Origin of the sequence: Streptomyces sp. NPDC020362 (assembly GCF_040642095.1) — a bacterium.
Taxonomy (GTDB): domain Bacteria; phylum Actinomycetota; class Actinomycetes; order Streptomycetales; family Streptomycetaceae; genus Streptomyces.
Window position 1 is genome coordinate 1 of the sequence record NZ_JBFAET010000014.1, and the last position, 57671, is coordinate 57671.

A 57671-nucleotide genomic window follows, 5' to 3' on the forward strand; every position below is an offset into this window, starting at 1 on the left:
GGCCGCCGCCGTACACCGCGGGGCGCGGCCCGCTCGGGGGCCCCGGCGGGGTACGCCACCCGGCGGCCCCCCGGCCGTCGCATTTCCGGGTCGCGGCGTGCGCCCGGCGTACGCCATAGTTGAACAGTTGAGCTGTGGAGCCCTCTGAGGGATGGAAACCCCACGAAGTTGGGTAAAAACGCTGTGGCGGCGCCACTGTCCATGATTCCCTCTTAACCACCTACGCAGCCCCTCGGACGTCCCGCAGACTCCCCTCCCCAGCCGGGCAGGCTGGGCTGATCGGGCTGACATGGCCGAACTCCCCCCATCTGTGCGTGCTAGCGGAGCCGATCCATGCTCACGACCCTGAACACCTCCTACACCGATACCCGTGCCGCCGATCTCGCCTGGGCGCTCGGGCGCGAGCCGCTGCCCGCCCTGGCCACCCTCGATCTGGAACTGACGGGGGCGAAGCTGCAGTTGAGACTGCTCGGCGCGTCCCACCAGGTACTGCTGGAGGAGGAGCGGGGCGGCTGTTCGGAGACGGTCGCGTGCATCCCCGGATCCAGCACCCCTCTTCCGCTGGGCGTGGCCAAGCGGGTCGGCGACTGGGAGTACGAGTTCGCGGCGCGCGTCGAGGTGCTGACGCCCGGCTCGTTCGCGGGCCGCGCCCAGGAGTTGCTGGCCCTCGTCTCCGACCACCCGCACGGCCTCGCCGGTGTCTTCCCCGGCAGCCCGCACGCGTTCACCGCGATGCTGGCCCAGCGGCACGTGGGCCAGGTGTACTGGCGCACCTGGCACGCCTACCCGCAGGACGGGCAGTTGGTGGCGACGCGCACGCGCGTGGGGCAGCGGATGCCCGCGCCCCAGACCGGCTGACGCGCGCCTCCTGCCTCCCGGTTGCGATAAACCGCGATGCGTCAACTGGCCCCAGTTCCACACGTGTGGGTGACGAAGCGTACCGAGCGTGTGACGTAACGTCGCAACGTGATCGAACCGCACGCCCCCGCGCGCCCCGGTGCCTCGCCCTGGACCGGCCCCGCACGGCTGCCCGTCCGGCCCGGCACCGGGCGGTTCCTGGTCCTCGTGTGCGTCTTCGTCTGCGCGGCCTGCGGACTCGTGTACGAACTCGAACTCGTCGCGTTCGCCTCGTACTTGATCGGTGACTCGGTCACCCAGGCCTCCGTCGTGCTGTCCGTGATGGTCTTCGCGATGGGCATCGGCTCCCTCGCCGCCAAGCGGCTGCGCTGGCACGCGGCCGCCGGCTTCGGCGCGATCGAGACCGTCCTCGCGCTGGTCGGCGGGTGCAGCGCGATGGCGCTGTACGCCGTCTTCGCCTGGACCGGCGGGTGGGGCGGGGTGTGGGCCGCCGGACCGCGCTGCCTGCTGGTCGCCTTCTCCCTCGCCATCGGACTGCTCATCGGCGCCGAAGTCCCCCTGCTGATGGAGCTGATCCAGCGCATCCGACGCCAGGACGCGGGCGGTGCGGTCGCCGATCTCTTCGCGGCGGACTACGTGGGCGCGCTGGTCGGCGGCCTGGCCTTTCCCTTCCTCCTGCTGCCCTTTCTGGGCCAGTTGACCGGCGCGCTGCTCACCGGCACGGTCAACGTCGTCGCCGGGGGCGCCCTGGTCCTCGGTCTGTTCCGCCGCGACCTGACCCGTCGCGCCCGCTGGACGCTGCTCGTCGCCGGCCTCGTCGTCCTCGGCGTCCTCGCCTCCGCGGTCGCCCTCGCCGGCGACTTCGAACGGGCGGCCCGGCGCGCGGTGTACGGCAGGGACGTCCGGGTCGCGCTGCAGACCGACGTGCAGGAGGTGGTCCTCGCGGGCGGCACCCACGGGCGTCCTCTCGACCTCTTCCTGGACGGCCGGCTGCGGGTCGGCGGCCGTGACGAGCGCGCCTATCACGAGGCCCTGGTCCACCCCGCGATGGCCGGCCCGCACGCGCGCGTGCTCGTCCTCGGCGGCGGCGACGGCCTGGCCGCCCGCGAAGTCCTGCGCTACAGGGACGTGCGCGGCGTCGACGTCGTAGAACTCGATCCCGCCCTCATCGGCCTGGCCCGCCACGACCCCGGCCTGTCCGCCCTCAACGGTCACGCGTACGACGACCCGCGCATCCGCGTCACGACCGCCGACGCGCTCACCTGGCTGCGCGGGGCGCCCGAGTCTGCGTACGACGTCGTGATCGCCGACCTGCCCGACCCCGGCATCACGGCCAGCACCAAGCTGTACTCGCAGGAGTTCTACGGCCTGGCCCGCCGCGTCCTCGCCCCCGGCGGCCGCCTCGTGGTCCACGCGGGCCCCGTCGCCGCCCGGCCCCGCGTCTTCTGGACGGTGGCAGCGACCCTGCGGGCAGCGGGCTTCACCGCGTCCCCCTACCGGGTCCTCGGCCACGACTCCGGCTTCCCGGCCGGCCCCGACCGCTCGGCGGGCGCATCCCGGGCCCCTCACGACTGGGGCTTCCTCCTGGCGACCCCGGGACCTGCGGCTCCCCGCCTGACCCTGGACCCGAGGGGCCCGCACCCCCGCACCCTGACCCGCCGGGCCCTGACCGCCGACGCCCGCGCAGCATCCCGTACCCGAGTCGGCGGCCTGCCGGCATCGACACTGGTGCACCCGCGGTACTGAGGCGGCGGGCGGGCCGAGGGGGACACGGGTGTCGGGCGGCGCGAGGGGGAGGGGCTGTCGAGCGGGGGCGACGGGGAGGGGCGCCGCGTGGAGAGGGAGGGGTTTTGGGCGGGGCGAGAGAGTGAGGTTGTGGGGCGTGGCTGCGGGGGAGGGCGGACATGGCTGCGGGGGAGAGGGTGTCGGGCGGGACCGAGCGGTATCAGCAGATGCCGGTGCACTTCGTGCCCGACGGAGCCGGCTCGCTCCTCGACCGGTCGAGTCGGCGGCCTTCCACCCGGTCGAGTCGGCGGCCTTCCACCGGTCGAGTCTGCGACCTACTACCCGGTCGAGTCGGTGGCCTGCTACCCGGTCGGGTCTGCAACGTTCTACCCGGTCGAGTTGGTGTCCCCGGTCAATTCGGTGCCCCCGTCCGTCCAAGTCGGCCGTTTCCCGTCCGCGCGGGTGGTCCTTGTTCCTGTGCCGCTCGGCCCACCGGGACAGGTGGGTGGGCGAGTGGGATGCGGGGCGCAGCTCCCGGCGGGGAGGGTACGTTCCGGCTACGACTGGGTAGGCTCAGCCGACATGGAGTACCAGGTCTTCGTCCCGGTTCCGCCGGACCGGCTGAGGGCAGCCCTCGCCGATCCCTCCCGCGTGGCCGGCGCGGTTCCCGGCCTCCAGCAGGACGCCGGTGCCGAACCCGTCACCGGACGCCTGAAGCTGAGGGTCGGCAGCCACTCCGTCACCTACCGCGGCACCCTCCGCAGCACGCCCCGCGAGGACGGCACGTACACCGTCGAGGGCGATGCCACCGAGGCTCGCGGCAGCGGCACCATCACCTTCACGCTCACCCTCCGCCTCGCGGGCACCGACGACGGCACCACCGTCGTCATCGACGCAGCGGCGGACGCCGGCGGCCGCATCGCGGAACTCCCGAAGGACGCGGTGAACTCGGCGTTGACCCGCCTGCTGCACCGTTTCGTGGAGGCTCTGTCGGAGAGCCCGGAGAGCCCGGAGGCCGCGGAGAAGTCGGCCGTCGGGCCCGAGCGGGAGTCCGGACCCGGGCGTGAGCCCGAAGCCGAGCCGGAGCCCGGACACACCTCCGTCTTCGACACCGAGGTCCCCCCACCGTCCCTGGACCCCACCACGGACGACACCGCAGCCGAGTACGCGGCGAACGAGAACTCGTCGAGCGAGAAGCCGTCGAGCGAGAAGCCGTCGGGCGAGAACTCTTCGGACGAGTACACCGCGGCCGAGTACACCGCCGCAGCCGATGACGACCGTCTCACCGGCGGCTTCGCCGACACGGGCGAGCCGCCCGCCGAGGCCGCGCACGCCCGCAGGACGATGATCGGCCGCAGCGCGGAGGAGGTCGACCACGCCCCACCGCGCGGCCGCTACGCCCCCGTCCCGGCCCCCCAGACCGTCGCCGGCAACCCGGTCCTGCGCTGGGCGGCCCCCGCGGCGGCCCTCGCCCTGGCCTCGGCGATCGTGGTCGGCCGCGCCCTGCGTAGACGCCGTTACTGACCGACCACTGACCGACCACCGACCGGGCACTGACCGAGTGCCGACCGGGCACTGATCGAGTGCCGATCGAGCGCGTCGTGCGGTGCACGCCCTCTTGATCGCCCCAGTAGGGTCGTGCCGTGAGTAACGAAGACATCACGCTGACCGCGGGCGACGCGGAAGTGAGCGTGCTGCCCGGCAACGGCGGCCGCATCGGTGGGCTCCGGATCGGCGGCGTGGAGCTGCTGCGGCAGGGCGAGCGCTACGGCTGCTTCCCGATGGTGCCCTGGTGCGGCCGGGTCCGGGAGGGCCGCTTCCTGGACGGGGCCACCGTTCGCCAGATGCCCCTCAACTCCCCGCCGCACGCCATCCACGGCACCGCACGCGACGGCGCCTGGCGCACCGCCCGCACCTCGGCGAACGAGGCGGTCATCACCTACGACCTGGTCGACCCCTGGCCGCACCGCGGCCGCATCACGCACGTCGTGGCACTGGCCGAGGACAGCCTGACGCTGACGATGAGCGTGGAGACGTACGACGACTCCTTCCCGGCGCAGATCGGCTGGCACCCCTGGTTCAACCGCAGCCTCGGCGGCGCGGACGCACAGCTGGACTTCACGCCGGCCTGGCAGGAGGAGCGCGGCGCCGACCACCTGCCCACCGGCAACCGCATCGACCCGAAGGCCGGACCCTGGGACGACTGCTTCGGCATGCCCGGCGGCGTCGACGTCACCCTCACCTGGCCCGGACAGCTGGAGCTCAAGGTGACCAGCCGCGAGGAGTGGGTGGTCGTCTACGACGAGCAGGCCGAGGCCGTCTGCGTGGAGCCGCAGACCGGTCCGCCCAACGGCCTGAACACCCTCCCGCGCCTGGTCACGCCGGTGGAGCCGCTGGAGGCCTCGACCACCTGGAGCTGGCGCCGCATCTAAGCTGGTCGGCATGACGGACGTACGTGGCGAGCTGCTGCAGCAGATCAAGGACAAGGCCGTGGTGCACGGCAAGGTGACCCTCTCCTCGGGTCTGGAGGCCGACTACTACGTCGACCTGCGCCGCATCACCCTCGACGGCGAGGCCGCCCCGCTGGTCGGCCAGGTGCTCCTGGACCTGACCGCCGACCTCGACTTCGACGCGGTGGGCGGTCTGACCATGGGCGCCGACCCGGTCGCCGCCGCCATGCTGCACGCGGCCGCCGCGCGCGGCAGGAAGCTCGACGCCTTCGTCGTACGCAAGGCGGCGAAGGCGCACGGGCTGCAGCGGCGGGTGGAGGGACCGGACATCACGGGCAGGCGTGTGCTCGTGGTCGAGGACACCTCCACCACCGGCGGCTCCCCGCTCACCGCGGTGGAGGCCGTGCGCGAGGCCGGTGCCGAGGTCGTCGCCGTCGCGACCATCGTGGACCGGGCCACCGGCGCCGCCGAGAAGATCGAGGCCGGCGCGGGCGTTCCCTACCGGTTCGCCTTCTCGAAGGATGAACTGGGTCTGGACTGACGCGCGCCTTTGACCTGGACTTGACCGGGACGCCGAGCATGGCGTCAGGTCTGGAAAGATGGGGCCGACGACGACGTCACTCCCCAGGTCTAGGTCAGGGCCGCAGTACGCAGAACGCCAACCCGCACACTCAAGGAGCGGACACATGCCCATCGCAACCCCCGAGGTCTACAACGAGATGCTCGACCGGGCGAAGGCAGGCAAGTTCGCCTACCCGGCCATCAACGTCACCTCGTCCCAGACCCTGCACGCCGCCCTGCGCGGTTTCGCGGAGGCCGAGAGCGACGGCATCGTCCAGATCTCCACGGGTGGCGCCGAGTTCCTGGGCGGCCAGTACAGCAAGGACATGGTGACCGGTGCGGTCGCCCTCGCCGAGTTCGCGCACATCGTCGCCGAGAAGTACCCGGTCAACATCGCGCTGCACACGGACCACTGCCCGAAGGACAAGCTCGACGGGTACGTACGTCCGCTGCTCGCGGTCTCCGAGGAGCGCGTCAAGGCAGGCCGCAACCCGCTGTTCCAGTCCCACATGTGGGACGGCTCCGCCGAGACCCTTGCCGACAACCTGGCGATCGCCCAGGAGCTGCTGCCCCGCGCCGCCGCCGCCAAGATCATCCTCGAGGTCGAGATCACCCCGACCGGCGGCGAGGAGGACGGCGTCTCCCACGAGATCAACGACTCCCTGTACACCACGGTCGAGGACGCGATCCGTACCGTCGAGGCCCTCGGCCTGGGCGAGAAGGGCCGCTACCTGCTGGCCGCCTCCTTCGGCAACGTGCACGGCGTGTACAAGCCGGGCAACGTCGTGCTCCGCCCCGACCTGCTGAAGGAGCTGAACGACGGCGTGGCCGCCAAGTTCGGCAAGCAGTCCCCGTTCGACTTCGTCTTCCACGGCGGCTCCGGCTCCACCGAGCAGGAGATCCTCACCGCGCTGGAGAACGGCGTCGTGAAGATGAACCTCGACACGGACACCCAGTACGCCTTCACCCGTCCGGTCGCCGACCACATGCTCAGGAACTACGACGGCGTCCTGAAGGTCGACGGCGAGGTCGGCGACAAGAAGACCTACGACCCGCGCACCTGGGGCAAGCTGGCCGAGGCGTCCATGGCCGCGCGTGTCGTCGAGGCCACGAAGAACCTGCGCTCGGCGGGCAACAGGATCAAGTAACCCGTCGCGGAATCTCCGCCGCGGTACTGCGGTGAGCCCGGCGCCTGCGCAAGGCGTCGGGCTCGCTGTATACCTGGGAGCATGCCCGACGTCAGGCTGGCCTCGTCCCAGGGCAGGTGGATCCTGTCCACCACGGTCCTCGGCTCCAGCATGGCCATGCTGGACTCGACCGTCGTCAACGTGGCCCTGCCGACCATCGGCCGCGACCTCGACGCGAGCCTCGCCGCCCTCCAGTGGACGGTCAACGCGTACATGGTCACGCTGGCCGGCCTGATCCTGCTGGGCGGCTCGCTGGGCGACCGCTACGGCCGCCGCAGGATCTTCGTTCTCGGGGTCGTCTGGTTCGCGGCCGCGTCCCTGCTGTGCGGACTCGCCCCCACCTCCGGCGTCCTCATCGGCGCCCGGGCCCTCCAGGGCATCGGCGGCGCGCTCCTCACCCCCGGATCCCTCGCCCTCATCCAGGCATCCTTCCACCCGGACGACCGCAGCCCGGCGGTCGGACTGTGGTCCGGCTTCGGCGGGATCGGCGCGGCCGTGGGCCCCTTCCTGGGCGGCTGGCTGGTGGACGGCCCCGGCTGGCGCTGGGTGTTCCTGCTCAACGTGCCGCTGGCCCTGCTGTGCGTGCCCGTCGCCCTGCGCCACGTTCCCGAGTCGACCGACAAGCGCGCCCACGGCCGCTTCGACGTCCTCGGCGCGGCCCTGGGCGCCCTGGCGCTGGCCCTGCTGACGTACGCGCTGATCGAGGCCCCCGGCGGTTCCCCGGCGGTGGCGGCGAGCGCGGTGGCCGGCGTGGCCGCGGCCGTCGCCTTCGTGTACGTCGAGAAGCACCGCCCCGACCCCATGCTCCCGCCCGGCATCTTCGCCTCGCGCCAGTTCACGGCGGTCAACCTGGTCACGCTGTGCGTGTACGCGGCCTTCGGAGGCTTCTTCTTCCTCACCGCTCTCCAGCTCCAGGTGGTGGCGGGCTACTCCGCCCTGCAGGCCGGTACGGCACTGCTGCCCACGACGGCCCTGATGCTGCTGTTCTCCGCCCGCTCCGGTGCGCTGGCCGACCGTACGGGGCCGCGGCTGCCGCTGACCGTCGGCCCGCTGCTGTGCGCCGCGGCGATGCTGCTGATGCTCCGCGTGGGTGTCGGCGCGGACTACCTCACCGACGTCCTGCCGGCCGTCCTCGTGATGGGCGTCGGCATGGTCACCCTGGTCGCCCCGCTCACCGCCACGGTCCTCGCCTCCGTCGACACCGCTCGGGCGGGTCTGGCCAGCGGCATCAACAACGCGGCGGCGCGGGCGGCGGGGCTGGTGGCGGTGGCCGGGCTCCCTCTGGTGGCGGGGATGGGTCCGGAGGCGTACCGGTCCGCTTCCGCTTTCGACGCGGCGTTCGACCGGGCGATGCCGATCTGTGCGGGGGTGCTCGTGGTGGGGGCCGCGCTGGCCTTCGCGCTGGTGCGCCGGCCGGCGCCGGACTGCCGGCACCCGGAGTGCAGGACCCATGGCTGCATCACGTCCCCGCCGCTGGAGTCGGGCCGCCGCCCGTGACTCCGGCCCGCCGTTCCCGGCCGCGGGCCCGCGGCCGGGCGCCGGCCGCAGCCGTACCCGCCGTCCCTCGTCCGCTGGTCCGTCGTGGCTGGTCGCGCAGTTCCCCGCGCCCCTTGGGGGTTGCGGCTCCGTCGGTTGCGAGGGTGCCGTATGCAGCCGTGCCCGCCGTCCCTCGTCCGCTGGTCCGTCGTGGCTGGTCGCGCAGTTCCCCGCGCTCCTTCAGGGCGCTCCCAGTGACCCAGCTGCGGGCAGTCGTGCCGCTGGGGGCGATGGGGGTCCCCCGCTCGAGCGAAGCCGAGAGTGGGGGAGGGTGGGCGCGGCGGCACCCTGCGAGCACGGGCAAGCGAAAACGCCCCCGCCCAGCCGCAGCGCCGGGCAACTGGAAACCGGCCGCCCAGCCGCAGCGCCGGGCAACTGGAAACCGGCCGCCCAGCCGCAGCGCCGGGCAACTGGAAACCGGCCGCCCAGCCGCAGCGCCGGGCAAGTGAAACCTTCGGTCCTCGCCGAACGCACCGGGCGAGCCCCCCGTCCCCGGGTGCGGGAAAATGAACGCATGACGATTCACGAGAACCTCCTAGGCGGCCCGCCCCCGACCCACCTCCCCGACGACCCGGAGCCCCGCGAGCTGCTCGCGCAGGGCACCGCCCCCGCGGACGTCGCCGCCAAGTACCCCACCTCCTCCCTCGCCTGGGCCCAGCTGGCCGACGAGGCGTTCGAGCGGGGCGCGGTCGTGGAGTCGTACGCCTATGCCCGTACGGGCTACCACCGCGGCCTGGACGCCCTGCGCCGGGGCGGCTGGAAGGGCCACGGCCCGGTCCCCTGGGAGCACGAGCCCAACCGTGGTTTCCTGCGCGCCCTGCACGGCCTGGCCCGCGCCGCCCAGTCGATCGGCGAGCAGGAGGAGTACGAGCGCTGCTCGCAGTTCCTGAAGGACTCCTCCCCGACGGCGGCCCAGACCCTGGGCTGACCCTGACGGGAGTTCCTGGTGTGGCCCGTCTGGCAGCAGACGGGCCTTGCCGTATCCGATGGGATTGCGGAGGATTCCGGTTGGGGACCGGGGCCCCCGTGCCGGCATCGGCAGGGGCGGACCGCTACCCTTAGTAACAACAGGAGACAGCGATGTCCCCAAAGGGTCACCCCCTTTCCGAGGCCGCTGAGCCCGAGACCCCGCATCTCGACTTCGCGGGCACGACGCCGTACGAGGACTACGTCAAGGCGGACGTGCTCACCCACCTCCAGCAGACCCTCTCCGACGACCCCGGAGAGATGGTCTTCCTGGTGACGACCCAGGTCATGGAGCTGTGGTTCACGGTGATCGTGCACGAGTGGGAGACCGCCGCGAAGGCGCTCCGCTCGGACGACGTCCCGACTGCCGTCGCCGCGCTGAAGCGCTCCGTACGGGAGCTCGAGGCCCTGAACGCCTCCTGGACGCCGCTCGGCCAGCTCACCCCGGTGCAGTTCAACTCGTACCGCTCGGCCCTCGGCGAGGGTTCCGGTTTCCAGTCGGCGATGTACCGCCGCATGGAGTTCCTGCTCGGCGAGAAGTCCGCGTCCATGCTCGTCCCGCACCGCGGCGCCCCGCGCGTCCACGCGGAGCTGGAGAAGGCCCTGCACGAGCCGAGCCTGTACGACGAGGTCCTGCGGTTCCTCGCGCGCCGCGGCCACCCGGTCCCCGCCTCCGTGCTGCACCGGGACGTCGCCCAGCGTTACGAGCCCTGCGACGCCGTGGAGTCGGTCTGGTCGGCCATCTACGCCGGTGACCAGGACGCCGAACCCGCCCGCCTCGGGGAGGCGCTGACCGACGTCGCCGAGCTGGTGTGGCGATGGCGCAACGACCACCTGGTCGCCACCCGCCGCGCGATGGGCGCCAAGCCCGGCACGGGCGGCTCGGCCGGTGTGGCCTGGCTGGAGAAGCGTGCCCGCAAGAACGTGTTCCCCGAGCTGTGGACGGCGAGGTCCCATGTCTGAGCTGGTGCTGCGCGCGCAGAAGCTGGACGCGGCGGACGAGCTGGCCCCGCTGCGCTCCCGCTTCGTCCTCGACACGGCGTCCGCTCATGAGGCCGGTCGTGAGGCCGGCGCCGCGGTGGTCTACCTCGACGGAAACTCGCTCGGCGCGCTGCCGGCGAACGTGCCGGGCCGCGTCGAGGACGTCGTCCGCAGGCAGTGGGGCGAGCTGCGCATCCGCTCCTGGGACGAGAGCGGCTGGTGGACGGCCCCCGAGCGGATCGGCGACCGGATCGCCCCGCTGGTGGGCGCGGCGGCGGGCCAGATCGTCGTGGGCGACTCGACAAGTGTCAATGTTTTCAAGGCACTTGTGGCGGCGGTCCGCATGGCGGGCGACGGCCGTGACGAGATCCTGGTCGACGCGACGACGTTCCCCACGGACGGCTACATCGCCGAGTCCGCGGCCCGCATGACCGGCTGCAGGCTGCGGGCGCTCACCCCGCCGGAGGTGCCTTCGGCGCTGAGCGACCGTACGGCGGCGGTCCTGCTGAACCACGTCGACTACCGCAGCGGCCGCCTGCACGACCTGCCCGCCCTCACCGCCGCGATCCACGCCTCGGGCGCGCTCGCCGTCTGGGACCTGTGCCACAGCGCGGGTGCACTGCCGGTCGGGCTGGACGAGCACGGGGTCGACCTGGCGGTCGGCTGCACCTACAAGTACCTGAACGGCGGCCCCGGTTCGCCCGCGTACCTGTACGTCCGCCGCGATCTGCAGGACCGCTTCGACTCCCCCCTGCCCGGCTGGAACTCCCACGCCGAGCCCTTCGGGATGAGCCCGTCGTACGCCCCGGCGCCGGGTGCCCTGCGCGGTCGCGTCGGCACGCCCGACATCCTCTCCATGCTGGCCCTGGAGGCGGCCCTGGACGTCTGGGACGACGTCTCGATCTCCTCGGTCAGGGCCAAGTCCCTGGCCCTGACGGACTTCTTCCTGGAGTGCGTCGCGGCCTACACCGAGCCCGGCCGCGTGGTCTCGGTGACGCCGGAGCCGCACGGCGAGCGCGGCAGCCAGATCGCCCTGCGCTGCCCCGACGCGGGCGAGGTCATGAAGCGCCTGATCGCCCGGGGCGTCGTGGGCGACTTCCGCCACCCCGACATCCTCCGCTTCGGCTTCACCCCGCTGTACGTCGGTTTCGGCGACGCGGAACGAGCGGCCCGGGTGCTCGGGGAGGTACTCGGGTAACGGAAACGGAAGGCAGCGGGGCGGGGCGCGACCGGGCCCCGCCCCCGTGCTGCAGAACCGTTTACCTTCACCCTCCGTGACATCCCCATGTCCCCGCACGTCACCGGCCTGATACCGTCCCCGCCAACGGCCGACGAAAGAATTCCGCCTGGTCCGCCAAAACCGTTCTGTCGCTGAGAGGTTGGAGCATGCCGGACGACGCCGCCGCAGCCCGCGCCGCCGCCGAGGAGGAGTCGGCCTTCTCGCACCCTCCGGTCGCCCCCGACGTCACCGTGGCCTACGGTGACCATCCCGACCAGGTGATCGACTTCTACGCTCCCCGTACCGACGCCACCCTCGCCCCCCTGGTCGTCGTCCTGCACGGCGGAGCCTGGCGCGCCCGCTACGACCGCCGTCACATCACCCCCTTCGCCGACTACCTGGCCCGCAGAGGCTTCGCCGTGGCCAACGTCGAGTACCGCAGGGGCGGCATCCCCCAGATCCCCGCACAGCCGACGGAACCCGTAACGGCTGCCGGCCCGGGGACGGGCACCGGCGGCGCAGCCGCTGCCGGCAAGGAAACCGGCGGCGAGACCCCGACCCCCCCGGCCGGCCGCTGGCCGGAGACCTTCGACGACGTGGCCGCCGCCCTCGACGCCCTCCCTGCCCTCCTCCCCGAGGCGCTCCCGCAGGCCGACCCCCGCCGCACGGTGCTCACCGGCCACTCGGCGGGCGGCCACCTGGCCCTGTGGGCCGCGGCCCGCCACGTCCTGCCCGTCGACGCCGCCTGGCGCACCGACGGCCCGGCCCTCCTGCGCGGCGTCGTCGCCCTCGCCCCGATCGCGGACTTCGCCGTCGCGGAGAAACTGGACGTCTGCGGCAACGCGGCGCTGCAACTCCTCGGCGGCCACGACCGGTTCGCCGAGCGCCGGCCGTACGCCGATCCCGCGCTGCTCCTCCCGACGGGCATCGCGACCACTCTGGTCCAGGGGCGTACGGACCTGGTGGTGCCGCACCTGGTGGCCGAGTCGTACGCGGACGCGGCGGCGAAGGCGGGCGAGGTGGTGGGCCTGACGCTGCTGGAGGACGTGGGCCACTTCCCGCTGATCGACCCGGCGGCGGACGCGTGCGCGGTGGTGGCGGAGGAGATCGCCCAGCTCGCCTGGTGAAGCGCCCGGTGCACACCTAGGGGCCGCCCCCGGTCATACCCGTAGTACCTGAGAGCTACGGCTCGGAACAGCTCCCTGGCGGGACGCCGACGACACCCCCCGATTTCTAACTTCCTTGTCAGACAAGCCCGATGGCCGGGCGATCTGAAAGGAAGCCGACCATGGGGCGACCCCGTCCGAACACCACGGACCAGCACCCGCCGACGGCGCTTTCGGCCCACGAGGGGCACCCCCGTCCGGCGGCGGAAGCTGCACAGGCGGTGCGGGTGGGAGAACGGACCCGGCCGAAGGCCGGGCGGCGGCCCACCCCCACCTGGCTCCGCGCCTCCCTCTGCGCCCTCCTCACCGCCGCCATAGTCGTCCCCCTCTCCGGCGCTGCCCGCCCCGCCATCCCCGCCCCGTCCCCCGCCCGCCTCGCCCCCCTCACACCGTCCACCCTGCACACCGCGTACGAGGCGAACCGGGCCAACGCCACCGAGGCGGCCCGCATGGCCGCCGCCGACGGCGACGGACACCGCGCCGCCGCGGACCGTGCCCTGGCCGCACCCTCCCGCCACCTCCTCTCCTTCGACGGCCGAGGCACCGGGCTGGCCACGGAGGTCCTCGGTGACCTGACCCGTGCCGACCGCATAGCGGTGCTGGTCCCCGGGTCCGACACCTCCGTGGACACCTACGGCCGCTTCCACAGGGCCGCGGCGGCCCTGTACGAGGACCTCACGCACCGCGCCCCCGCCGGCATCCGCGTCGCCGTGGTCGCCTGGCTCGGCTACCGGACCCCGGGCACGGTCAGCACCACGGTGACCACCACGACCCGGGCCGACCGGGCGGCCCCCCACCTGCGCGCCTTCGTACGGCAGTTGCACACCCTCGCCCCCGCCCGGGCCCGTATCTCCCTGCTCTGTCACTCCTACGGCTCGGTCGTGTGCGGCCGGACCGCCCCCGGTCTGCCCGTCGACGACATCGCCCTGGTCGGCAGCCCCGGCACGGGCGCGGACTCCGTCGCCGGCCTGCACGCACACGCCCGCATCTGGGCGGCCCGCGGCAGCAAGGACTGGGTGGCCCACGTACCGCACGTCCGCGCCGGCCTGCTCGGCATCACCGTCGGCTTCGGCACCGACCCGGTCTCCCGCGGCTTCGGGGCCCGGGTCTTCGACGCCGCCGACGCCGACCACAGCGGCTACTTCACTCCGGGCTCGGCCTCCCTCGCCAACCTGGCCCGGATCACCCTCGGCGAGACCTCGGAGGTGACCCGTGCCTGAGCCGGCCCTGAGCGCCCCGCGCCGCGCGCTGCACGCGATACGTCAGGGTGCCCACCGCGTGGACACCGCCACACCCGCGTCCCGGGACCGCGCGGTCGACGCCCTGCGCGCCTTCGCGATCCTCGGTGTCGTCCTCGGCCACTGGCTGGTGACGGCCCTGGTCGCGCACGACGGCGGGCTGCACACGGCGAGCCCGCTGCAGCACATGCCCTGGCTGGCCCCGGTCTCCTGGGTCTTCCAGACCCTGGCCGTCTTCTTCCTGGTGGGCGGCCATGTGGCGACCCGCAGCCATGCCTCGGCCCGGGCCCGCGGCGCGTCGTACGGCGCCTGGCTGCGCGCCCGGCTGGCTCGCCTCCTCAGGCCGGTCGTCGCCCTCCTCGCCCTGTGGACGGTGGCGGCGACGGCCCTGCTGCTGAGCGGAACCTCCTTCGAGACGCTCCACACGCTGGTCAAACTGGCCCTGTCCCCTCTGTGGTTCCTGCTGGTCTTCGCCGCCCTGACGGCGGCGACCCCGCTGGTCGCCCGCCTCAATCCGCTGTGGCCCCTGGCCGTCGTCCTGCACGTGGACGTTCTCCGTTTCGGTCTGCACGTGGGCCCCTCCTGGCTGGGCTGGGTGAACCTGGCGGCGGGCTGGCTGGTCCCGTACACCCTGGGCGCCGCCTGGACCCGCGGCGAGCTGGAGACCCGCCGCGCGGCCTGGGTGCTGCTCGCAGGCGGTACGACGGCCACGACCGTCCTCGTGCTGTGGGCGGGCTACCCCGCGTCGATGGTCGGCGTCCCGGGCGCCGCGGTCTCCAACCTCAACCCGCCCACCCTGGCGGCCGTGACCTTCGGGCTGGCCCAGTGCGGTCTGGCCCTGCTGCTGCGCGGCCGGCTGCGCCGGGCGATGCGCCGCCCGCTCGCCTGGGCGGGCGTGGCCCTGGCCAACCTCTCCGCGATGACGATCTATCTGTGGCACCTGACCGCCCTGATGGCCACGACGGCCACGGCCCTCACGGCAGGCCGCCTCCCCGGCCTGCACACGCTCCCCGACGGCCTGGGCTGGGTGGCGGCCCGGCTCCTCTGGCTCCCGGTGTTCACCCTGGTCCTGGCCCTGTGCTGGACCGCGTTCCGGTCCTGTGAGCAGGGGACCCGCCGCCGTCCGGCGGGCCCCGGCGTGCCCGCCGCGCGGGAGCGCTCGCGGGTGGTCCGGGTGCACCGGGCCGCGGAGGGCGAGAGCGCACGGGCGGTCCGCCGTGTCTAAGGTGTGGCGCGTGACGGAAACGGGGGGCCGCCGGGTTCTTGCTGCGCCGGCGGGCAGGCTCAGGCGCTGGCTGCGGGTGCTGCACGACGACCTGTGGACCGTCCGGCCGGATCCGCTGCCCCCCTCCGTCTGGCTGCGCTGGCTGCCGCACGGCGTGGTGTGCCTGGCCGCGTTCGGGGTCACGCTCGGCGCGGTGGCACAGCTCAACGACGGTGGGCATCTGAGCGGCGGATCGGCGTTCCTGATCGGTCTTTCGCAGGGCGGCGCGATCCTCCTCGCGGTGTGGCGGCCCGTCCCGGCCTGGTGGCTGTCCATGGCGGCGACCGTGGTGGGAGCCGTCGCAGTCCACGGAGCCCAGGGCATGGTGGCCGGGGAGGAGTTCACCTGGCCCTGGACCGCGGCCGGCATCATCGCGCACCTGCTCGTCCTGCTGCTGCTCACGCTGCGCGTGCGCACCCGGGCGTCGGTCGAGGCGCTGGTCCTGACCGCGCTGGCCACCTACGTCCTGGAGGGTGTGTGGGGCGGGGCGCACTACCAGCCCACCGGGGTCGTCGCGGTGGTGCTGTCCGCGGTCGTCGTGGTGCTCGGCATCGCCCTGCGCGGCCGCCGCGAGGCGCGCGCCGAACTCGTCGAGCAGACCACGCTCACCGCCGAGGAGCGGTCCCGCCGCACCCTGCTGGAGGAGCGCAGCCGTATCGCGCGGGAGCTGCACGACGTGGTCGCGCACCACATGTCGGTCATCTCCATCCAGGCGCAGGTGGCCCCCCACCTGGTCGAGCGCCCGTCGGACGAGCTGATCGAGAACCTCGAGGGCATCCGGCACAACGCGCTGGAGGCGCTCACCGAGCTGCGCCGGGTGCTCGGCGTGCTGCGTTCGGAGAATCCCGAGGATCCCTACGGCCTGGGGGCTCCCGGCACCGGAGCGGCCCCGGACGCTCCCCAGCCCACGCTCGACCGGCTGGGCACGCTGATCGAGAACACCCGCGCGGCCGGGCTGGACGTGGCCAGCGAGATCGTGGGCGAGGCGCGGCCCTACGCTCCGGGTGTGGAGCTGTCGGCGTACCGGATCGTGCAGGAGGCGCTGAGCAACGCCCTGCGGCACGCGCCGGGTTCCCGGGTGCGCGTCGAGGTCGGGCACTTCCCGAACGGCCTGCACCTGGAGGTGATCAACTCCCGCCCGCAGCAGCCGGTCCCGCCCTCCCCGGGTGCCGGACACGGGCTGCTCGGCATGCGGGAGCGCGCGACGATGCTCGGCGGCCATGTCGACGCGAACCCGACCCGGCACGGCGGTTTCAGGGTCACGGCCTTCCTGCCCCGGGACGCCGCCCCGGCCGCAACCCCGTCCGATCCGTCCCGACAGGAGAAGTGACCCCATGACGAGCGGCACCATCCGCGTACTCATCGCCGACGACCAGCAGATGGTCCGGCAGGGCTTCACCGTGCTGCTCAACACCCAGCCCGACATCGAGGTCGTCGGACAGGCGGTGGACGGCCGGGACGCGATCGCCAAGACCGCCGAACTGACCCCGGACGTGGTCCTGATGGACATCCGGATGCCCGATGTCGGCGGCATCGAGGCGACCGGCCGCATCACCACCGACCACCCGGGCATCAGGGTTCTCGTCCTGACCACCTTCGACCTGGACGAGTACGTGTACGAGGCGCTGCGCGCCGGTGCCTCCGGGTTCCTGCTCAAGGACGCCTCCGCGGCCCAGCTCGCCGAGGCGGTCCGGGTCGTGGCGGCCGGTGACGCGCTGCTCGCCCCGGGCATCACCCGCCGGCTCATCGCCGAGTTCTCCCGTCTGGACGGCACGCCCAGGGCCCCGCTCAAGCAGCGGGTGGGCGATCTGACGGAGCGGGAGACGGAGGTGCTGGCGCTGATCGCGCAGGGTCTGTCGAACGCGGAGATCGCGGAGCGGCTGGTGGTGGCCGAGCAGACGGTGAAGACGCACGTGAGCCGGATCCTGGTGAAGCTGGGCCTCAGGGACCGCACCCAGGCGGCGGTCTTCGCCTACGAGTCCGGCCTGGTCCGCCCCGGCGGCCGCTGACCCGCCCCCGCCCCCGCTGACCCGCCCCCGCCCCCCGACTCGTAGTACCTGAGAGGGATCCCCGAGGACCCTTCTGCGAGGGGACGACCGGGCCCCCGCGACCACCTACCGTTTTGCACGTGACCGACACGACGCACACGCAGACACCACCGCCGGAGGCGGCCGGCAGGCCGCGCAGCCCGGAGTTCCGGCTGGTCGTCGACGCCCTGCGCGGGCTGCGGCAGGACCTGTTCCAGGGGGCCTTCGCCTACCGCCCGCTGCCCCGCATGGGTGTCGACGGCCCGATCACCCGCCGCCTGCCCGGCCGCCTGCGGGAGTACGCGTCCTGGACCCCGCACCTGGCGGTGGTCGCCGCCGGCATGGTGGCGCTGCTCGCCAACGCGGCGACTTTCGCCGAGAACGGTGCGGCGCAGCTGGTGTGCGGGCTGCTCGTGCTGGTCCCGGTGCTGCTGACCCTCGCGCGTCCGGTCGCCGCGTTCTGGCTGTCGCTCTGGGCGACCGCGGTCACCTCGACGGTCGGCGACAGCTGGTCCATGTGGCCGTGGGTGCCGGGCAGTTTCATCTCCCACCTGGTGGTGCTCACGGTCGTGGCGATACGCACCCGCCCGCGCACCGCTGCCTGGATGTGGTTGCTGACCGCGCTGTTCGGCTTCTGGAGCGTGACCCTCCTCGGCGGGAGCCACTACGACAGCAACGCCGCCCCGATGCTGGTCGTGTCCGCGCTGATCCTGCTGGTCGTCACCGTTCGGCACACCCGCCGCGAGGCCCGGCAGGAGGTGAGCGCCCAGCAGACGGTGACCGCGGTGGAGCGTTCGCGGCGCACGCTGCTGGAGGAGCGCACGAACATCGCCCGCGAACTGCACGACGTGGTCGCCCACCACATGTCGGTGGTCGCCATCCAGGCGGAGGCCGCGCCCTACCGGGTGGAGAACCCGCCGCCGGAGCTGGAGAAGGCGTTCGCCACCATCCGGGAGAACGCGGTGGCGGCCCTGACCGAGCTGCGCCGGGTCCTCGGGGTCGTCCGCGCGGAGGACTACGAGGCGCCGGACGCCCCGCAGCCCACTCTCGCCGATCTGGAGGGGCTGCTCGCCAATGTGCGGGAGGCCGGACTGGAGGTGGAGAAGGTGGTGACCGGAGCGGTGCGCGAACTGCCGCAGGGCGTCGAGCTGTCGGCGTACCGGATCGTGCAGGAGGCGCTGAGCAACTCGCTGCGGCACGCTCCCGGCGCGAGCGCGCGGGTCGAGATCGGGTACGTCCTCGGCGGCCTGGGCCTGCGCATAGTCAACGCCCCGCCGCCCGCACCGGCCCTGATCAAGCCCTCTCCCGGTGCCGGGCACGGCATCACCGGCATGCGCGAGCGCGTCTCGATGCTGAACGGGGAGATGACGGCGGCCCCGGCGGCCGACGGCGGGTACGAGGTGGCCGTGTTCCTGCCGGTACCGGCGGCCGACACCGGGATCGAGGGTGGGGCATGACGATCCGCGTACTGATCGCGGACGACCAGATGATGGTCCGCGAGGGCTTCTCCGTCCTGCTGAACGCGATGCCGGACATCGAGGTCGTCGGCGAGGCCGTCAACGGCCGTGAGGCGGTCGAGCGGGTGCGGGAACTGGCACCGGACGTGGTGCTGATGGACATCCGCATGCCGGAGCTGAACGGCATCGAGGCGACCCGGGAGATCGTCGCGGCGGACGGGACGGCGAAGGTGCTCGTGCTGACCACGTTCGACCTGGACGAGTACGTGTACCAGGCGCTGCGCGCGGGAGCCTCCGGCTTCCTCCTGAAGGACGCCTCGGCGCGGCAGCTGGCGGAGGGGGTGCGGGTGGTGGCGTCGGGGGAGGCGCTGCTGGCGCCCTCGGTGACCAGGCGGCTGATCACGGAGTTCTCGCGGCTGGCGGAGACACCGCGCCTGATGCCCTCGGCCCAGGCGGCCTACGGGGAGCTGACGGAACGCGAGACGGAGGTGCTGGTCCTGATCGCACAGGGCCTGTCGAACGCGGAGATCGCCGGGCGGCTGGTGGTGGCCGAGTCGACGATCAAGACCCATGTGAGCCGCATCCTGGTGAAGCTGGGCCTCAGGGACCGCACCCAGGCGGCGGTCTTCGCGTACGAGGCACGGCTGGTGACACCGGGGTGACGCGCGTGATGTCTTGCACGGGCGTCCAGTCGCCACCAAGTGAAGGAGTGCGCATGGAGGTCGAGATTCGCCCGCACGTCGGCGTGGGGCCTTTCCGGCTCGGCATGTCGGTCGAGGAAGCGCGCGGCACGTTCCATGGGGCCGGGCCCTTCCGGACCGTCGCGGGCGATGCGCACCCGGGGCAGATCGTCCTCACGCACGACGAGTCCCGGCTGAACATCGTGCTCGGGTTCACCTGCGGCTCACTGAGCGGTGTGGAGCTGTTCCGGTTCCGGGACGAGGACGCCGACGTGCGGGTCCTGTTCGACGGGCTGGACGTCTTCCGCACCCCGAGCGAGGACCTCGTCGGGCAGCTCACGGAGCGGGGCCACGTCATCGAGGAGAACGACCTCGGTTTCGACGCCCTGCCGGAGTCGAACGTGATCCTCGCGAACCAGGGCGGGTACGAGCACCCGGTGGACGAGGAGGGCGATCCCCTCCACTACGACTACGTTCTGGTCGCGGACTGGATCTGAGCGACGAAGGGACAGCAGGGGGAACCGGTGCACATCAGGGGCGGACACCCCTGGTCAGACGTTGGGCAGGCGCGCTAGCGTCCCCGCATGGCAGGCCAGACCGACCTCGCGTTCGACCCCTGGGACCCCGCGTTCCTCGCCGACCCCTACCCGGCCTACGCCGAGCTGCGCGCCCGCGGCCGGGTGATCCGGTACGAGCCGACCGACCAGTGGCTGGTCCCGCACCACGCGGACGTCTCGGCGCTGCTGCGCGACCGCCGTCTGGGCCGCACCTACCAGCACCGGTTCACGCACGAGGACTTCGGCCGGAGCGCGCCCCCGCCGGAGCACGAGCCGTTCCACACCCTCAACGACCACGGCATGCTCGACCTGGAGCCGCCGGACCACACACGGATCCGGCGTCTGGTGTCGAAGGCGTTCACCCCGCGCACGGTGGAGCGGCTGAAGCCGTATGTGCAGGGCCTGGCGGGCGAGCTGGTGGAAAGGCTCGTCGAGGCGGGCGGCGGCGACCTGCTCGCGGACGTGGCGGAACCGCTGCCGGTGGCGGTGATCGCCGAGATGCTCGGCATCCCCGAGGCGGACCGCGCCCAGCTCCGCCCCTGGTCGGCGGACATCTGCGGGATGTACGAGCTGAATCCGTCGCAGGAGACGGCGGCGAGGGCGGTGCGGGCCTCGGCCGAGTTCTCGGAGTATCTGCGGGACCTGATCGCGGCCCGCCGCAAGGAGGCCGGGGACGATCTGATCTCCGGCCTGATCGCGGCCCACGACGAGGGCGACCGGCTGACGGAGCAGGAGATGATCTCCACGGCCGTCCTGCTGCTGAACGCCGGGCACGAGGCGACCGTCAACGCCACCGTCAACGGCTGGTACGCCTTGTTCCGCAACCCCGACCAGCTGGCCGCCCTCCGCGCGGACCGCTCCCTGATCCCCTCGGCGATCGAGGAGCTGATGCGCTACGACACCCCGCTCCAGCTCTTCGAACGCTGGGTGCTGGAAGACATCGAGATCGACGGCACGGTGATCCCGAGGGGCGCGGAGATCGCCATGCTCTTCGGCTCCGCCAACCACGACCCTGAGGTCTTCCAGGCCCCTGACAAGCTCGACCTCACCCGCGCGGACAACCCGCACATCTCCTTCAGCGCCGGCATCCACTACTGCATCGGCGCCCCGCTGGCCCGCATCGAACTGGCGGCCTCGATGACGGCCCTGCTGGAGAAGGCCCCGGCGCTGACGCCGGCGCAGGAGCCGGAGCGAAAGCCGAACTTCGTGATCCGGGGGCTGGAGGGACTCCGGGTGGCGGTGCGCTGAGGTGCGGTGCTCGCCCTGGGGGCGTGTCAACCGGCCAGTCGCAGGACCCAGCGCCGCGACGGGTCGGAGTCGCAGGTGAACTGGACCATCTCGAGGTTGTTGTCGGGCAGGGTGCCGCCCGCGATCGTCGCGCACTTGCCGGTCTTCACATTGACGAGCTGGTAGGAGACGCCGTTCCAGTTGGCCACCCGATAGCGCCGCGACGGGTCTGTGTCGCAGGTGAACTGGACCATCTCGAGGTTGTTGTCGGGCAGGGTGCCGCCCGCGATCGTCATGCACTTGCCGGTCTTCGCGTTGCTGATCTGGTACGAGTCCCCGTCGAAGTTGATCAGATTCCAGCGGCGTGAGGCGTCTGTGTCGCAGGTGAACTGGACCATCTTGAGGTTGTTGTCGGGCAGGGTTCCTCCGGCGATCGTGGCGCACTTGCCGGTCTGCACGTTACGGATCTGGAAGGAGGCTCCGGAGATGCGCGGCGCGTCGGCGGCGGAGGTGGCGAGTTCCGCACGTGCGGGAGCCGGCAGCAGCAGGATGCCCCCGGCCACGAAGACCGTCGGCACCGTCAGGAGACGGCGTGCGCGGGCGTTTTTGCCCATGGGGTGCTCCTCTCCGAGGAAGAGGGGTGACAGCCTCGCCGACTGGTCGTCAGGCCCGCTGTCCGGCGCCGTACGAACGACGGTGCGCCGGGGGATCACTGATCGGAACGCGGCTGTTCTCCCACTATCGGCGCCCGTGATCCCACTCGCAACCTCAGCCTCACGACCCCATGTCCCGTCTCCCCAGCCCCGCCAGCCCCGCAGCCACCAACGCCACCGCCAGCCCGGCAAGGGCCGACACCGGCCCCCACTCCATCCCCCCGCCCGGCAGCTTCGGCAGATGGCCGAACGGGGAGAGGGCCAGGACGAATCGGGGTGCGTCCAGGGCCGGACCGACCCAGCCGATCAGCAGGACCGCCCCGGCGATGCCCCAGGCGGCCGGTGCCAGTCGGGGCGCCGCCCCGTACAGCAGCACCGCCGCCCCGCCGATCACCCACACCGCCGGGAGCTGCACCAGGCAGGCGCCCAGGACCGGGCCGATCTCCTTGCCGTAGCCCACCGCGAAGCCCAGGCCCGCCAGGAGCATGATCAGGGCCGAGCCGCCGAAGGCGATCGTCAGATGGCTTGCGGCCCAGCGCAGGCGCCCCACCGCACACGCCAGCACCGGTTCGGCGCGGCCCGACGTCTCCTCGCCGTGCAGGCGCAGCACCGAGGCCACGATGTACAGGGCCGCGACCAGGCCGAGCATGCCGGTCATGGAGGCGAGGAACGCGTCCGTGAGGCCGCTGTGCCCGCCCATCCGCTCGAAGATCTGCCGCGCGTCGGCGTTGTCGCGGACCAGATCGGCCGCGCCGTCCGTGAGCCCGCCGTAGACGACCCCGGCGAGGAAGAAGCCGATCGACCAGCCGAGGACGCTGCCGCGCTGCAGGCGCCAGGCCAGCCCGGCCGCCGTGCCGAGGCGGCCGGTGGCCGGTCCGGGCCGGGTGGGAAAAAGGCTCATGCCGATGTCCCGGCGGCCGGCGAGTGCGTAGGCCAGCGCGCCCTGCGCGGCCACTGCCGCCGCGAAGAGCAGCAGCACCCACCACCGCTCGTCGGCGAAGGAGCGCAGGTTCTCCAGCCAGCCCAGCGGTGACAGCCACGTCAGGACCGAGGAGCCGGAGTCCGTCGCCGCGTCGCCCGCCGCGCGCAGCACGAAGGCCGTGCCGAGCACCGCCGCCGTCAGGCCCCGGGCCAGGCGCGCGCTCTCCGTCAGCTGGGCGACGATCGCCGCCGTCGTGGCGAAGACCATGCCGACCGCCGCGAGCCCGAGCCCGAAGGCCAGCGCGCCCGCGGCCCCCTGTGCGGACAGGCCGGCCGTGACCAGCAGGGCGAGTACGGCGTTGGCGACGGCCGCCGCCAGCAGGGCCGCGGTGAGGGAGGCCCGGCGGCCCACCATCCCGGACGCCACCAGCTCCTGGCGCCCGCTCTCCTCCTCGTCCCGGGTGTGCCGTACGACGACGAGCAGGCTCATGACGGCGGCCAGCGCGCCCGCGTACAGGCCGACGCGCCAGGCGGTCAGCGCGCCGATCGAGGTGTCGAAGACCGGTCCGATCAGGGCCCGGAACGAGGCGTTGGTCTCCAGCTGGTGGGTCAGGCCGGCGCGTTCGGCCGCGGTGCCGTAGAGGTTCTTCAGCGTGTTCGGCATGGAGAGGACCATCAGCGCGTTCACCGCGAGCCACACCGGGATCAGCGTCCGGTCGCGGCGCAGGGCGAAGCGCAACAGGGTCCGGGTACCGGCCAGTTGGCGGGAGTGGCCGGACGGCCGCGCCGGTGCCGCGAGAGTCGTCATCGTGACACCTCGTCCTGGTAGTGGCGCAGGAACAGCTCCTCCAGCGTCGGCGGGGTCGACGTCAGCGAGCGTACGCCGGACGCGCTCAACTGCCTTAGAACACCGTCCAGTTGGTCGGTGTCCACCTGGAGGCGGACCCTGCGGCCCTGTACGTCGAGGTCGTGGACGCCGGGCAGGTGGGCGAGCCCGTTGGGCGGGCCCGCGAGTTCGGCGCTCACGCTGGTGCGGGTCAGGTGGCGCAGCTCGGCGAGCGAGCCGGTCTCCACGGTGCGGCCCTTGCGGATGATGCTGACCCGGTCGCACAGCTCCTCGACCTCGCTCAGGATGTGGGAGGACAGGAGTACCGTCCGGCCCCGGTCGCGCTCCTCCTCGACACAGTGCTGGAAGACCTCTTCCATCAGCGGGTCCAGGCCCGAGGTCGGCTCGTCCAGGATCAGCAGGTCCACGTCCGACGCGAAGGCGGCGACCAGGGCGACCTTCTGCCGGTTGCCCTTCGAGTACGTGCGGCCCTTTTTGGTGGGGTCCAGCTCGAAGCGCTCGACCAGTTCCGCCCGGCGCTTCTTGTCGAGCCCCCCGCGCAGCCGGCCGTAGAGGTCGATGACCTCGCCGCCGGAGAGGTTGCGCCACAGGGTCACGTCGCCGGGGACGTAGGCGATCCGGCGGTGCACCTCGACGGCGTCCGTCCACGGGTCGCGGCCCAGCACCTGCGCGGCGCCCGCGTCCGCGCGCAGCAGGCCGAGCAGGACGCGGATGGTGGTCGACTTGCCGGCGCCGTTGGGCCCGAGGAAGCCGTGCACTTCGCCGGTCTCGACGTCCAGGTCGAGGCCGTCCAGCGCATGGGTACGGCCGAAGGACTTGTGCAGTCCGGAGACCGTGATTGCCTTGGTCATGGTTTCGAACGTACGCTTCTTTCAGAAATTTGTGAAGTTAAGGAAGGGCATGAACACCGGATAGGGTGAGGGACATGACGGAGTCGAGTTCGCAGCGGGACCCCGAGGCGGTCTCGCGGTTCGTGGAGCACTTCGCGGCACAGCTCGTCGAGGCGGGGATGCCGCGCATGCCCTCCCGGGTCTTCGCGGCGCTGCTCGCCTCCGACGCCGGCACCCTGACCTCTGCCGAGCTGGGCGAGCAGCTGCAGATCAGCCCCGCGGCCGTCTCCGGGGCCGTGCGCTACCTCGCCCAGGTCCACATGGTGTCCCGCGAACGCGAGCCCGGCTCACGCCGGGAGCGCTACCGGGTGCACAGCGACCAGTGGTACGAGGCGCTCACCAGCCGCGAGGCGATCATCAAGCGCTGGGAGGACGCCCTGCGCGACGGCGTGACCGGCCTGGGTCCCGACACCCCGGCCGGCCGCAGACTGTCCGAGACCCTCGCCTTCTTCGAGTTCATCGAGAAGGACGTGGCCGAGATGATGGAACGCTGGAAGACCCACCGAGAACAGCGATTCGGCCACTGAGCCCAGCGCCCCGACAGGGGCGCGGGGAACTGCGCGACCGGCCACGACGGCGCCGCGGCCGACCGACGGCCCCGGGCGGCAACGGCGCTACCGCTCTTTGGTCTCCTCCAGCACCGTCCGCCCGATCAGCGCATACCTCTCGGGCGAGCGCCGCTTGAGGTACTGCGCGTACCCGATCCCGGTGCCCGCCACCAGCGCCACCAGCCACGGCGTCGCCTTCAGCACCAGCGAGCCGGACTCGGGCCCGGCCGCCGCGCCCATGTTGGACACCAGCAGCACGACGACGCCGAGCATCGCGACGCCCCCGACGAGCGGCGCGACGAGGGTGCGGAACCAGTGGCGGCTCTCGGGGTGGTGCGAGCGGAAGTACACCAGCACCGCGAACGAGCACACGGCCTGGACGACGAGGATCGCCATGGTGCCGAGGATGGCGAGCAGGACGTACGTCCCGGTGTACGGGTCCTTCCCGGCCGCCCAGAAGGCGCCGATCAGCACCCCGCTGACGACCGTCTGCACCAGGCCCGCGATGTGCGGGGAGCCGTGCCGGGCGTGGGTGCGGCCGACGGTGTTCTTCAGCGACGGCAGGACGCCTTCCCGGCCGAGGGCGTACAGATAGCGGGCGGCGCAGTTGTGGAAGGCCATGCCGCAGGCCAGCGAGCCGGTGATCATCAGCCACTGCATGACGTCCACCGCCCAGTGGCCGACGTAGCGCTCGGTCGGGTCGAAGAACAGGGCCAGGGGGTTCGGGGAGGAGGCCGCCTTCACGGCCGCGGCCTCGCCGTTGCCGGTGATGGCCATCCAGGAGACGAAGACGTAGAAGACACCGACGCCCAGGACGCTGATCATCGTCGCCTTGGGGATGATCTTCTTCGGGTCGCGCGACTCCTCGCCGTACATGGCCGTCGACTCGAAGCCGACCCACGACCAGAAGGCGAAGAAGAGCCCGAGCCCGGCGGAGGTCCCCTTGAAGGCATTGACGGGGTCGACGGGCGCGAAGGTGAAGCCGTGCGGCCCGCCGCCGTGGAAGGCGACCGACACGGCCATCGCGGCCAGCACCGTCACCTCCGTCGCCAGCAGCGCCACCAGCAGCTTCTCGGCGACGCTCACCCCGAACCAGGTGCCGGTCGCATTGATCGCCAGCATCAGGACCGCGAACGCCCACCAGGGGACGTGGACCCCCGTCTGGTCCTTGAGGGTGTTGGTGGCGAAGGTGGAGAAGATCCCGATCAGCGCCGGTTCGAAGACGACGTACGCGAAGGTCGCCAGCAGCCCCGAGGCGAGGCCCGCGGTGCGGCCGAGGCCGTAGGAGATGAAGCCGTAGAAGGCGCCCGTGGACGTGATGTGCTTCGCCATCGACGTGAAACCCACGGAAAAGATTGCCAGGACGACCATTGCCACGAGATAGCTCGCGGGTGCCCCGATGCCGTTGCCGGAGGACACCATGAAGGGCACGTTGCCGGTCATCGCGGTGATCGGCGCGGCCGTGGCGACGGCCATGAACACCACGCCCAGCAGCCCCACGGCGTTGGGTTTCAGCCGATGAACCGGTCCGTCGTCGTCCGTCTGCGCCGCTGGGACAACGCCCTCGTCCACTGCCACCGGGTGGCCCCTCTCCTGACTGCCGCGCGCGGAGGCACCGCGCCCTGATGGAGCAGGATGGTGGAGGAAGAACCGGTCCCTCAAGGGGTCGGCGCGGTTAAATATTTGTCACCAGACCTTTAGGGGGTCGGTGCGGTCACACATGGACGGGCAGGGTCAGGGCCCAGGCGGCCTCGCGCACGGTCCAGGTCCGGCGCCGTACGGGCCCCGTAACCAGGGCGTCCGCCCGGTACCGGAAGTCCGTCCCGGCCACCGTCACACTGCGGCCCGAGGCCTGCAGCGGCGTCGCCTCCGCGCCCAGCGCCAGCGGCCGCACCTCGATCTCCGCCACGCCCGCCGCGCCCGGTGTCACCGATACCGACTCCACCGGCTGGTCCAGGTCGACCACCGTCGTCCCGTCGACCTCCACCCTCAGCCGGGAGGGCCCCGGGGCCGGTACGGACGCGAGACGGGTCGGACGGGGGGCCAGGGTGCGGACCAGGGAGCGGTACGTCGTGCGCAGCCACGGCCGCCCCGGGGCGACGCTCACCGGTTCGGCGGCGGCAGCCGCCCGCACCGGCGCCGGCGGAATGCCCAGCCCGCTCAGCACCACCCCGTCGCTGTCGTCGACCAGCAGGTCCAGGCGCCGCTCGGCCCCCTCCAGCACGGCCCGCGCCGCCGCCACCGCACCCGCAGGCACGCCGAGGGACTCCGCCAGGGCCGTGGTGCCGACCGGCACCACCGACAGGGCACATCCGGCCAGCTCCCGGTGCCGGTGCAGCAGGGTCACCGTGCGGACCAGCGCCCGGTCGTCGCCGACCACGACCGGGCGCCGGGACCCTCGCCGGCCGAGCGCCCGGGCAAATTCCTCGGGCCCCTCCGGCAGACAGACCTTGGTGGTCGCACCCGCGCTGAGCACGTCTTTCGCGATCCGTACGGACTCGCCGTCCGTCTGTCGTGCCGCCGGATCGATGATCACCAGCAGCTGATCGGACGTCGCGAAGGTCGCCACCTCGGTCCTGCCTCGCTTCCTCGGGTAGCATCTTTGTGCAAGAGCCCCTTGCGCTATTGCGCCAGGGGCTTCGTCTATTCCGGGGCATCCGGTCCGACGGTTGTGCGGCCAACGACGGTCGCAGTGGTGTGCGGCGGTGACCTTACGCCCACGCCCCTGACCTTGGACATGCCCCGCCCGGAAGGGGTGTACGCGCGTGCCCGCACTTGTGCTGCTCGGTGCTCAGTGGGGTGACGAAGGCAAGGGGAAGGCCACCGACCTGCTCGGTGGCTCGGTGGACTATGTAGTGCGATACCAAGGTGGCAACAATGCCGGCCACACGGTGGTCGTCGGCGACCAGAAGTATGCACTCCACCTCCTCCCTTCCGGAATCCTCTCGCCCGGTTGTACGCCGGTCATCGGTAACGGTGTCGTCGTCGACCCCTCGGTCCTGCTCTCCGAGCTGAGCGGTCTGAACGCGCGTGGCGTCGACACGTCCAAGCTCCTGATCAGCGGTAACGCGCACATCATCACGCCGTACAACGTGACCGTCGACAAGGTGACGGAACGCTTCCTCGGCAAGCGCAAGATCGGTACGACCGGCCGCGGCATCGGCCCGACCTACGCGGACAAGATCAACCGCGTCGGCATCCGGGTCCAGGACCTCTACGACGAGTCGATCCTGCTGCAGAAGGTCGAGGCGGCCCTCGACGTCAAGAACCAGCTCCTCACCAAGCTCTACAACCGGCGCGCGATCGCCGCCGACCAGGTGGTCGAGGAGCTGCTGGGCTACGCCGAGCAGATCAAGCCGTACGTCACCGACACCGTGCTGGTCCTGAACCAGGCACTGGAGGACGACAAGGTCGTCCTGTTCGAGGGCGGCCAGGGCACCCTCCTGGACATCGACCACGGCACGTACCCCTTCGTCACCTCCTCGAACCCGACCGCGGGCGGTGCCTGCACGGGCGCCGGTGTGGGCCCGACGAAGATCGGCCGGGTCATCGGCATCCTCAAGGCGTACACGACCCGCGTCGGCGCCGGCCCCTTCCCGACCGAGCTGTTCGACGAGGACGGCGAGGCGCTGCGCCGCATCGGCGGCGAGCGGGGCGTGACGACCGGCCGTGACCGCCGCTGCGGCTGGTTCGACGCGGTCATCGCCCGCTACGCGACCCGCGTGAACGGCCTGACCGACTTCTTCCTCACCAAGCTGGACGTCCTCACCGGCTGGGAGCAGATCCCGGTGTGCGTGGCGTACGAGATCGACGGCAAGCGCGTCGAGGAGCTGCCCTACTCGCAGACCGACTTCCACCACGCGAAGCCGGTCTACGAGACCCTCCCGGGCTGGTCCGAGGACATCACCAAGGCGAAGTCCTTCTCCGACCTGCCGAAGAACGCCCAGAACTACGTCAAGGCGCTGGAGGAGATGTCCGGCGCCCCGATCTCCGCGATCGGCGTGGGCCCGGGCCGGGACGAGACGATCGAGATCAACTCGTTCCTGTAGACCGCTGGACCGCGGGCGCAGCTCGCGCCGCCCGCTTCGGCCGCCCGCCGCTGCGCCCTGAGGGGCGTGATCGGCGGGCGGTCCTGTGTGGCGCGCGGTGCAATCGAGGTATGAGCATCCACCGCGAGGCACAGTGCCGGGGGCCGTACGGCGGTGACGGCGGCCGGCCCGCCGGTACGGACTGCTCCGACCCCGCCGTCTTCGAGGTCGCCCGGTACGACCGGCCGCCGCTGCATGTGTGCCCGATCCATCTCGGGCCGTCGCTGCTGGTGGCGAGCAGCGTGCTGTGGCCGCCGCAGATCAGGATCATCGGACGTCCCTGACACGCCCGGTTAACCCTGGCGTCTCATGAGCTTCTTCCTGACCCATCCTTGACCTGGACATGGTCTGTTCCTGGTTTCCGCCGCTGGCGGGCGCGAGCACGATCTACGCGGGTAGCCGCCGCATCTACGCCCATTTGCCCGCGCCAACTCCAGCCTCCGGGAGCCTTTTATGCCCGTCCATCCCCTCAACCGCCGCGCCTTCCTGCAGAAGTCGGCCGTCACCGGCGCCGCCGTGGCCGCCGCCGGAACCGTCGGCAGCGGCACGGCCGAGGCCGCGGACGCCGGTCACCGGCCCGAAAAGGCGCCGCGCACCTGGTCGTTCTCCATCCTGGGCACCACCGACCTGCACAGCCACGTCTTCGACTGGGACTACTACAAGGACGCCGCCTACTCCGACAAGGCGGGCAACTCCGTCGGTGTCGCCCGGGTGGCCACCCTCATCAAGCAGCAGCGCGAGGCGAAGGGCGAGCACCGCGTCCTGCTGGTCGACGCCGGCGACATCATCCAGGGCACCTCCCTGGCCTACTACTTCGCCCGCGTCGACCCGATCACCGGCACCGACGGCAAGCGCGGCCCCAAGCACCCGATGGCCGTCGCCATGAACCACATGCGCTACGACGCCGCGGCCCTCGGCAACCACGAGTTCAACTACGGCATCGACACGCTGCGCAAGTTCGAGAGCCAGTGTCACTTCCCGCTGCTCGGCGCGAACGCCCTCGACGCGAAGACCCTGCGCCCCGCCTTCCAGCCGTACACCGTGAAGCGGATCTGCGTGCCGGGCGCGCCCGACATCAAGGTCGGCATCCTCGGCCTCACCAACCCCGGTATCGCCCTGTGGGACAAGGACAACGTCAGCGGGAAGATGGTCTTCCCCGGGCTGGTCGAGCAGGCCAAGAAGTACGTGCCCCGGCTGCGCGCCCTCGGCTGCGACGTCGTCTTCCTCACCGACCACTCCGGCCTGGACGGCTCCTCCTCCTACGGCGACGAACTGCCGTACGTCGAGAACGCCTCGAACCTCGTCGCCGAGCAGGTGCCCGGCATCGACGCGATCCTCGTCGGCCACACCCACGTCGAGGTCCCCTCGTACACGGTGAAGAACGAGGAGACCGGCGAGGAGGTCCTCCTCTCCGAGCCGTACTGCTGGGGCTACCGCCTGAGCGTCTTCGACTTCGAGCTCGAACTGCACCACGGCCAGTGGAAGGTCACAAGCAAGACGGCCCAGACCCTCAACCCCAACACGGTGGACGAGGACCCGGAGATCAAGAAGCTCCTGGAGGCCGACCACCAGCTGGTCGTGAAGTACGTCAACACGGCGGTCGGCACCTGCACCGAGGACCTCTCGGCGGCCGACTCCTGCTGGAAGGACGTGCCGATCATGGACTTCATCCACAAGGTCCAGATGGACACGGTGAAGACCGGCCTGTCCGCGGTGGACGCCGCGCTCCCGCTGATCTCCGTCGCCGCGCCCTTCAGCCGCACCGCGGACATCCCCAAGGGCAACGTCACCATCAAGGACATCGCCGGGCTCTACATCTACGACAACACCCTGTACGGCAAGAAGCTGACGGGCGCCCAGCTCAAGGACTACCTGGAGTACGGGGCGAAGTACTACCACCAGGTCCCGGCCGGCACGAAGGTCGACACCGCGACCCTCACCAACGCCAACAACTTCTGGGACTACATGTACGACACGGCGGCGGGTGTCTCCTACGACATCGACATCGCGCAGGCCGAGGGCTCCCGGATCAAGAACCTCACCTACAACGGCGCCCCGGTCGCCGACGACCAGGTCTTCGTCGTGGCCGTCAACAACTACCGGGCCAACGGCGGCTCGGGCTACCCGCACATCGCCGCGGCGCCGATCGCCTACAGCTCGACCAACGAGATCCGCCAGCTGATGATCGACTACGTGACGGCGAAGAAGAGCCTCGACCCGGCCGACTTCGCGGTCACCAACTGGAAGCTGACCCAGGCCGGAACGCCGGTGTTCTAAGACGCTCCTTCCGCAGCAGGGGCATCCTCCGCCGTCCGGCGGAGGATGCCCGGCCGCGGGGACGACGCGCGGCCACCGGGCCCCGGGCCAGGCTGTACGGCATGACCACAGTGACTGCCGCCCCGCCTCCCGCCCCCGCCTGGGCCCGCCGCGCCGCCCACGCCATCGCCTGGTGCGCGGCGCCCTCCGGCCTGTGGCGCCTGGCCATGGCGTCCGGCCTCTACGTGGGCTACAGCGACAGGGTCCTGCGCGACGTCTACGACATACCGGGCTGGGGCATCGCCTACGTCGTCGGCCTGTCCGTCGTCGCCGAGCTGGCCGCGTTGCTCCCGCTGCTGCTGATCGCTGAGCGGTGGCGGCCGCTGAGGCCCCGTGTGCTGGCCGGGCTCGCCTGGACGGCCTCGGGCGTGCTGATCCTGGTCGCGGTGTGGCAGGTGGTGGTCGCCCTCACTGTGGACAGCGACACCTACTTGGCGAGCGGTACGCCCCGCGTGGTCTGGGCCTTCGCGTACGCACCTCTCCTCGCAGTCCCGCCCCTGCTGACGGCGGTCACCTGGTCGTACGCGAAGCGGAACGGGGTTACTTCGCGGCGTGGGTGAGGAAGCCGGCCCAGGCCGCGGGGGAGACGGCGAGAAGGGGACCGTCGGGGGTCTTGGAGTCCCGGACGTGGATGGTTTGGGGGCAGGGGGCTATTTCGACGCAGTTGCCGCCGCTGGCATCGCTGTAGGAGGACTTGCGCCAGGTGTAGGCGGTTTCGAGGCACTCGCCGCCACTGTCATTGCTGTAGCTCGACTTGAACCACTGCAGGGTGCTGGTCATGTCCGCTCGTCTCCTGCCAACTTCCGGATGAGGCTCAGCGAGTCTTCCGGGCTCAAAGCCTGTGATCGGATCTTTGCATACCGGTGCGTGAGGTTAGCTACCTTTACGGGATCGCTGACCAGTGCGCTCTCGTCCTCGGTCTCCAGGTAGACCACGTGGTGGTGTTCCTTCGTCACCACGAGGACCATGTCGCCTCGGGTACCTGCGTGGTTTCCCTTCAACCCGCGCTCCATCGACATCACTTGGACGCTGACGTTGTCGCGTTCGGCGTCCTCTGCGAGCGAGCGCAGTTGTCCCCGCAGCACCTCCCAGCTTCCGATCGGCCGTCGTAGCGCCGATTCGTCCAGGATCAGTTCAAGCATGGGCGTTGGGTTCGTGCGGTCGAAGAGTGCTCTCCGAGCGATACGAGCCTCGACCAGTTCTTCCACTTTCTCCTCGGGCAGCTTGGGGAATCCGCCGCCGATCAGTGCTCGCGCGTACTCCGGAGTCTGGTACAGACCGTTGACCACGAATGTCTGATACGACGCCAACGAGACCGCCTCCGCCTCCATCAACGCGAAGTTCTTGAACTGCGGTGGGTACTTGTCGAGCAGGATGAACTTGCGGGCTTTGTCGAAGACCCCCAGCCCGCCCCCGATCTGCTCCTCCAACCCCACCAGCATCTTGTCGCTGGCGGGCTGCGCACAAGTCTCCATCGCGCTGATTGCGGAGGCGGTGTAGCCGATCCGCTTGCCCAACTCCTCCTGTGTCAGCTTCTGTTGCTCACGCAGTGCCTTCGCCAGGGCAGCGACGAGATGTGCCGTGCCGCCCGCCTCCACCTTGTTCTCCGCCCGCGCCATTGCGGTCACCCCCGGACTCAACCGAACTCAACCGTTCATCGACACTCCCCATCGACTCCCGACCGTCTCGAAGGGTCGACGGAGAGTTATGGAAGAAGGTAGCGGCCGCCACTGACACTGGTCGCATGAATACGGAAAGTCACCCAGCCCTGGAATGGATTCCCGCCACCGGCATCCAACTCCGCAAGGCAGGGATCCAATTCGACGCGGTACGGCTCGACGGGGATCACGGGCGGGACGTCGCCGACCGGCTCTCGCGGATGACCGGCGGCAGTCCCGGGCCCGTCGTGGAGTCCGGCAGCGGGCGGTGCTGTGTCTACTTCCTCGTGGCGCCGGGGAGTACCGCCCACCACTCGTGGCCGGACGACGTCACCAGGCTGACCAGCGGGCCGTACCGGGTCAGCTACATCCCGGTGCCTGCGCTCGGCGGACAGACCTGGCCGCTGAGCTGGCGCCATCCCCCCACCGGCCCCGGCCGTCTGGTGCACACGCTCCTGTTGCGCAACGCCCTCAGCTGAAGACGATCATCGACCCCTGCGCCAGGGACCGCGTCGCCGCCGCGTGCAGACCGAGCCATACGTGCCGCTCGCGGGCGAAGGGGCTGGGGTCGTAGGGGCCCGGGACGGCCGGCTCCTCCAACTCCGTGGGGGCGGAGGGGGGTTCGGGGGCGGCCGGGGGGTTGGCCGGATCGATGCCGATCGACGGGGCCACGTACTCCAGTTCCCGCAGCAGCGTCTGCGCGGAGCCGAGGGGGCCGCCGCCGGCGAGGAGGTCCTCGTTCTCCAGCGGGTGCGGGAAGTCCACGGGGACGTAGGCGCCCGCGTGGTCGTAGTGCCAGACCAGGTGGGACTGCTTGGCCGTGGACTCGAACATCTCCAGCAGCTGCTCGTAGTCGCCCCCGAGTTCGTCGACCGGGGTCACCGGCAGCCCGCACACCTGGAGCAGATAGACGCGGCGCAGGAAGTGCAGCGCGTCGTAGTCGAAGCCGGCCACCGGGGCGACGTCGCCGGACAGGCCCGGCATGTACTGGTACACCGGCACCGGCGGGAGACCGGCCGTGGTCAGCGCGTTGTTGTAGTGCGCGAGTTCCTCTGCGAACGGGTTGTCCGGGGTGTGGCACAACACGTCCACGAGCGGTACCAGCCACAGGTCACAGGCCAAAAGAGAACTCCTCGCATCGGCGGGCGCGCGATCCACGCACGGCAGCAGGTGGTCAGGGAAGGGTAATCGGTGGGGGGTGGGCTCAGCTCCCCCTGTGCACGGTCTCGGCTTCCCCGGTGCAGGTCCCATACCCAGATGCGGACGGGTCGACCGGGGCGGTCATTCCGCCGCCAGCTGTTCGACCAGCGCCAGGGAGTGGGCGTTGGCGGTGGCCACGATCGCGCGGGCCGTCTCCGTCTCGCGGCGGGCCAGGGCGTCGACCAGGTCGGTGTGGCCGGACCACAGGCGGCCGCGGACGTCGGGCAGGCGGCGCAGGTGCTGGACCGCGCACACCCAGGACTGCACCCGCAGCCGGTGCAGGAAGTCGGCGAGGTAGGGGTTGCCGAACAGGCCGCTCAGCTCGCGCCAGAAACGGAGGTCGTAGCCGATGAGCACGGTGAGGTCACCGGCCGCCGCGGCCCGCTGGGCCTCCTCGCCGCGCCTGCGCACGGTCGTCAGGGCCGCCGCGGTCCGCGGGTCCTCGGCGCCTGCGAAGACCTTGTGGCCGGTCGCGAGGGCCTGGAACATGCCGTCGGTGACCAGGCTGCGGGCCTCGATCATGGCCCGGTAGTCGGCGAGGGTGTACTCGGGGACGCGGAAGCCCCGGTGCTGGTCGGCCTCCAGGATGCCCTGCGCGGACAGGTCGACCAGCGCCTCGCGGACCGGGGTGGCCGAGACGCCGTACTGGTCGGCGATCTCCTTGACCGTGAACGCCCGGCCCGGCTGCAGACGTCCGGCCAGCACCTCGTCACGCAGCGCATCCGCGATCTGCTGGCGCAGGGTGCTGCGCATCACGGTGCCGTTGCCGGGCATCGTCCGGACCTCTCCTCACGCGTACGGGTGACGTACTCGCACATACTCGCCATCTCTTACGAGCACGTCACCTTACGCGTTCGCACTGCCGGGGCGGCAGCTGCGGTTCGGCTACGCGGTGTACGCGTCGGCGACGCCCAGCGCCGCGTCCAGGGCCGCGAGGCCCTCCTTCAGCTCGGCCTCCGTCACGTTGCACGGCGGGACGACGTGCGTCCGGTTCATGTTGATGAAGGGCCACAGACCGTGCTGCTTGGCGGCGGCGCCGAACGCGGCCATGGGGGCGTTCGCCTCGCCCGCCGCGTTGTACGGCACCAGCGGCTCCCGGGTCTCCCGGTTCTTCACCAGGTCCAGCGCCCAGAACATGCCGACACCGCGGACCTCGCCGACGCTCGGGTGCCGCTCGGCCAGCTCGGCGAGGGCGGGCCCGACGACGCTCTCCCCGAGCCGCCTGGCGTTCTCGACGACGCCCTCCTCCTCCATCACGTTGATCGTGGCGACGGCGGCGGCGCAGGCCAGCGGGTGCCCGGAGTAGGTGAGACCGCCGGGGTAGGGGCGCTTGCCGAAGGTCTCGGCGATCTTCTGGGAGATGGCGACACCGCCGAGCGGGACGTACCCCGAGTTCACGCCCTTGGCGAAGGTCATCAGGTCCGGGACGACGTCGAACAGACCGGCCGCGAACCACTCACCGGTCCGCCCGAACCCGGCCATGACCTCGTCCAGGACGAAGACGATGCCGTACTTGTCGCAGATCTCGCGGACCCCGGCCAGATAGCCCGGCGGCGGCACCATGATCCCGGCGGTGCCGGGCACGGTCTCCAGGATGATCGCCGCGACCGTCGCCGGCCCCTCGAAGGCGATCGTCGTCTCCAGGTGCTCCAGGGCCCGCGCGGTCTCCTGCTCCTCGGTCTCGGAGTAGAAGCGGGAGCGGTAGAGGAAGGGCGCCCAGAAGTGGACGACACCGGCGGCGGCGCTGTCGGAGGCCCAGCGGCGCGGGTCACCGGTGACGTTGATCGCCTGCTGGGTGCCGCCGTGGTACGAGCGGTACGCCGAGAGCACCTTCGGGCGGCCCGTGTGCAGACGGGCCATGCGAAGGGCGTGCTCGACGGCGTCCGCGCCGCCGTTGGTGAAGAAGATCTTGTCCAGGTCGCCGGGGGTCCGCTCGGCGATCAGCCGGGCGGCCTCCGAGCGCGCCTCGACGGCGAACGCGGGCGCGAAGGTCGTCATCTTCGCGGCCTGCTCCTGGATCGCGGCGACGACCTTGGGGTGCTGGTAGCCGATGTTGGTGAAGACGAGCCCGCTGGTGAAGTCCAGGTACCGCTTGCCGTCGTAGTCCCAGAAGTAGGACCCCTCGGCGCCGGCGACGGCGAGCGGGTCGATGAGGTCCTGGGCGGACCAGGAGTGGAAGACGTGCGCGCGGTCCGCGGCCTTCACTGCGGCGCCGGCGTCGGGGTTGGGCTGAGGGGTCATGCGGGCGAGCGTAAATGTCCGGGATGCGGACGCGACATCGGCGTCTTGTTCCTTGGACGGGGGGATTCCGCGACAGGTTGTCGACGGGGGAGGTCGGGGTGACCGGCGTTTCATTGACAGCATCCTGTCGTAGTGACAGCCTGCTGTCATGAGTGATATGACGCGCAAGCCCGTGCATCTGGCGGTCTACGACACCCTCGCCGACTGGGAGACGGGGTACACGACCGCGTACCTCGCCCGCGCCGGACACCGGGTGGTGACGGTCGGACCCGACCGCGAGCCGGTCACGAGCATCGGCGGCCTGCGGATCCAGCCCGACCTGGCGCTCGCCGACCTCCGCCCCGAGGACAGCTCCCTCCTGATCCTTCCGGGCGCCGAACTCTGGACCCCGGAACCGACCGCTGCCGCGGCGGGGACCGGGGGTCTCGCCCCCTTCGCCCGCGCGGCCCGCGCCTTCCTCGACGCGGGTGTACCCGTCGCCGCGATCTGCGGAGCCACCGCGGGCCTCGCCCGCGAGGGCCTGCTCGACGACCGCGCCCACACCAGTGCGACCCCCTACTTCCTGTCCGCCACCGGCTACGGCGGCCTCGCCCGCTACGTCGAGGCCGACGCAGTGACCGACGGCGGCCTGATCACCGCCGGGCCCACCGATCCCGTCGCCTTCGCCCGGGAGGTCTTCCGGCTGCTGGGGGTGTACGAGGGAGAGACGCTGGACGCCTGGTACCGGCTCTTCCACGACTCCGACGCGCAGGCCTACACCGTCCTGCAGCAGTCGGCCGCCCGGTGAGCCGGGAACGCCAGGACCTGCTCAGCCGCGGTGCGCTCGGGGTCTTCCGGCTCAACGGGCAGTTCCTGGCCGTGGCCGAGGAGCTGGCCCGGCCCGCCGGGCTCACCGCCGCCTGGTGGCAGGTGCTCGGGGCGGTGCTGCCCGAGCCGCTGCCGGTCGCGGGCATCGCGCGGGTCATGGGCATCACCCGGCAGAGCGTGCAGCGCGTCGCCGACCTGCTGGTGCGGCGGGGGCTCGCCGAGTACCGGCCGAACCCGGCCCACCGCCGGGCGAAGCTCCTCGCGCCCACGCAGGAGGGGCGGGCGGCCGTGGCGCGGATCGGCCCCGGGCACGCGGCCTTCGCCGACCGGCTGGCGGAGGCGATGGGGCAGACCGACCTCGCCGAGGCCGTACGGCTCCTGGAGCGGCTGTCGGCGGTCCTGGACGAGGTGGGGCCGCCGGACGGCGCTGTTACGGAACCGTAGAGCCCGCTCCGCGCGACTCCCCGCACGACCGCACTATTCTCGGTCCGTTGCAGACCTATGGGGGGAAGGCGGCGCGGGGATGGAGAAGCTGGGACCGGGGGATCCGCAGCGCATTGGCGCGTACCGGCTGCTGGCGCGGCTGGGTGCGGGCGGCATGGGGCACGTGTACCTGGCCCGGTCGGACCGGGGCCGCACCGTGGCCGTGAAGCTGGTCCGCCAGGAGCTGGCCGAGCAGGAGGAGTTCCGGGCGCGGTTCCGGCAGGAGGTGCAGGCCGCGCAGCGGGTCGGCGGGTACTGGACCGCGCCCGTGCTGGACGCGGACACCGAGGCGGCAGTGCCCTGGGTGGCCACCGGGTACGTCGCCGGGCCGAGCCTGCAGCAGGTCGTCGGGCGCGATCACGGGGCGCTGCCCGAGCGCTCGGTCCGGATTCTTGCGGCCGGGCTCGCGCATGCGCTGAAGGACATCCACGCGGCGGGGATCGTGCACCGCGATCTGAAGCCGTCGAACGTGCTGGTGACCATCGACGGGCCGCGGGTGATCGACTTCGGGATCGCGCGGGCGATGGAGACGCTGGCGGGGGAGGGGCTCACCCGCACCGGGTCGCTGGTGGGATCACCAGGGTTCATGGCGCCGGAGCAGGTGCGGGGGGACCGGATCACGCCGGCGTGCGACGTCTTCTGCCTCGGATCCGTGCTCGCCTATGCCTCGACCGGTGTCCTGCCCTTCGGGGGCGCCAACAGCGGGGTGCACGCCCTGATGTTCCGGATCGCCCAGGAGGAGCCCGATCTGGAAGGGGTGCCGGAGGGCGTTGCGGATCTGGTGCGGGAGTGCCTGAAGAAGGATCCCGCCGCGCGGCCTTCGCTGGAGCGGATCCTGGAGCGGACGGGGGCGGAGGACACGGTGGCCGGGGGACGGTCCCGGGATCCGTGGCTGCCGGGCGCGCTGGTGGCGCAGCTGGGGCGGCATGCGGTGCAGTTGCTGGAGACCGAGGATCCGGAAGGCAGTGCGGATTCGGGGGCGGCGCCGGGTGGGGGCTCGGGTTCGGCGCCGGGTGGGGGTGCGGGTTCGTCGTCGGGTGCGGGTCCGGGGGTGGGCAGCCGGCCTTCGGCCGGATCCGGGTTCCCACCCGCACCACCCGTGCAGCCTTCGTCGTCGGGTGCGGGTGGCCCCGGTGGGGCGCATGCGCCGTCGGCGGGTGCGGGTGCGTTTCCGGCGGGTGCGGGTGCGGGTGCGGGTGCGGGTGCGGGTGCGGGTGGGCCTGTCCTCCCGGCCGCAGGTGCGGGTGGGGACGGGGCTGGTGTGCCCATGCCTGCCTGGGTTCATCGGCAGGGGGGCGGGCCCGGTGGCTCGCCGGAGCATGCTTCTGCCGCCGACGACGTCCCCGTGCCGCCGGCCGCGCCTGCGGATCCGGGGCGGCCGGGGCCGGTCGAGAGCGGCGGCGGGCCCGTCGACCATCTCCCGACCATGGTCTCCGGGCAGGCTCCACCGCCGGCCGCGCCTCCCGGCGCTCCCGCTGCCACCCCCGCTCCCGCTCCCGGATACGGCGTGCCCGGTGGGCCGGGTGCGTACGGGACGCCCGGTCCGTACGGCTATCCCCAGCAGCCCCAGCAGCATCCACAGCAACACCCGCAGCAGCCGCAGCCTTCTTCCGCCGCCTACGGCTATCCGCAGCAGTCGTACAACCCCTACGGCGGCGGGCTCGGCTCCACCCCGCCCTACGGTCCGCCGCCGGTCGGCGCTCCGCAGGATCCGGAGCGCAGGAACGGACGGTCGACCGCGCTGCTCGTCGTGATCGCGCTGGTCGTGGCGCTGGGCGCGGGCGGGTCGGTGTACGCACTGATGAAGCGGGGCGGCCAGGGCACGGCCGGCGGGACGGTCAGCCCCAAGCCGACCAGCAGCGCGACCGCGCCGGACGGCACCTCCCAGCCGCCCGCCCCGACCTCCTCCTCCTCCTCCGCGCCCGCGGACGGGGCGGTCCCGGACGCCTACCTCGGCACCTGGCAGACCACGATCGACAACTCCAACGGGTCCAACACCCGCCGACTGACCATCCAGCAGGGCAAGGTCGGCGACACCGTCCTCACGCTCGTCGCGGACGGCCCCACCGACGGCGGCGGCACGTACCACTGCGTCTTCGAGGCGAAGCTCAGCGAACAGCCGGGCGGCAGAGGCCCGTTGGAGATCGGGCCGTCCACGGTCTCCTCCGGCGAGCCGGCCTCGTCCTGCTCCCCGGGCGAGGCCACCGAGATCACGCTGCAGCCGGACGGGACTCTGAAGCGTGCGAAGAAGAGTGGCGGGGAGAGCCTGACGTACACCAAGCAATGAGATGAACGCGCGTTCCTGCCGGGGCAGTTGAACGTTGGGCGAACTTCGGTGGACGCGTCCGGTTCGTCCCCTTCTTCGCACGTACCGTGACCGCACCATCCGACTCCGGGCAGTGGCGGGGGCACCCCATGGAGTGGCTGAGCGCGGAGAACATCGTCGCCGTCGGCACGGCGGTGCTGGGCATCGCCGCGTCCGCGGGCATGGTCTGGTACGAGCGCCGGGTGCCGCGCCGCAGGCGGGTGGGCTACCGCGTGCAGATGGACAACCCCATAGGCGACGAAGTCCGTTCGGGCCGGGCCAACCGCCGGTTCGGCCTGCTGCTCTTCGACTTCGACGGCGCGCCGGACATGAGCGACGCGACACTCGTCCTGCTGCGCATCGAGAACGACGGCTCGCTCGGCATCGACCGCGACGACTACACCAGCCCCGGAACCCACGGCCTGACCGCGGTGTTCACAGACCGTACCGTCCGCGGTGTCTCGGTCACCCAGCCGACCGACACCGGCCACCTGATGGACCACTTCACCGCCGAGCGCGGCTTCGGCTACGAAGGCAACACCCTGCACATCCCGCGCGTCCCGCTGAACAAGGGGGACCACTTCAAGCTGCTCGTGCTGCTGTCCGGCGGGGACGTCGGCCGGGACATCCGGATCGTCGGCGGGATCAAGGAGGGCGAGGTCCACCCCAACCGCAGCGCCACGCCCGACGACAAGCCGCCGCTGTTCAGCCGCGCGTCCCGGCTCATCACCATCATGCTGACGCTGTGCGTGGTGACCCTGGCGGCGATCGTCGTGGCCCGCGACGACACACCGCCCCCGATCGGCTGCGCGAAGGGCCGGCTGACGGTCACGGGATCCACCGCGTTCGAGCCGGTGATGCAGGAGGTCGCGAAGAAGTACGAGGAGGACTGCGCGGGCTCGTCCGTCACGGTGGACGCGCACGGATCGACCGCGGGGATACGGGAGCTGGCCGCGAGCGGGGCCCAGGCGAAGGAGGAGGGCTCGCCGCCGCTCGTGGCCCTCTCCGACGGTCCCAAGCCGACGGACATGCCCGAACTCCGGGAGAACCGGGTCGCGTTGTCGGTCTTCGCGCTCGTCGTGAACGACGACGTGGGCGTGAAGAACCTCTCGACGGCCGACGTGCGGCGCCTGTACCGGGGTGAGATCACCAACTGGCGTCAGGTGGGAGGCCGTTCACTGCCCGTGCATCTGGTCAGCCGGGACGCCAACTCCGGCACCCGGCAGGTCTTCCAGCGGCATGTCCTGGGCCGGGGCGAGATGGCGAACTCCTCCGTCGACTGCGTCCACAAGGACTATCGGACGGCGCCGGTGACCCGGTGCGAACTCGACTCGACGGGGCAGGTGCTGGCCGAGGTTGCGCAGCTGCCCGGCGCCGTCGGCTACAGCGAGCTCAACCTGGCCGCGCGGGCGAAGGGGCTGCGCGTCGTCGGCCTCGACGGCGACGCTCCCTCGGTGGACGCCATCGAACACGGTCGCAGCACCTATCCGTACCGGGAGATCGAGTACGCGTACACCTACGGCCGGCCTCCCGCGGACTCCCTGGCCTCCAGCTTCCTGACGTTCCTGGCGCGGGGTGGTGGTCAGGACATCATCCGCACCCATGGGCATGTGCCGTGCTGGACCCCGGAGGGCATGAAACTGTGCGCGTAGCCGACGGCTACTCGACTGTGCGCGAGCCGACGGCTACTCGTCTGCGCCGGTCCGCCGTCCGCCGCCCGCGGGGCCGTGGTGGCCGGTCGCGCAGTTCCCCGCGCCCCTGGGGGGTTGCAGTCCCGCTGGCTGCCGGGGCGTCGTGCCCAGTTGTGGGGTCGTCCTTTGTCTGCGGGGCCGTGGTGGCCGGTCGCGCAGTTCCCCGCGCCCCTGGGGGGTTGCAGTCCCGCTGGCTGCCGGGGCGTCGTGCCCAGTTGTGGGCAGTCGTGCCGCTGGGGCGATGGGGGTCCCCCCGCTCGAGCGAAGCCGAGAGTGGGGGAGGGCGGGCGCACGGCGCCCTGCAAGCGTGGGTGAGGGACACCCCCGGCCTGTTGCCTAGCGTGGCTCCGGGGGGCGTTGTCTCGGCATGTTCGGACGGGTGCCGTTCGCCGGGGGGAGGGGAAACCTTCCCACCGGGGCGGCGGACTCCGTGCGGACGCCCGTAGCCACCGCCGCCTGAATGCCGAGCGGCGCCGGCCCCGTGCGGAACTCCACCATCCAGTCGGCCGTCTCGGTACGCACCAGCTCCAGCACGTCCTCCGAGAAGCGCCGCAACACCGTCAGGCACCGCTCCGCGGCCTCGCTCGCCGTCCCCTCCGCCGGTCCCAGGACCTCGCGCACGCTCTCCGACGCCCAGTCGAACTGCAGCGCCTGCAGCCGCCGCTGCACGGCCTGCGCGGTGGCCACGTCCCTTATCCATCCTGAGGTGACGCCGAAGAACCGGTCGACGCCGACGCACGCCACCGAGAGCATCAGCGCCAGATATCCCCAGGGTGCGACTCCGCCGACCACCCCGGTCAGATCCAGCAGCGGCAGCGTGGCCCCGCAGACCGCACCCACCGCCGCCCCGGCCCGCAGCGCCCACGCGCCCCGCCGCTTCCACACCCGGTCCGCGAGATACCAGGACGCCGTCCGCAGTGCCCCCTCCTCCACCCAGCGGTACAGCTCGTCGAGCCGCTCGGCGGGCTCCGCCCAGTCCCCGAGCGGAAACTCCCGCCCGGTCAGATCGCCCGGCCGCAGCCCGGCCGCACCCTCGCCCCGCCCGTCCTGAGGCGGCCCCTCGGGCTGCATCTCCGGCTGACCCACCCGGCACTCCCTACTGAACACGACACCGAACACGGCACTGAACACGGCACTGATGGCGGCCGGTCACATTGCGTGACATTGCATGTCGACGCGCGGCACCCTTCCTACCGCCCAATGGGTGGCTCGGACGTAGCTTTCCCGTCTTTTCCGCCCGGAAGAGGGCCTTGATCAGGTATAGGCCTGCCACTGTTCTCACTCGAAAGAGTGGCGGGGCGATGGTCGCGTAGACCACGTAGGCTCGTGCACAACGGAAGACGGCGGAGCAGACGAGGAACCAGGAGCTGATCGTGATCCCCGGTGGTGGCCAGCCCAACATGCAGCAGTTGCTCCAGCAGGCCCAGAAGATGCAGCAGGACCTGCAGCGGGCGCAGGAGGAACTGGCGAACACGGAGGTCGACGGGCAGGCGGGCGGCGGCCTGGTGAGGGCCACCGTCACCGGCTCCGGCGAGCTGCGTGGCCTGAAGATCGACCCGAAGGCGGTCGACCCGGAGGACACCGAGACCCTCGCCGACCTGATCGTCGCGGCGGTCCAGGCGGCCAACGAGAACGCGCAGACCCTCCAGCAGCAGAAGCTGGGCCCGCTGGCCCAGGGTCTGGGCGGCGGAAGCGGTATCCCCGGCCTGCCCTTCTAAGACGGGCCGCGGCCAACTACCGTACGTACCGAAAGACTCCAGGAAGGGCAGTCCGTTGTACGAAGGCGTGGTCCAGGACCTCATCGACGAGTTGGGGCGGCTGCCCGGCGTCGGTCCCAAGAGCGCGCAGCGGATCGCCTTCCACATCCTGCAGGCGGAGCCGACGGACGTGAAGCGGCTCGCCCAGGCTCTCCTCGAGGTCAAGGCGAGGGTCCGCTTCTGTGCGACCTGCGGCAACGTCGCGCAGGAGGAGCTGTGCGCCATCTGCCGCGACCCGCGCCGCGATCCCGCGGTGATCTGTGTGGTGGAGGAGCCCAAGGACGTCGTCGCCATCGAGCGCACCCGCGAGTTCCGCGGCTGTTACCACGTGCTCGGCGGCGCGATCAGCCCGATCGAGGGCGTCGGCCCCGACGACCTGCGTATACGAGAACTTCTCGCGCGGTTGGCCGACGGGACGGTCACGGAGTTGATCCTGGCCACGGACCCGAATCTGGAAGGCGAGGCGACGGCCACGTACCTCGCCCGCATGATCAAACCCATGGGCCTGAAGGTCACCCGCCTGGCCAGCGGCCTCCCGGTGGGTGGCGACCTGGAATACGCGGACGAGGTCACGCTCGGCCGCGCCTTCGAGGGGAGACGACTCCTAGATGTCTGACGCCACGCTGCACGCCACGTCGCAGAACCCGGACGACTTCGCGGTCCAGATCGCGGACCAGATCGAGAGCTTCCTGGTGGCCGTCACGGAGGTGGCGAAGGGCGACGAGCCCGACTCGGCCGTTCCCTTCCTCCTCCTGGAGGTCTCCCAGCTCCTGCTGGCCGGCGGCCGCCTGGGCGCCCACGAGGACATCGTCCCCGACGAGCGGTACGAGCCCGACCTGGGCCCCGAGCCGGACGTGGACGAACTCCGCGAGAACCTGGCCCGTCTGCTCGACCCGATCGACATCTACTCCGAGGTCTTCGACCCCTACGAGCCCCGCAAGGCTCCCGTCCCGGCCCGTATCTCCGACGACCTCGCCGACGTCATCACCGACCTGCGCCACGGCATGGCCCACTACCGGTCCGGCCGCACCACGGAGGCCCTGTGGTGGTGGCAGTTCTCCTACTTCTCCAACTGGGGCGGCACCGCCTCCGCCACCCTGCGTGCCCTGCAGTCCCTGGTCGCCCACGTCCGCCTGAACCAGCCCCTGGAGGAGCTGGACGGCCTCGACACCGACCAGAGCATGGGCGACGAGACCCTGGAGTTCGAGGCGGGCAAGGTCATGGCCGAGGAGATCGGCGAGCCGCTGGGGATGCACCCGGGGGTGTAGGGCCCGGGTCCGCCCGCCGAGCCGTCCCCGGATCGTCCACAGCCTGTGGACGGGACGGCCGGCCGAGGACGCGATGCGTACGGCGCCGCACGACGAGCGGGACGTGCCGCGCCCGCTCGTGCTTGAAATTTAATTCACTGTGGTTTCTGTGAGCCGGTTTCTGTGAGCCGGGGCACTTTCCGCGTGGCTTGTGAAGCGCGGGGCAGGTTGTGGCAAGAGAGCAACCGACGTCTCACCATGCGGGAGCACGGTGGTCGAATTTGGGCTCTCGTTAGACTGAGCCGACACAAACGAACCGAGCGAGGAGCGCACGTGGGCCTTGTCGTGCAGAAGTACGGAGGCTCCTCCGTAGCCGATGCCGAGGGCATCAAGCGCGTCGCCAAGCGGATCGTGGAAGCGAAGAAGAACGGCAACCAGGTGGTTGTCGTCGTTTCTGCGATGGGCGACACGACGGACGAGCTGATCGATCTCGCCGAGCAGGTTTCTCCGATGCCTGCAGGCCGGGAATTCGACATGCTGCTGACCGCCGGAGAGCGTATCTCCATGGCTCTGCTGGCCATGGCGATCAAAAACCTGGGCCACGAGGCGCAGTCGTTCACCGGCAGCCAGGCAGGCGTCATCACCGACTCGGTCCACAACAAAGCCCGGATCATCGATGTCACGCCGGGCCGGATCCGGGAGTCCCTGGACAGGGGCAACATCGCGATCGTCGCCGGTTTCCAGGGCGTCAGCGCCGACAAGAAGGACATCACCACCCTCGGTCGCGGTGGATCCGACACCACGGCCGTGGCGCTCGCCGCCGCGCTCGACGCCGAGGTCTGCGAGATCTACACCGACGTCGACGGCGTGTTCACCGCCGACCCGCGCGTGGTGAAGAAGGCGAAGAAGATCGACTGGATCTCCTTCGAGGACATGCTGGAGCTCGCGGCCTCCGGCTCCAAGGTGCTGCTCCACCGCTGTGTGGAGTACGCCCGCCGCTACAACATCCCGATCCACGTCCGCTCCAGCTTCAGCGGACTGCAGGGCACGTGGGTCAGCAGTGAGCCGATTGGGGACAAGAAGGTGGAACAGGCCATCATCTCCGGTGTCGCGCACGACACCTCCGAGGCCAAGATCACGGTCGTCGGCGTGCCGGACAAGCCGGGTGAGGCGGCCGCGATCTTCCGGACCATCGCCGATGCCGAGATCAACATCGACATGGTCGTGCAGAACGTGTCCGCCGCCGCCACGGGCCTGACGGACATCTCCTTCACGCTGCCGAAGACCGAGGGCCGCAAGGCCATCGACGCGCTGGAGAAGAACCGCTCCGGCATCGGCTTCGACTCGCTGCGCTACGACGACCAGATCGGCAAGATCTCGCTCGTCGGCGCCGGCATGAAGACGAACCCGGGCGTCACCGCCTCCTTCTTCGAGGCGCTGAGCGACGCGGGCGTGAACATCGAGCTGATCTCCACCTCCGAGATCCGCATCTCGGTCGTCACCCGTGCCGACGACGTGCCGGAGGCCGTGCGCGCCGTGCACACCGCCTTCGGACTCGACTCCGACACCGACGAGGCCGTCGTCTACGGAGGCACGGGCCGGTAATGGCGCCGACCGGGAAGCCGACGCTCGCGGTCGTGGGAGCGACCGGAGCCGTCGGCGCGGTCATGCTCCAGATCCTGTCCCAGCGTGCGGACATCTGGGGCGAGATCCGTCTGATCGCCTCGCCACGCTCGGCCGGCCGCAAGCTGGCCGTGCGCGGCGAGGAGGTCGAGGTCGTGGCCCTGACCGAGGAGGCCTTCGACGGGGTCGACATCGCGATGTTCGACGTGCCCGACGAGGTCTCCGCCCAGTGGGCGCCGATCGCCGCCGCCCGCGGCGCGGTCGTCGTCGACAACTCCGGTGCCTTCCGGATGGACCCGGACGTGCCGCTCGTCGTGCCAGAGGTCAACCCGCACGCGGTGCGCCTGAGGCCGCGCGGGATCGTCGCCAACCCCAATTGCACCACCCTGTCGATGATCGTCGCCCTGGGTGCGCTGCACGCCGAGTTCGGGCTGCGCGAGCTGGTGGTGTCCTCGTACCAGGCGGTGAGCGGGGCGGGCCGGTCGGGCGTCGACACGCTCCGGGCCCAGATGTCCCTGGTCGCCGGGACCGAGCTGGGCACCAAGCCCGGTGACGTACGGCGCGCCGTCGGGGACGACACCGGGCCCTTCCCGGAGCCGGTCGCGCTGAACGTCGTCCCGTGGGCCGGATCGCTCCGGGAGGACGGCTGGTCGTCGGAGGAGATGAAGGTACGGGACGAGTCCCGCAAGATCCTCGGACTGCCCACCCTGCCGGTCGCCGTGACCTGTGTACGGGTGCCGGTGATCACCACGCACTCGCTGACCGTCCACGCCCGCTTCCAGGGCGAGGTGACCGTCGACGGCGCCCGCGAGATCCTCGCCACCGCGCCCGGGGTCGTGCTCTTCGACGACCCCGCCGCCGGTGAGTTCCCCACCCCCGCCGACGTGGTGGGCACCGATCCGACCTGGGTCGGACGGCTGCGGCGGGCGCTGGACGACCCGACCGCCCTCGAACTGTTCGTGTGCGGCGACAACCTGCGCAAGGGCGCCGCACTCAACACCGCGCAGATCGCCGAGCTGGTGGCCGCGGAGATCTCGGGAGGGGCTGTTGCCCGTGCGTAAGACGTTTGTAGGATCCATGTAAGAAATGTGGCCGGGAGCATGGTCCGTACCACTTGAACTGGGCTCCCCGGCGACAGAGGATTTTCCTCCCCGTCCTCCGCAACCACGCGGAGGGCGGGGAGCGTCTTTGCGGTCACCCTTGCGGGGCGTGAGACGTGAGGATCCTGGCGTGGGGGCGCTGTGATCGGGGCGTGCGGACGCCCGTTCAAACAGGACATAGGGGAAGAGCGGGACGCATGACGGCTCTTGAGGCACCGTCGGTTGTCGCACATGTGACGCCCGGCACGTACAACCCTGACGGGGGGAGACGTGTCCAACTGGCGTGGCAGAGGTTCTCGAACTCAGTGCGGTCAGCGGCACCGCGGCGCTCCGGCCGCCCCGCGCGGCGCTCCGGCCGCGCACTCCCGGCGGCATGCCGGTGATCGCGCCCATGCCTGCAGCGCGGCCCGCCCGCATACCCAGCCAGCGTGACGGCTCCGACGACACCACGGCCACCGCGGACACCACGGACGCCGCGGTCGTGGGCACCACCGTCGACCACCTCACCGAGACCTACCGGGCGCACTACCGCTCGCTGCTCGGTCTCGCCGCGCTCCTCCTCGACGACACCGCCTCCTGCGAGGACGTCGTCCAGGAGGCCTTCATCCGCGTCCACTCGGCCCGCAAACGCGTCCGCGACCCCGAGAAGACCCTCGCCTACCTGCGGCAGACGGTCGTCAACCTCTCCCGCTCCGCCCTGCGCCGGCGCATCCTCGGCCTCAAGCTGCTCTCCAAGCCGATGCCCGACATGGCGAGCGCGGAGGAGGGTGCCTACGACCAGCTGGAGCGGCGCGACCTCATCAAGGCGATGAAGGGGCTGCAGCGACGCCAGCGCGAGGTCCTCGTGCTGCGCTACTTCGCGGACATGACCGAGGCGCAGGTCGCCGAGACGCTCGGGATCTCGCTCGGCTCGGTGAAGGCGTACGGCTCGCGGGGCATCGCGGCGCTGCGGGTGGCCATGGAGGCACCGTCATGAGCGAGCACACCGAAGGGGGCGCTTCCCGTGAACCCCAGTCCCATGACGGCCAGGAGCCCGAGGTCCGGCACGAACCGCCGAAGCGCCACGAACAAGAGCACACGCAATCGCACGCTGGGAACGGAACTGTGAACCACGGCCCCGACGACAAGGGCCCCGAGGGGCCCGGCCCGGGCCTCGACGGAATCGACGGGCTCGACGGAATCGACGGCCTCGACGGGCTCGGCACGGACGAGTCGGCCCTGCGCCGGATGCTGCACTCCGCCGTCGACGACATCGAACCGCGCACCGGCACCCTGGACCATCTGCGCAGGGCCGTGCCGGCGCGGCGCGCCCGCAAGCGCCAGGCCGCCGTCGGCATGGTGGCCGCGGCCCTGTTCATCGGCACGGCGATCCCCGCCCTCATCCACGTCTCCGACTCCGGCGGCACCGACCCCAACACCGCCATGGCCGGACAGTCGACCCAGGCGCAGGGCGGGACCGGCCAGGGCAAAAGCCCGGACGGCGGCTCCGGCACCGCCGGCGGCTCCTCCGGCAGGACTCCGGGGCCCGGCAGGAACAACAGCAGGAGCAGCCCGCCGGCCAAGCCCGGCGGCACGAGCGGCAGCTCCTCCGGCGGCGCCGAATCGTCCGCCACCGCGGCCGCGAACGCCCCGCTGTGCACGGCGTCCCAGCTGGGCTCCGCCACGCAGAGCGTCGACGCCCCCGACTCCGCGGGTGTCGTCTACGGCACCTTCCGCGTCACCAACACGTCCTCCGCCAGCTGTACCGTCGGCGGCCCGGGCACCGTGGCGGTCGCCGCACAGGGCGCTGCCGACCCGGCCAAGATCGGCAGTGCGCGGCACGCGGCCGGGGACGCGGCGGCCGGCCTGCCCGATCCCTCCCTGGAGGTCGCGTCGCTGCTCCTGCAGCCGGGTGCGGCCTACGAGGAGAAGTTCGCCTTCGTCCCCTCCGAGACCTGCCCCACCACCGGCGGTGACACCACCACCACCGGCGGCTCGGACAGCGGCGGCCCGTCGCCGGACCCGACGCCCAGCCAGGACGCCGGTGCCGTCGGGGGAACGGACCCCGGCAGCACCACGACGGGCACCACGCCTCAGCTCGTCACCGAGGACGGCGGTACGGCCGACGGCAGCGTCCTGGTCACCCACACCGCCAAGACGGGGCCCACGGTGTCGGCCACCGTGTCGAACGCGTGCGCGGGGACGGTGTACTACACCGGGGTGCTGGCGGGGGCGTAGCCCTGCGACGGGGTACTGGCGGGACGGTGTACTGCACCGGGGTACTGGCGCAGGCGTAGCCCTGCGGCGGCGGGCGCGCCGACCGCGCAGTGACCGTCGGACGGCGTCGGACGGTGTCAGGGGGCGGACGGCGTCAGACGGCGGTCGGGGCGGAGGAGGCGTTCTCCTGCTCCTGCTCCTGCTCCTGCTCCTGCTCCGGCACCAGCCCGAGTGCCGCGTCCCGCTGGAACTCCGCCTCGCGGCGCAGCAGCCGGAACCACATGAAGACCACGAAGCCCGCGAAGACGAACCACTCCCCGGTGTAGCCGAGGTTCTGGAACGCCTTCAGGTCGAGACCGGTGCCGTTCGGCGCGGTCGCGGGCACCGCTTTCATCCCCGCGTCGGCCCTGTCGAGCGTCACCCAGGCGTCGTACAGCCGGTACGGCACCAGGTTGACGAGCGAGGCCGAGCTGATCGCCGCCGTCTGCCCGGCAGGCAGCCCGCCCTCGCTGCTGACCCCGTCGTCCCCCGGGGTCTCGGAGGCCTGCAGCGCACCGGTGACGCTGACCTCACCGGCCGGCGGGGCGGGCGCCTTCGCCGCATCCGCCGTGCCCGGCAGCCAGCCCCGCACCACGGGCAGGGCCTTGCCGGAGTCGGTGCGCAGCAGCGTCAGCACGTAGAAGCCGTGTTTGCCGTCCAGCTCCCGGCCGGGCACGAGGAGCTGCTTGCCGTACCGGCCGTTCGCGGAGACCCGCCGTCCCGACGTGTTCTTGTCGACGGGCAGCATCCTCGCGAGGGGCCGTGCCGCCTCGTGCTTGTCGGAGGCGGCCTGCTCGGTCGCGGCGCGGTGGTCCTGCACCCGCCCCTCGAACCGGCTCAGCTGCCACGACCCCATGAAGATGCAGAACGGGATGGCGAGCAGCACGAAGACGTTGATGCCCCACCAGCGGGGTGTCAGCAGAAACCGGTACACGCCCCCACGGTACGGCGGTCCGGAACCGGACTTTTTGCGGGGTCCGGTTCCCGGGCCGTCGGGCGGGTCGCGTGGCCATCGGCGAAAGCGCGTGGCTTTCAGCGAATGCGCCTGGCCTTCAGCGAATGCGCGTGGCCTTCAGCGAATACATGAGCGGGATGCGCGGGTGGCCCGCCGGGAAGCGGTGGTAGCCGTCGCGCACCTCGAAGTTCTCGAAGCGCTGGAAGACCGAGACGTCGTGCTCGTGCAGGAAGTCCAGGCGCAGGCCGGCCGCGGCGAGTGCGGAGACGACGTCGCCGAGGGGGTGCTGCCACTCGACGCTGCGGTTGTGGACGGTCTCGGCGCCCTGGTCGGCGTAGGTCCCGGGTTCGTCCCACACCTGGGCGTCGCGCGAGAAGTAGTCGCGCACGAGCCGCGAGCCCGTCTCGTCGTCCAGCGTGTCGGTGATCGGGTGGAACTCGGCGAGGTAGAGGAAGCCGCCCGGTGCGACGAAGGAGGCCGCGGTCTCGGCCCAGCGCCGGATGTCCGGCAGCCAGCACAGTGCACCGAGCCCCGTGTAGACGATGTCGTACGCGGGCTCGGGTACGACGTCGGCCGCGTCGTACACGTCACTGGTCACGAAGGCCGCCCGGTCCGGGCCGTACCCGAGGTCGGCCGCGAGGCCGCGGGCCGCCTCGACGGCCGGCGCCGAGAAGTCGAGGCCGACCACCCGGGCCGCGCCGCGGTGCGCCCAGGAGAGGGTGTCGAGACCGATGTGGCACTGCAGGTGCAGCAGCGACCTGCCGGTGACGTCGCCGACCTCGGCGGTCTCGAAGTCCCGCAGGACGTCCCGGCGGGCACGGAAGCCGTCGAGGTCGTAGTACTCGCTCGAAACGTGCACGGGGACCCTTTCGTCCCACATGGCGCGGTTGTCCTCGCGCCAGCCGTCGGGGGCGGACCGGGGCGCGTCCGGGGTGCTCGGAGCGGACGTGTGTGCGGACTTGGTGCTCATGATCCAGAAGTTATCCACAGGCTGGGTGGACCCGCCAGCGCATTGTCGGCACGGCCAGGCACTATGGGCGCATGACTGGGGCCGAAAGTGAGAGCAGGACGTCGGACATGCCGCAGATGCCTGACTGGGAGAAGCGCTTCAGGGCGCCGCGGGTCTCGCTGCCCGACTGGGCGGAGGACGCGCCGGACCGTTCGCTGTTCGTGTCGAACGCGACGGGGACGTACGAGCTGTACGCCTGGGACCGGGTGACGGGCGAGCAGCGGCAGGCGACGAACCGGCCCAACGGCACGACGGACGGGATTCTCTCCCCGGACGGCGCGTGGATCTGGTGGTTCGACGACAAGGACGGCGACGAGTTCGGCGTCTGGCGCCGCCAGCCCTTCACGGGCGGCCCGGACGAGGCGGCCGTTCCCGGCCTGGAGCCCGCCTACCCGGCCGGTCTGGGCCTGGCCCGCGACGGTCGTACGGCGGTGGTCGGCCGCTCGACGGACGAGGAGGGCACCACGATCCATCTCGCGCGCACGGGCGAGGACCCGGTCGTGATCTACCGGCACCGTGAGTCGGCCGGCGTCGGCGACCTCTCTCACGACGGCTCGCTGATCGCGATCGAGCACACCGAGCACGGCGACGCGATGCACGCGGCCCTGCGCGTCCTGCGCCCGGACGGTACGACGGTCGCCGACCTGGACGACACCAAGGGCGGCACGGAGGAGCTCGGCCTGGAGGTCCTCGGCTTCGCACCCGTGGAAGGCGACTCCCGGCTGCTCATCGGCCACCAGCGCCGCGGCCGCTGGGAGCCCATGGTGTGGGACGTGGTGACGGGCGAGGAGACGGACCTGGACCTCGACCTGCCCGGTGACGTCAGCGCCGAGTGGTATCCGGACGGCAGCGCCCTGCTCGTCGTCCACAGCTTCGAGGCCCGCAGCGAGCTGCTCCGCCACGACCTGGGGACCGGCGGGCTGAGCCGCATCCCCACCCCGCCCGGTACGGTCTCCGGGGCGACGGCTCGCCCCGACGGCAGCGTGGAGTACCTGTGGTCGTCGGCCGCCGAGCCGCCGGCCGTCCGCTCGACGTCCGGCGGGGTGGTCCTGGACCCGCCGGGCATGAAGTGCCCGCCGTCGGTGCCGGTGGAGGACGTGTGGGTGGACGGCCCCGGCGGCCGCATCCACGCCCTGATCCAGAAGCCGGCGGGCAGTACGGGCCCGCTCCCCACGGTCTTCGACCTGCACGGCGGCCCGACCTGGCACGACAGCGACTCCTTCGCCGCGGGCCCGGCCGCCTGGGTGGACCGCGGCTACGCGGTGATCCGCATCAACTACCGCGGCTCCACCGGGTACGGCCGCGCCTGGACGGACGCCCTGAAGCACAGGGTGGGCCTCATCGAGCTGGAGGACGTCGCCGCGGTCCGCGACTGGGCGGTCTCCTCCGGCCTCGCCGACCCCGCCCGGCTGGTCCTCACCGGTGGCTCCTGGGGCGGCTACCTCACCCTGCTCGGCCTCGGCACCCAGCCCGAGGCGTGGACGGTGGGCGTCGCGGTCGTGCCGGTCGCGGACTACGTCACCGCGTACCACGACGAGATGGAGTCCCTGAAGGCCATGGACCGCACGCTGCTGGGCGGTACGCCGGAGGAGGTCCCCGAGCGCTTCGAGGCGTCGTCCCCGCTGAGCTATGTCGACCGGGTCGAGGCGCCCGTCTACATCTCGGCGGGCGTCAACGACCCGCGCTGCCCGATCCGCCAGATCGACAACTACGTCAAGCGCCTGGAGGCCCGGGGCGCGGTGCACGAGGTGTACCGGTACGACGCGGGCCACGGCTCACTGGTGGTGGACGAGCGCATCAAGCAGCTGAGAAGGGAGATGGAGTTCGCGGGCAGCCACATGCCCGAGGAGTAGGCCGAACCCCCTCCCCCAACCGGAGTCCCCACCCGCCCGCGCCGTGCGGGGAAGCTTTCCCCTCACACTCCGGGGGAGCTTCCCCACCCAGCCGAAGGAAGCTCAATCACCCATCCCGGCCGGGCCGGTGTGGCTCTCGGCCGAGGGAGTCTCCCCGCCCGCTCACCCGGGGGAGCTTTCCGGTCGTTGCGAGTCGGGCCGGTGTGGTTTTCGGGCGGCAGGGTCTTTCCACCCACTCCCTCGCCCACCTGGGGGGCTTTCCGGTCGTCGTGAGTCGGGCCGGTGTGGGGTTCGGTCGTCCGGGTCTTCCCACCCGCCCCCTCGCCCACCCGGGGAGCTTTTCAGTCCTCGCGAGTCGGGCCGGTGTGGTTTTCGGGCGGCAGGGTCTTTCCACCCACTCCCCGCCCGCTCACCCGGGGGAGCTTTCCGGTCCTCGCGAGTCGGGCCGGTGTGGCTCTCGGCCGAGGGGGTCCCGCCCGTCCGCGCGAGCCATCCCGCCCACAGGGGTTGCGTCGGTGTGGGTTTTCAGCCGACCGAGTCGGGTGGGTGGGTGGGCGAAGGGCGGGGGGCCAGGGGGCGGAGCCCCCTGGGTGGGTCAGCCCAGCTCGGCCAGGCCCCGCCGGGTAGCGGCAACCACAACCCGGTCCCCCTTCGCCAGCACGTGCCCAGGAGCCACATCCCCCCGCCCCTCCAACGCCAGCACCCGCCACGCCCCCGCCCGAAACGCCTCCGCCACGGTCCGCCCCTCCAGCTCCGGATGCCCGTCCACCTCGACCGCGGCGAACAGCAGCACCCGCCGCTCCACCGGTATCGCTCCCAGCACCTGCCGCCCCAGCATCGCCCCCGCGAACGCCGGTGCGGCCAGGTACGACACGCTCCGGCTCCGCGTCGAGGCATGCGGATGGGCGGCCCGCAGCGTCCGGTACACCGCGGTCGCGAAGTCGTCGTCGTACAGCCGCAGCACCACCCGCAGATCCGGCCGCACGGACCGTGCGTACAGCGCGGCCTCCAGATTCGTCGTGTCCGCGCTGGTCACCGCGAGCAGCGCATGCGCCCGATGGATCTTCGCGGCCTCCAGCACCCCCTCCTGCGTCACGTCCCCGAGCACCACCGGAACCCGTAGCCGCCGCGCGGTCGCAAGGCCCCGCGCCTCCGGCTCGGACTCCACGCACACCACGGGAATGTGCAGTTCCCGCAGCCGGGTCAGCACCCGGGTGCCGATCTTCCCGAGTCCGAGCAGCACCACGTGCCCGCCCAGACCGCGGGGCGGCTTGCGCAGCCCGGAGGCGGTCCGGAAGGTGCCGAGGGCTTCGAGCACGGCCGCCAGCAGCACCGGCAGCAACAGCAACCCGACCAGTCCGGAAAGGAGTTGGAGGATCTGCCGCCCCAGGGGCGCCCCGATGGCGGGGTTGTCGATCGCGAACAGGTCCAGCAGCGTCAGATAGAACGCCCCCAGCGGATGGATGCCGGTGACCACCCACAGCGCGACGGCGAGCGCGACCACACAGCCCACGAGCCCGGCCAGCGACCACCGCAGCCGCCGTGAGAACAGGGAGGCGAGCGGCGGTACGCGCCCCACCCCGCGCCCGGCGGCGGCCGACTCCGGCCCGCCGAAGGACGACACCTGCTCCAGCACCAGGGCGGCCCGCCCGGCGGCCTGCCGTACCTCCTCGTCGCCCGGCAGCAGCCGGGGCCCCTGATCCCCGTTGCCGTCGGAGCCGTCCGTTCCGGCGGGATCCGTGCTGGTCGCCGACAGCAGGGCCAGCGTGCACAGCCCGCGATCGGCGATCTGTCCGTCCCGGGCGGGCAGTCGTTCCACGGCCCGCAGCAACAGGCTGTCGGTCTGTACGACCTTGCTGGTGCCGGCGACGGCGGTGGCGACCAGCGCGGGCGCCGCGGTGTCGGCGTCGGACAGCACGGTGGTGGAGGCCTCGGGGCCGCCCGTCGCCCCCGCGCCGGAGACCAACGCGGCGGCCTGGTCGAGGAGTTCCTCGATGTGCTGGCCCAACCGCCGGTTGTACAGCCTGAGGACGAGCCTGAGACGCGGGTTGAGCCGGCGGGCGGTCAGCGCGGCCCGGATGTTGGTCTCGTCGTCGTCGTACACGAGCGCCAGCGCGGCGGCCCGCTCCACACCGGCCTCGGCAAGCACCGCCTCGGTGAGGTCGGCGGCCTCCAACACCCGCTCGCCGTCGGCCCGTTGGCCGGTGGCAGGGGCGCCGGCCGCGGCGGCGGGACCGTTGCCGCCGGCCCGGCCGACGGTGGCGCTGACCACCCGGTCGAGCAGCGCGGCCGAGGCGGCCCGGGCGCGCCCGACCACGGGGGGCCGCGCCGCGCGCTCGGTCGGCGGCACCACGAGGGTGACCCGCTCGCGGTGGACCCCGCGCAACTCGGCCGCCAGCCGGTACGCGAGCCCGTCGTCTCCGCACACCACCATCTGCGCAGGCGGGGCACTGGGCCCACCCTGATTCGGAACACTCGCCACGAGGGAAAAGACTGCCCCAAGGGGACGGTGGGTTCCAGCAACGGGGTGAACACCTGCGGCGGGAACCGCGTACTGATGGGGAGGGAGAGACAGCCGGAGGTACGCACCCGTGGCCATCACCGAAGACGCCCCGCCCGGCGCCACCGAGCGTGCTCCGGCGCGCCCGTCCGCCCAACGGACGGGCGGCGAAAGGCCCGGTGAGCACCCGGACCCGCACCACGGTGAGCACCCGGACCGGAGCTACGACGAGCAGTCGGACCCGCACCACGGTGAGCATGCGGACCGGAACCACGACGAGCAGGCGGACCCGGGCCACGACGAGCACCCGGACCCGGGCCACGGTGAGCAGTCCGGCCGGGACGACAGGCGTCTGAGTTCGCCGCTCGTCCTGACGATGATCCTGCTGCTGGCGGTGCTCGCCCAGTCCCCGATCCGCGGGGCCCTCGGCACCCCGTTGATGCAGAGCTGGATGACGGTGTTCGTGGCCGTGACGGTCCAGGCGCTGCCCTTCCTGGTACTGGGCGTCCTGCTCTCGGCGGCGATCGCGGTCTTCGTGCCCCCGTCCTTCTTCGCGCGTGCCCTCCCGCGCCACCCCGCCCTGGCCGTGCCGGTGGCGGGGATGGCGGGCGCGGTGCTGCCGGGCTGCGAGTGCGCGTCGGTCCCGGTGGCGGGCGCGCTGGTCCGCAGGGGCGTGACCCCCGCGGCGGCCCTGGCCTTCCTGCTCTCCGCCCCCGCGATCAACCCGATCGTCCTGACCGCGACCGCGGTCGCCTTCCCCGGCAGGCCGGAGATGGTCCTGGCCCGGTTCGCGGCCAGCCTCCTCGTGGCCTGCGCGATGGGCTGGCTGTGGCAGCGCGTGGGCCGCACGGACTGGCTGCGCCCGCCGGCCCACGGTGCGCACGAGGGCGCGACCAAGGGGGAGGCGTTCTGGAGCTCGGTGCGGCACGACGTCATGCACGCCGGCGGCTTCCTGGTCCTCGGGGCGATGGCCGCGGCCACGCTGAAGGCGGCGACCCCGGCGGCCTGGCTGCGCACGGCGGCCGACAACCCGCTGTTCTCGATCCTCGCCCTCGCCGTGCTCGCCGTACTGCTGTCCATCTGCTCGGAGGCGGACGCGTTCGTCGCGGCCTCCCTCACGCAGTTCTCCCTGACGGCCAAGCTGGTGTTCCTGGTGGTGGGCCCGATGATCGACCTCAAGCTCTTCGCGATGCAGGCGGGGACGTTCGGCCGTGGCTTCGCGCTGCGCTTCGCCCCCGCCACGTTCGTCCTCGCCGTCGCGGGCGGCGTGCTCACCGGGACGGTGCTGCTGTGAACCGGCAGGCGCAGGCGGCGGTCATGTTCCTGCTGGGCGCCGCCCTGCTGCACGCGGGCGCCACCGATCTCTACCTGCGCTACGTCAAGGCGGCTCTGCAGCCGCTGCTGCTGGCGTCGGGCGGGGTGCTGATCGCGGCCGCCCTGGCGACGGCGTGGTACGAGCGCAGGCGTGCCAAGGCGGCCCGGGCCTCCGGTGACGGTCACAGCCACCCCGAGCCCCGTATCTCCTGGCTCCTGCTGCTGCCGCTGCTCTCCCTGATCCTCGTCGCCCCGCCGGCCCTGGGCTCGTACAGCGCCGTGCGCGCGGGTACCGCCCTGCAGAAGCCCTACGGCTACGGCACGTTGCCCG

Annotated in this window: 53 protein-coding genes (1 of these 53 running past the window's edge); 39 read left to right on the forward strand and 14 right to left on the reverse strand. The window is 71.9% G+C overall.

All coding sequences use genetic code 11. The features are described 5' to 3' along the window. The first annotated feature begins 333 nt into the window (after positions 1-333). The 19 genes from AB0H32_RS08700 to AB0H32_RS08790 all read left to right on the forward strand — a co-directional run bounded on the left by AB0H32_RS08700 (position 334) and on the right by AB0H32_RS08790 (position 21120). Positions 334-858 (forward strand): DUF2617 family protein, encoded by a 525-nt coding sequence (locus AB0H32_RS08700; RefSeq protein WP_361116365.1) that lies wholly within the window; start codon positions 334-336, stop codon positions 856-858. Positions 859-966: 108 nt separating this feature from the next. Further along, complete coding sequence (locus AB0H32_RS08705; RefSeq protein WP_361116368.1) at positions 967-2604, forward strand: polyamine aminopropyltransferase; 1638 nt, start codon at positions 967-969, stop codon at positions 2602-2604. A gap of 561 nt (positions 2605-3165) precedes the next feature. Next, complete coding sequence (locus tag AB0H32_RS08710; protein ID WP_361116371.1) at positions 3166-4107, forward strand: SRPBCC domain-containing protein; 942 nt, start codon at positions 3166-3168, stop codon at positions 4105-4107. Between the two features lie 119 nt (positions 4108-4226). Continuing rightward, positions 4227-5015: an aldose 1-epimerase gene (locus AB0H32_RS08715; protein ID WP_361116374.1), complete on the forward strand. Its 789-nt coding sequence runs from the start codon at positions 4227-4229 to the stop codon at positions 5013-5015. 10 nt (positions 5016-5025) lie between these two features. Beyond that, a complete protein-coding gene (gene pyrE, locus AB0H32_RS08720; RefSeq protein WP_361116377.1) occupies positions 5026-5574 on the forward strand; it encodes an orotate phosphoribosyltransferase in 549 nt (182 codons plus the stop codon). A 145-nt stretch (positions 5575-5719) separates the two neighbouring features. Next, entirely contained in the window at positions 5720-6742 is a 1023-nt protein-coding gene (gene fbaA / locus AB0H32_RS08725; RefSeq protein ID WP_361116380.1) for a class II fructose-bisphosphate aldolase, read from the forward strand. An 81-nt stretch (positions 6743-6823) separates the two neighbouring features. Then, the gene (locus AB0H32_RS08730) at positions 6824-8278 is read left to right on the forward strand and encodes an MFS transporter (RefSeq protein ID WP_361116383.1); all 1455 of its coding nucleotides are present in this window, start codon (positions 6824-6826) and stop codon (positions 8276-8278) included. A 553-nt stretch (positions 8279-8831) separates the two neighbouring features. Continuing rightward, entirely contained in the window at positions 8832-9245 is a 414-nt protein-coding gene (locus tag AB0H32_RS08735) for a DUF3151 domain-containing protein (protein ID WP_361116387.1), read from the forward strand. A 152-nt stretch (positions 9246-9397) separates the two neighbouring features. Then, positions 9398-10246 carry a tryptophan 2,3-dioxygenase family protein gene (locus tag AB0H32_RS08740; protein WP_361116390.1) on the forward strand — a complete coding sequence of 283 codons (849 nt, stop codon included), beginning with the start codon at positions 9398-9400 and terminating at the stop codon, positions 10244-10246. Then, positions 10239-11462: a kynureninase gene (gene kynU, locus AB0H32_RS08745; protein WP_361116393.1), complete on the forward strand. Its 1224-nt coding sequence runs from the start codon at positions 10239-10241 to the stop codon at positions 11460-11462. Before AB0H32_RS08740 ends, kynU begins: the two co-directional genes overlap by 8 nt. Positions 11463-11650: 188 nt before the next feature. Beyond that, complete coding sequence (locus AB0H32_RS08750; protein WP_361116396.1) at positions 11651-12610, forward strand: alpha/beta hydrolase; 960 nt, start codon at positions 11651-11653, stop codon at positions 12608-12610. A 161-nt stretch (positions 12611-12771) separates the two neighbouring features. Next, entirely contained in the window at positions 12772-13869 is a 1098-nt protein-coding gene (locus AB0H32_RS08755) for an alpha/beta hydrolase (protein ID WP_361116399.1), read from the forward strand. Then, positions 13862-15112, forward strand: a complete 1251-nt coding sequence (locus AB0H32_RS08760; protein ID WP_361116402.1) for an acyltransferase — start codon at positions 13862-13864, stop codon at positions 15110-15112. Before AB0H32_RS08755 ends, AB0H32_RS08760 begins: the two co-directional genes overlap by 8 nt. Before the next feature lie 10 nt (positions 15113-15122). Then, a complete protein-coding gene (locus AB0H32_RS08765; RefSeq protein ID WP_361116404.1) occupies positions 15123-16481 on the forward strand; it encodes a histidine kinase in 1359 nt (452 codons plus the stop codon). Positions 16482-16485: 4 nt separating this feature from the next. Beyond that, positions 16486-17160, forward strand: a complete 675-nt coding sequence (locus AB0H32_RS08770; protein ID WP_361116407.1) for a response regulator transcription factor — start codon at positions 16486-16488, stop codon at positions 17158-17160. Positions 17161-17279: 119 nt separating this feature from the next. Then, positions 17280-18635 (forward strand): histidine kinase, encoded by a 1356-nt coding sequence (locus AB0H32_RS08775; protein ID WP_361116410.1) that lies wholly within the window; start codon positions 17280-17282, stop codon positions 18633-18635. Further along, positions 18632-19297: a response regulator transcription factor gene (locus AB0H32_RS08780; protein WP_361116413.1), complete on the forward strand. Its 666-nt coding sequence runs from the start codon at positions 18632-18634 to the stop codon at positions 19295-19297. Before AB0H32_RS08775 ends, AB0H32_RS08780 begins: the two co-directional genes overlap by 4 nt. Positions 19298-19350: 53 nt before the next feature. After that, entirely contained in the window at positions 19351-19812 is a 462-nt protein-coding gene (locus AB0H32_RS08785; RefSeq protein WP_361116416.1) for a hypothetical protein, read from the forward strand. An 87-nt stretch (positions 19813-19899) separates the two neighbouring features. Further along, positions 19900-21120 (forward strand): cytochrome P450, encoded by a 1221-nt coding sequence (locus AB0H32_RS08790; RefSeq protein ID WP_361116419.1) that lies wholly within the window; start codon positions 19900-19902, stop codon positions 21118-21120. 26 nt (positions 21121-21146) lie between these two features. Here AB0H32_RS08790 and AB0H32_RS08795 read toward each other — a convergent pair whose 3' ends face one another. From AB0H32_RS08795 to AB0H32_RS08805, 3 genes are all read right to left on the reverse strand, one after another. After that, a complete protein-coding gene (locus tag AB0H32_RS08795) occupies positions 21147-21713 on the reverse strand; it encodes an RICIN domain-containing protein (protein WP_361116421.1) in 567 nt (188 codons plus the stop codon). 160 nt (positions 21714-21873) lie between these two features. After that, complete coding sequence (locus AB0H32_RS08800; RefSeq protein ID WP_361116424.1) at positions 21874-23481, reverse strand: ABC transporter permease; 1608 nt, start codon at positions 23479-23481, stop codon at positions 21874-21876. Then, complete coding sequence (locus AB0H32_RS08805; RefSeq protein WP_361116427.1) at positions 23478-24371, reverse strand: ABC transporter ATP-binding protein; 894 nt, start codon at positions 24369-24371, stop codon at positions 23478-23480. Before AB0H32_RS08805 ends, AB0H32_RS08800 begins: the two co-directional genes overlap by 4 nt. Positions 24372-24445: 74 nt before the next feature. Between AB0H32_RS08805 and AB0H32_RS08810 the strand changes: the two genes are divergently transcribed. Further along, entirely contained in the window at positions 24446-24937 is a 492-nt protein-coding gene (locus tag AB0H32_RS08810) for a MarR family transcriptional regulator (protein ID WP_361116430.1), read from the forward strand. Between the two features lie 87 nt (positions 24938-25024). Here the strand turns inward: AB0H32_RS08810 and AB0H32_RS08815 are convergent, their stop codons facing one another. Together AB0H32_RS08815 and AB0H32_RS08820 are read right to left on the reverse strand one after the other, a co-directional pair. Further along, entirely contained in the window at positions 25025-26536 is a 1512-nt protein-coding gene (locus tag AB0H32_RS08815; protein WP_361116433.1) for an APC family permease, read from the reverse strand. A 136-nt stretch (positions 26537-26672) separates the two neighbouring features. Continuing rightward, the gene (locus AB0H32_RS08820) at positions 26673-27527 is read right to left on the reverse strand and encodes a diacylglycerol kinase (RefSeq protein WP_361116436.1); all 855 of its coding nucleotides are present in this window, start codon (positions 27525-27527) and stop codon (positions 26673-26675) included. Positions 27528-27723: 196 nt separating this feature from the next. On the opposite strand from AB0H32_RS08820, the gene AB0H32_RS08825 reads away from it, so the two are divergent. The 4 genes from AB0H32_RS08825 (at position 27724) to AB0H32_RS08840 (ending at position 31922) form a co-directional block, all read left to right on the forward strand. Then, complete coding sequence (locus AB0H32_RS08825) at positions 27724-29007, forward strand: adenylosuccinate synthase (protein WP_361116438.1); 1284 nt, start codon at positions 27724-27726, stop codon at positions 29005-29007. A 110-nt stretch (positions 29008-29117) separates the two neighbouring features. Beyond that, positions 29118-29330, forward strand: a complete 213-nt coding sequence (locus AB0H32_RS08830) for a hypothetical protein (RefSeq protein WP_361116441.1) — start codon at positions 29118-29120, stop codon at positions 29328-29330. Positions 29331-29499: 169 nt separating this feature from the next. Continuing rightward, positions 29500-31323 carry a 5'-nucleotidase C-terminal domain-containing protein gene (locus AB0H32_RS08835; RefSeq protein WP_361116444.1) on the forward strand — a complete coding sequence of 608 codons (1824 nt, stop codon included), beginning with the start codon at positions 29500-29502 and terminating at the stop codon, positions 31321-31323. 101 nt (positions 31324-31424) lie between these two features. After that, positions 31425-31922, forward strand: a complete 498-nt coding sequence (locus AB0H32_RS08840; RefSeq protein WP_361116447.1) for a hypothetical protein — start codon at positions 31425-31427, stop codon at positions 31920-31922. Here the strand turns inward: AB0H32_RS08840 and AB0H32_RS08845 are convergent. Next, on the reverse strand, positions 31903-32142 hold the full coding sequence (locus tag AB0H32_RS08845) for a DUF397 domain-containing protein (RefSeq protein WP_361116450.1): 240 nt from the start codon (positions 32140-32142) through the stop codon (positions 31903-31905). The two genes, AB0H32_RS08840 and AB0H32_RS08845, sit on opposite strands and share 20 nt — an antisense overlap. Further along, positions 32139-32981 (reverse strand): helix-turn-helix transcriptional regulator, encoded by an 843-nt coding sequence (locus tag AB0H32_RS08850; protein ID WP_361116586.1) that lies wholly within the window; start codon positions 32979-32981, stop codon positions 32139-32141. The genes AB0H32_RS08845 and AB0H32_RS08850 overlap by 4 nt, the downstream gene beginning before the upstream one ends. Positions 32982-33106: 125 nt before the next feature. Here AB0H32_RS08850 and AB0H32_RS08855 point away from each other — a divergent pair, with 125 nt between their 5' ends. Continuing rightward, positions 33107-33499, forward strand: a complete 393-nt coding sequence (locus tag AB0H32_RS08855) for a hypothetical protein (RefSeq protein WP_361116453.1) — start codon at positions 33107-33109, stop codon at positions 33497-33499. Here the strand turns inward: AB0H32_RS08855 and AB0H32_RS08860 are convergent. The 3 genes from AB0H32_RS08860 to AB0H32_RS08870 all read right to left on the reverse strand — a co-directional run bounded on the left by AB0H32_RS08860 (position 33492) and on the right by AB0H32_RS08870 (position 36461). Further along, positions 33492-34142 carry a hypothetical protein gene (locus AB0H32_RS08860; RefSeq protein WP_361116456.1) on the reverse strand — a complete coding sequence of 217 codons (651 nt, stop codon included), beginning with the start codon at positions 34140-34142 and terminating at the stop codon, positions 33492-33494. The genes AB0H32_RS08855 and AB0H32_RS08860 overlap by 8 nt on opposite strands. Before the next feature lie 159 nt (positions 34143-34301). Then, positions 34302-34994, reverse strand: coding sequence for a GntR family transcriptional regulator (locus tag AB0H32_RS08865; RefSeq protein ID WP_361116459.1), 693 nt, complete (start codon positions 34992-34994; stop codon positions 34302-34304). Between the two features lie 111 nt (positions 34995-35105). Further along, the gene (locus tag AB0H32_RS08870; protein WP_361116462.1) at positions 35106-36461 is read right to left on the reverse strand and encodes an aspartate aminotransferase family protein; all 1356 of its coding nucleotides are present in this window, start codon (positions 36459-36461) and stop codon (positions 35106-35108) included. Between the two features lie 157 nt (positions 36462-36618). On the opposite strand from AB0H32_RS08870, the gene AB0H32_RS08875 reads away from it, so the two are divergent. The 4 genes from AB0H32_RS08875 to AB0H32_RS08890 all read left to right on the forward strand — a co-directional run bounded on the left by AB0H32_RS08875 (position 36619) and on the right by AB0H32_RS08890 (position 41708). After that, complete coding sequence (locus AB0H32_RS08875) at positions 36619-37248, forward strand: DJ-1/PfpI family protein (protein ID WP_361116589.1); 630 nt, start codon at positions 36619-36621, stop codon at positions 37246-37248. Then, on the forward strand, positions 37245-37712 hold the full coding sequence (locus tag AB0H32_RS08880) for a helix-turn-helix domain-containing protein (RefSeq protein WP_361116465.1): 468 nt from the start codon (positions 37245-37247) through the stop codon (positions 37710-37712). Before AB0H32_RS08875 ends, AB0H32_RS08880 begins: the two co-directional genes overlap by 4 nt. Before the next feature lie 79 nt (positions 37713-37791). Beyond that, positions 37792-40038 (forward strand): serine/threonine-protein kinase, encoded by a 2247-nt coding sequence (locus AB0H32_RS08885; RefSeq protein ID WP_361116468.1) that lies wholly within the window; start codon positions 37792-37794, stop codon positions 40036-40038. Between the two features lie 128 nt (positions 40039-40166). Continuing rightward, positions 40167-41708: a substrate-binding domain-containing protein gene (locus AB0H32_RS08890; protein ID WP_361116591.1), complete on the forward strand. Its 1542-nt coding sequence runs from the start codon at positions 40167-40169 to the stop codon at positions 41706-41708. A 375-nt stretch (positions 41709-42083) separates the two neighbouring features. Here AB0H32_RS08890 and AB0H32_RS08895 read toward each other — a convergent pair whose 3' ends face one another. Further along, positions 42084-42833 carry an SLATT domain-containing protein gene (locus tag AB0H32_RS08895; RefSeq protein WP_361116471.1) on the reverse strand — a complete coding sequence of 250 codons (750 nt, stop codon included), beginning with the start codon at positions 42831-42833 and terminating at the stop codon, positions 42084-42086. Positions 42834-43120: 287 nt separating this feature from the next. On the opposite strand from AB0H32_RS08895, the gene AB0H32_RS08900 reads away from it, so the two are divergent. The 7 genes from AB0H32_RS08900 (at position 43121) to AB0H32_RS08930 (ending at position 49691) form a co-directional block, all read left to right on the forward strand. Then, entirely contained in the window at positions 43121-43465 is a 345-nt protein-coding gene (locus AB0H32_RS08900; protein ID WP_145886284.1) for a YbaB/EbfC family nucleoid-associated protein, read from the forward strand. 55 nt (positions 43466-43520) lie between these two features. After that, entirely contained in the window at positions 43521-44120 is a 600-nt protein-coding gene (recR, locus tag AB0H32_RS08905; protein WP_361116475.1) for a recombination mediator RecR, read from the forward strand. After that, on the forward strand, positions 44113-44772 hold the full coding sequence (locus AB0H32_RS08910) for a DUF5063 domain-containing protein (protein ID WP_361116478.1): 660 nt from the start codon (positions 44113-44115) through the stop codon (positions 44770-44772). The genes recR and AB0H32_RS08910 overlap by 8 nt, the downstream gene beginning before the upstream one ends. Before the next feature lie 312 nt (positions 44773-45084). Beyond that, complete coding sequence (locus AB0H32_RS08915) at positions 45085-46356, forward strand: aspartate kinase (protein ID WP_361116481.1); 1272 nt, start codon at positions 45085-45087, stop codon at positions 46354-46356. Continuing rightward, positions 46356-47435, forward strand: a complete 1080-nt coding sequence (locus AB0H32_RS08920; protein ID WP_361116484.1) for an aspartate-semialdehyde dehydrogenase — start codon at positions 46356-46358, stop codon at positions 47433-47435. Before AB0H32_RS08915 ends, AB0H32_RS08920 begins: the two co-directional genes overlap by 1 nt. A gap of 322 nt (positions 47436-47757) precedes the next feature. Continuing rightward, positions 47758-48450, forward strand: coding sequence for a SigE family RNA polymerase sigma factor (locus tag AB0H32_RS08925; protein WP_361116487.1), 693 nt, complete (start codon positions 47758-47760; stop codon positions 48448-48450). A 128-nt stretch (positions 48451-48578) separates the two neighbouring features. Then, positions 48579-49691, forward strand: coding sequence for a hypothetical protein (locus AB0H32_RS08930; protein WP_361116490.1), 1113 nt, complete (start codon positions 48579-48581; stop codon positions 49689-49691). A gap of 133 nt (positions 49692-49824) precedes the next feature. Here the strand turns inward: AB0H32_RS08930 and AB0H32_RS08935 are convergent, their stop codons facing one another. Both AB0H32_RS08935 and AB0H32_RS08940 read right to left on the reverse strand, forming a co-directional pair. Continuing rightward, positions 49825-50643 (reverse strand): SURF1 family protein, encoded by an 819-nt coding sequence (locus AB0H32_RS08935; protein ID WP_361116493.1) that lies wholly within the window; start codon positions 50641-50643, stop codon positions 49825-49827. A 118-nt stretch (positions 50644-50761) separates the two neighbouring features. After that, positions 50762-51544, reverse strand: a complete 783-nt coding sequence (locus AB0H32_RS08940) for a class I SAM-dependent methyltransferase (RefSeq protein WP_361116594.1) — start codon at positions 51542-51544, stop codon at positions 50762-50764. A 206-nt stretch (positions 51545-51750) separates the two neighbouring features. On the opposite strand from AB0H32_RS08940, the gene AB0H32_RS08945 reads away from it, so the two are divergent. Continuing rightward, the gene (locus AB0H32_RS08945; RefSeq protein WP_361116596.1) at positions 51751-53526 is read left to right on the forward strand and encodes a prolyl oligopeptidase family serine peptidase; all 1776 of its coding nucleotides are present in this window, start codon (positions 51751-51753) and stop codon (positions 53524-53526) included. A 595-nt stretch (positions 53527-54121) separates the two neighbouring features. Here the strand turns inward: AB0H32_RS08945 and AB0H32_RS08950 are convergent. Continuing rightward, positions 54122-55960, reverse strand: a complete 1839-nt coding sequence (locus AB0H32_RS08950; RefSeq protein ID WP_361116496.1) for an NAD-binding protein — start codon at positions 55958-55960, stop codon at positions 54122-54124. 157 nt (positions 55961-56117) lie between these two features. Between AB0H32_RS08950 and AB0H32_RS08955 the strand changes: the two genes are divergently transcribed. Beyond that, positions 56118-57320 carry a permease gene (locus AB0H32_RS08955; protein ID WP_361116500.1) on the forward strand — a complete coding sequence of 401 codons (1203 nt, stop codon included), beginning with the start codon at positions 56118-56120 and terminating at the stop codon, positions 57318-57320. Beyond that, positions 57317-57671, forward strand: the beginning of a protein-coding gene (locus AB0H32_RS08960) for a TIGR03943 family protein (RefSeq protein WP_361116503.1). Its footprint extends 368 nt past the window's final position; 355 of the gene's 723 nt are visible here — the first part of the coding sequence; its start codon is at positions 57317-57319; its stop codon lies beyond the right edge, outside the window. The genes AB0H32_RS08955 and AB0H32_RS08960 overlap by 4 nt, the downstream gene beginning before the upstream one ends.

Coding starts and splice junctions, on each gene's coding strand:
- AB0H32_RS08770 (WP_361116407.1), top strand. CDS start 16,486: ATGACGAGCGGCACCATCCGCGTACTCATCGCCGACGACCAGCAGATG.
- AB0H32_RS08780 (WP_361116413.1), top strand. CDS start 18,632: ATGACGATCCGCGTACTGATCGCGGACGACCAGATGATGGTCCGCGAG.
- AB0H32_RS08830 (WP_361116441.1), top strand. CDS start 29,118: ATGAGCATCCACCGCGAGGCACAGTGCCGGGGGCCGTACGGCGGTGAC.
- AB0H32_RS08795 (WP_361116421.1), bottom strand. CDS start 21,713: ATGGGCAAAAACGCCCGCGCACGCCGTCTCCTGACGGTGCCGACGGTC.
- AB0H32_RS08945 (WP_361116596.1), top strand. CDS start 51,751: ATGCCTGACTGGGAGAAGCGCTTCAGGGCGCCGCGGGTCTCGCTGCCC.
- AB0H32_RS08835 (WP_361116444.1), top strand. CDS start 29,500: ATGCCCGTCCATCCCCTCAACCGCCGCGCCTTCCTGCAGAAGTCGGCC.
- AB0H32_RS08870 (WP_361116462.1), bottom strand. CDS start 36,461: ATGACCCCTCAGCCCAACCCCGACGCCGGCGCCGCAGTGAAGGCCGCG.
- AB0H32_RS08920 (WP_361116484.1), top strand. CDS start 46,356: ATGGCGCCGACCGGGAAGCCGACGCTCGCGGTCGTGGGAGCGACCGGA.
- AB0H32_RS08785 (WP_361116416.1), top strand. CDS start 19,351: ATGGAGGTCGAGATTCGCCCGCACGTCGGCGTGGGGCCTTTCCGGCTC.
- AB0H32_RS08910 (WP_361116478.1), top strand. CDS start 44,113: ATGTCTGACGCCACGCTGCACGCCACGTCGCAGAACCCGGACGACTTC.
- AB0H32_RS08730 (WP_361116383.1), top strand. CDS start 6,824: ATGCCCGACGTCAGGCTGGCCTCGTCCCAGGGCAGGTGGATCCTGTCC.
- AB0H32_RS08710 (WP_361116371.1), top strand. CDS start 3,166: ATGGAGTACCAGGTCTTCGTCCCGGTTCCGCCGGACCGGCTGAGGGCA.
- kynU (WP_361116393.1), top strand. CDS start 10,239: ATGTCTGAGCTGGTGCTGCGCGCGCAGAAGCTGGACGCGGCGGACGAG.
- pyrE (WP_361116377.1), top strand. CDS start 5,026: ATGACGGACGTACGTGGCGAGCTGCTGCAGCAGATCAAGGACAAGGCC.
- AB0H32_RS08735 (WP_361116387.1), top strand. CDS start 8,832: ATGACGATTCACGAGAACCTCCTAGGCGGCCCGCCCCCGACCCACCTC.
- AB0H32_RS08700 (WP_361116365.1), top strand. CDS start 334: ATGCTCACGACCCTGAACACCTCCTACACCGATACCCGTGCCGCCGAT.
- AB0H32_RS08845 (WP_361116450.1), bottom strand. CDS start 32,142: ATGACCAGCACCCTGCAGTGGTTCAAGTCGAGCTACAGCAATGACAGT.
- AB0H32_RS08950 (WP_361116496.1), bottom strand. CDS start 55,960: ATGGTGGTGTGCGGAGACGACGGGCTCGCGTACCGGCTGGCGGCCGAG.
- AB0H32_RS08865 (WP_361116459.1), bottom strand. CDS start 34,994: ATGCCCGGCAACGGCACCGTGATGCGCAGCACCCTGCGCCAGCAGATC.
- fbaA (WP_361116380.1), top strand. CDS start 5,720: ATGCCCATCGCAACCCCCGAGGTCTACAACGAGATGCTCGACCGGGCG.
- AB0H32_RS08840 (WP_361116447.1), top strand. CDS start 31,425: ATGACCACAGTGACTGCCGCCCCGCCTCCCGCCCCCGCCTGGGCCCGC.
- AB0H32_RS08885 (WP_361116468.1), top strand. CDS start 37,792: ATGGAGAAGCTGGGACCGGGGGATCCGCAGCGCATTGGCGCGTACCGG.
- AB0H32_RS08800 (WP_361116424.1), bottom strand. CDS start 23,481: ATGACGACTCTCGCGGCACCGGCGCGGCCGTCCGGCCACTCCCGCCAA.
- AB0H32_RS08855 (WP_361116453.1), top strand. CDS start 33,107: ATGAATACGGAAAGTCACCCAGCCCTGGAATGGATTCCCGCCACCGGC.
- AB0H32_RS08890 (WP_361116591.1), top strand. CDS start 40,167: ATGGAGTGGCTGAGCGCGGAGAACATCGTCGCCGTCGGCACGGCGGTG.
- AB0H32_RS08750 (WP_361116396.1), top strand. CDS start 11,651: ATGCCGGACGACGCCGCCGCAGCCCGCGCCGCCGCCGAGGAGGAGTCG.
- AB0H32_RS08850 (WP_361116586.1), bottom strand. CDS start 32,981: ATGGCGCGGGCGGAGAACAAGGTGGAGGCGGGCGGCACGGCACATCTC.
- AB0H32_RS08755 (WP_361116399.1), top strand. CDS start 12,772: ATGGGGCGACCCCGTCCGAACACCACGGACCAGCACCCGCCGACGGCG.
- AB0H32_RS08875 (WP_361116589.1), top strand. CDS start 36,619: ATGACGCGCAAGCCCGTGCATCTGGCGGTCTACGACACCCTCGCCGAC.
- AB0H32_RS08805 (WP_361116427.1), bottom strand. CDS start 24,371: ATGACCAAGGCAATCACGGTCTCCGGACTGCACAAGTCCTTCGGCCGT.
- AB0H32_RS08810 (WP_361116430.1), top strand. CDS start 24,446: ATGACGGAGTCGAGTTCGCAGCGGGACCCCGAGGCGGTCTCGCGGTTC.
- AB0H32_RS08940 (WP_361116594.1), bottom strand. CDS start 51,544: ATGTGGGACGAAAGGGTCCCCGTGCACGTTTCGAGCGAGTACTACGAC.
- AB0H32_RS08740 (WP_361116390.1), top strand. CDS start 9,398: ATGTCCCCAAAGGGTCACCCCCTTTCCGAGGCCGCTGAGCCCGAGACC.
- AB0H32_RS08790 (WP_361116419.1), top strand. CDS start 19,900: ATGGCAGGCCAGACCGACCTCGCGTTCGACCCCTGGGACCCCGCGTTC.